Origin of the sequence: Methanogenium sp. MK-MG (genome assembly GCF_009914725.1) — an archaeon.
In the GTDB taxonomy this organism is placed as follows: Archaea; Halobacteriota; Methanomicrobia; order Methanomicrobiales; family Methanomicrobiaceae; genus Methanogenium.
In genome coordinates this window covers 1-49,074 of record NZ_JAAAWJ010000009.1, presented here as the reverse complement: position 1 = coordinate 49,074, position 49,074 = coordinate 1, and the positions used below count along the sequence as shown (strand labels likewise).

Here is a 49,074-nt window from a genome sequence, read left to right as displayed (position 1 = left end):
CAGTTTTGCCTCCGGGCACGCGTGGGGTTCAACCATTCTTAATCCGTTCGGGTGAACCCCGTGCAACATCTTTTCGATGCTATGTGTATGGCTTTTGACGTCGCTTTATTAACATCTTGTGGCCCAATCGTTTACACGTCATACAATGGGTAAATGATTGGCCCATAAAAAGGATATATTCCAGTTCCAGATTTTCCTGTGGATACCCTGAAGACGGGGAAAATTGCAGTCATGACACTGATTGTTGCGTCACTGGTTGTATCAGCAGCCGCTGCGCAGGAGATAGAACAGAATAGTGGGTACATTGTAACCCCTGTAGGGGATACAAATTGATCTTCCGGCATCGTCCATGTTTTGTAGCAGCTCATGATGCAACCGCTTACCGGATGAAATATCATTTTTTAGATAGCATTTTCACATGCTGAGCACATCTCAATCATTTCGAACCGGTCTCTTCTCATAGATGGTCGATGTGAGTAGGAAACGCCCATCTCCAGGTTCAAGTGGGGAGCAGGATACGCTCAGCGTTCCAGAATAGATTTTTCCGGACTCCCTTGTGGTGCTGTGCGGTACCCCTGCTGGGTCCCAGACCGTCATGGTGAAGACGGCCGTCTTTCCACTGCCGAGTTCGTTGTTCTGGTTATTTTTCCATGAGGCAGTGAAGGTGCTCCCCCCCATCCCTGTCTCGATTAAAGGAACAGAGTTCGAAAAAGCTGTGTTTTTCTCGAAATCAGCAGAGGCCGCACCAAGGAAGAAAGTACCATGGGAGGTATTGTCCAGAAATATGATTCTGCCACCTGAACTGGTGGTATTCACGGCAACGTCCTCCCAGGCATATGCTGTCACATACGCCAGAACACCGACGAGACCTACCATAATCAGGACAGCAATGCACACGAATTTTCTGTTCAAACCAAATCACCATTCCATTAAAAAAAGTGCATCCTGGGGGATGCACCCTCTTCAGACATAGTCGAGATCACCATAGTCGGTGTCCGTTGCCTTTGTCGTATCGAACCAGTCGTGTGTCTCGCACCACAGTTCGTAATGGGCATCACCACTGCCCTGTGAATTGAAGCTCACACTGATTGTACCGCTGGTAGCCCAGTCAACCCTTTTTTCGGCAGTGTGCCCAACGCCCAGAGCGTCCCATACCGTCAAACGATAGATCGCTCCCTGTCCATCATTGTCCCTGTCGTTAGCATTGCTGTACGCTGCCAAGAAGGTGTTCTGCCCGGCCGGAGCAGTGACAGATCCCACACAGACTGCGTTTGCCGTATCGCCATCGCCATCTGTTGACATGCTTCCCATATGTAATGTGGACAGAATTCCGAAGTCACCTATGTCCTCCCCTACTAGCGTTTCACCAATCAGGGGTGTATCCGAATTGATTTGGGCCGCAGAAGCTGCCCCTGCAGATACCGATACAAATAGCATCAGTAGTGCCAAAATCGACAGGAGTCCATTTCCTTTTTTCAGTTTCATACTTTTTCCTCCGTGTTTCATGTCCCATGAGGCAAAAAGGCGAAGCTTTCAAGTAATGGTAAGGCCAACATAGTTTTGCCTCCGGGCATGCGTGGGGTTCAACCATTCTTAGTTGGTTTAGGTGAACCCCGTGCAACATCTTCTTGATGCTACGTGTATAGCTTTTGACTTTGCTTCATTAATGTTTTATGTCCACATCATCCAACTGTTCTCGTTCAGTGTTTCCGTTCAGTTGGACGATGTGGACAGAAAAACTAAATAACGTCAATTTCACACAGATCACTATGGTTAATCACACATACCTACGTGGCTATTATACCGGAGTGAGTGAATGTTGAAAAAAATGGGAATAGTTGCATTGATATTGCTGTGCTGTGTATCTTTCGCTTCTGCAGCAGTAAACGAAGAAAAGGCAGATGCAAATGAGACAACGCATTTCGGAGAATATATCATTACACCGGCAAAGGATTTCGGTGGGGATATTGTCATCCGGTACGTCTATGATACCATCACACAGGGTGAGACAAACCAGCACAGCAAAACCGTTGATACCGATATTACAGTACTGCATGTGGATCTCAACTGGGGCGACCAGGCTGACTCCCTGCGGCTGAAGGTATACTCCCCCGATTGGCAGTATCTGGGCATGTACTTTGATAATGCCGACGGTATGATCGATGGGAGAATCAGTATCGATATAGAAAATCCAAACGGCATAGCCAAAGGGACATGGCATTATGAGGTCTACGGCTACAATGTAGAAGGAACTGAAGATTATTATATATGACTCCATTCCTTAACGGATCATTCATGCGGAGGATAGTATCCCTTCTCCTTCTTCTCTCTCTTCTTCTGCTGTTTGTGAGCACCGGAGTGCAGGCTGCGACAGGGGGGTATACGATAAAACCCCATGTTTACAACCAGGATCTTATCGACAAGGGACTCATTGATTCAAGCGGTGCGGATGCAACCATCACATTCTGGGAACTTCCCCTGTGGATTCAGGTATTCCAGCTATCAGGCATTCTGGTCACTGTTTTCGGCATATTCAAGGGCATTCCTCTGGTGTTTGGCAGGATTCAAGACCTCTTTGGAAATCAAAATCGGAAAACCATCTTTGAGTACGTCCTGGAAAACCCCGGATGCACCATCGCAGAGGTATCAGAAAACCAGAGGATAAACCGGGGAACCGTGAAGTATCATATTATGAAACTCAATGCCGAATGCAAAATCACGACGGTCAAAACAGGAAAATTCATACGCTTGTTTCAGAACTCCGGGACATTTGATAAAGGTGAGAAAGCAATCGCATCATACCTGAAAAATGAAACCAGCAGGATACTCCTCCTGAGTATTATGGAACATCCGGGAATCACGAATCAGGACCTCGCGGAAAATTTCAATCTGGACAAGAGCACCATACATTACTACCTTGATAAATTCCAAAATACTGATACCATCCACTACATTACAGAAGGAAAACACAAGAAGTGTTTTGTGAATCAGGATCTGGAACAGGTTCTGCTGAAGTACATACCTGTGTAACCGCTGATCCCCTGAAATTCGCAAACGAACATGACAATACCCCGGAAGTCCGGAAGCATCCTTTCACCAGCCAATAGGGGGATCATTTCCTGAAATTCGGTAGGACAGGTTGGGACACAACCCTATTTGATGTCGACAATAAGCCAATTTTTATCCCTTTGATTAACTAAATGGCACTAATCAAGTCTATTTTGGTCAATAAATTGTCGTTCTGGCGAGACAGATTTAGTTCTGTCCCAGCCTGAGGACATCCAGTTTTCCGATGGCAGCCTTCTCTTTTGGAATTATGATCCTGATGAAAAAATAAAAGTAGATCTACCGGAAACCATACCAGAGATTGAGTATTGACGAATGATTCCCCGGATATCCCGGTCGGACGAATCGCTCACACCGCCATATATCTCTAATGTCAAATGATTTCGGGATACGACAATTATCCCTGAAACCCATTCTCAACAATCTGCGCCCAAACGTCACGCTCACTCTGGACGGAAATAGCAAGAGAGCTACTACGCTGAAAACCGAAAGAAAACTCCTGCGGAACTTCATCATCAATTGAGATCTCAAATCGGAATTCTCCTCCTTCATCGTTCTTGATTGACGATTTTTCGTGGCCGCCTGCTTCCAGCAAATGGATCTCCGAGCAGACAAGAGTGTTGTTGCGAGTGCCGTTTATGCCGAATACGGTTATGGTAACTTCATGCGGTATATCGTCATTGCTATATACACCAAAAAGCGGTAAAGGGGGTTGAGAGTCCTGATATTCGGATCCGGTTCCACAGAAGATGGCCATACCAGCGATGATCACTCCAGCCACAACAAGAGTCGCAATCAATACCTTAAATCACATCTTCCTTCACTCCCGGCATCACGGGTATCCGGCAATGTATCCCTTCATTTCGTTGATCCTCCGGGCATTGTCATGGGACACATCCCCATTCCTGGTGTTGCAGGAGTACTCACTTCCCTTTCGCTCATTTCTAATGGCAAATGATCAAATTGGACATTAAAACCCCGGGTTATTGTTTATTTCATCATTAGGGCAACGTATGATGAATTCTGCCTGTGTCAGTAATTTGCGAGATTATAGATGACATTCCTGTTTTGCTTCACACATTGGAAAATATTAGATCTTTTTGGGGCAGATTGTGAGATATTTAAGGGCATTTGCTGTAATCTATGATTTATGATCTCAGATCAGCGAAAGGGAAGTACTCAAGACGCATATCAGACATTTAGCTTCGCTTTATTAACATCTTATGGGCCAATCGTTTACACGTCATACAACGAGAGACAGGCAACCATTGAGCCGGACAGCTTTACCGGCAAGAAGTTTTGGCCACTACCAGACCCGAACTGTCGCCGGGCGATTACTGTTTTATAGCGAATCTCAGGACACCGACCGGAGGACTGGGTACCTCTCAGTTCGTGCTGCGGGTGGCAGCGGCATGAAAGAAAACAGGCAGGACAGGCTCATGGACTCATGGGACGGAATAGTCTTACGACATTTCTGACAGTATAGAGAAGGACAACGCATCAAAAACAGTCCGGCATCATCAGTAACACTCAGCCGCCCGGAACAAACGCCAGCGTATCCCAAACACCGGCCCAATGATAAAAATAATAAGAACAGATATGCTGTTCTCAGGTCAGAGTAACAGAGACAATCTCTGCAGACTCAACACCCTCAAGGCCGCGGAGTGTTGCCTCAGCCTCTTCGGTGGTCCCTTCGGCGTCCGGGACGACGATAGCAACTTTCAGACTGGAAAGGCCAAAGCCGATAGGTTCGACGACCATGTCCTGTGTTCCGGGGAGTTTTTCTTTGATTGATACTTTGAGTGCCTCAAGGTCAACGTCAGGTGACTTGGGCATAATCTTGATAATAACTGCTACTTCTCCCATGCTTCAGGGCCCCAGGAATCCGCATTTCTTGCATTCGTATGGGATACTCTGGTGCCGGCAGTCATGGCACCGGTATATGGTTTCCCCGCACTTGGGGCAGGAGAACTTTGTCCAGCCCTCTGATGCGAGCGGGACATTACAGGAGGTACACTTCTCTATTGCCATAATTAACTCATTAATTCGGCATCAAAACTATTAAAGATGTGGATTGGAATAGGTGCCGGGGGGCCTGCCGCCATGCAGGAAGCTACGGATGCGATCCGGTTCGCGGCCGTTAACGATGGCCCATCTGATGCCGGATGCACGGGCAAAGGGAAGGAATAACGGATCCACCACATCTGTTTCCACCATTCCAGCCACCATCTCATCAGAAATAAATTCACAGAACACCCCATCACAGCATATTCCGTCCACCGATTTCAGGAGCAGAAGCGGGGCATCCCGTGCCGATGCCACCCATGCGGCGATGGTATCAGACGTCACATCCCAGGAATGCGGCAGCGGGTCTGCCTCCCGCATCGCCCGGTAGGGCAGCAGCACCGAGACGCCCTCTACAGGATCCCGCAGCCCTCCCACCGGAACTGCCCCCGCAGCCACCCACAGCCAGGCAGTCTCTTCCATCGCACAGACGGCCATCCAGTGTGCGGCACTCCCCTCAGCATGGGTATCCCTGACGGCATCGGCAAAGCGGCCGCCGCCCGGAACGACCAGAATGTTTCGACCGGATGAGGCCAGAAGCATATACAGTGCCGGAATCTCTGCTGTCAGGCTGCCGCCCGCTTTAACGACCAGAAGGTCTCTGCTCTTCTCTGCTGCCACATCCATCGGTATACTCTCACATACACCATCACCATTCCATGGCATAAGCCGTTCGCCAAAAAACCAAAACGGATGCAATCCACAAAGTGTATCTGCCAGCCTGCGCATCTCTCAGATATGCGCACCCTCCCTGCCGCACTGGTACTCTGCCTCCTCTGCTGTGGCACGGTGACAGCAGCGTTCACCATAACAGAAGTCTGCCCGGATACCTGGTACAAAGGAGAGGCCGACGAATACATCGTCATCACCGGCACCGGCAGTCTCACCGGGGTATCGGTATCGGACGGGGAGGGCAGTGCCCGGTTCCCGGACGGTGACAGGGCTGCCGGGAGGATTGTCATGGCCCAGCAGGCAGAGGCCTATCGCACGGTGCACGGGGCATACCCGGATTATGAATGGTATGACTCCGCACCCGATGTGCCTGATATGATCCGCACCGGGACGCTGAAACTGGCAAACAAAGGTGATGAGGTCATCCTCCGGGAAGACGGGCAGGAGACCTGCCGCATCACCTGGCCGGGAGATTTCGTCTGCCGGGAGGGGCAGCTACACTTCCGGGAAGACGGCGTCTGGGACCCCCGCCCCCTGATGATCGGCCAGTCCCGGTTTACCACCGTCTCCTTCTGTGGTGTCTCCGGGACGGCATTCGCGGCACCGGATGCATCACGGGAGATGATCGGGAAGGCCATCCGCCTTGCAGACTCAGAACTGCTCATCAACGTCTATGAGTTCGCAGATCCAAATATCGCCACGTACGTTGCCGCCGCACTGGACGACGATGTCAGTGTCACCATCCTCCTTGAGGGCGGGCCGGTCGGCGGCATCGGGACAGCAGAGAAAGGGGTGGCCGCACATCTCCGGGAGAAGGGTGCCGCGGTATACACGATGGAGACAACAGAGAGTACCCATGCCCGCTACCGCTATGACCATGCCAAATATATCATCGCCGACCGCGAGGCTGTTCTCCTGACATCGGAAAACTTCAAGGAGAGCGGATTCCCGGACAGAGGCAGAGCAGGAAACCGGGGATGGGGCGTCATTATCACCGACCAGCGGGTGGCAGACTACTTTGCAGAAGTCTTCACGGCTGACGTAACAGGGGGTGACGTGGTGCCGTTTACCGGTGCCGGTGCCCTGCCGGAGGAGATGACAGGGGATGCATACAAACCGGCATTCGGCACACAGTCCTTTGACAATGCCAGCGTGACCCCGGTCCTTGCCCCGGACACCGCATACCTCATACCGGCACTCATCGAAAAGGCAGAGCACTCGGTTGACATACAGCAGGCCTACATCAGCAACTGGACAAAGGGGGCTCCCAACCCCTACCTTGAAGCGACAATGGACGCCGCCCGGAGGGGTGTTAACGTGCGTATCATTCTCGACAGTTACTGGTTTAATATTGAAGGAGAGAACGACAATGACGAGATGGCCGCACGCATCAACGCCGTTGCTGCAGCAGAAAAACTGCCGGCGGAGGCACGGCTTGCCCGCATAGGCCCCGGATACCCGGATAAGCTACACAACAAGGGCGTCATCGTGGACGGCGATGCGGTGCTCATATCATCGGTCAACTGGAACGAAAACTCCCCCTCCTTTAACCGTGAGGCGGGTGTCATCATTGAAAGTCCGGATGCAGGTGCCTATTTCAGCGCAGTATTTTCGAAAGACTGGGAGGATGCCGGACCGCTGCCGGATGAAACTGCAGCAGAGGCTGATGACACCTGTCTCAGGCAGGAGATTGCCGCAGGTGTAATCCTGCTGCTCTTCATCGGCTACTGTATCAGGCGCCGGGTGCACTAAACACGAATTTTTAACACCAGAGCAGAACAGAAGAGATAGTATGAACCCCTGCCGTGAAGACGCCGTCACCGGTGCAGACCTCGTGATTGGCGTCATTGCCGTCATTGGTCTTTTGATCATGGTCCATTTCCTGCTTGGCTCTCCCCTGACCACGGACCACAAAAGAGGCATCATTCCCAACGCCATCGAAGCGTCCGCTGACGCACTCATCACAGACGGTGACGTCTACGGGTTTGCCGACAGCGGCGGGCCGTATGAGGGCGTCACCGTGGCTGAAGGCCCCGCCAACCCGGAGACCATGGGGGCTGTCTCGCTTTCACTCCGCCTGATAGGAGGTGAGATGGGAGGAGTCAACATGGAGACAGCAGACATCAGGATATCTGCAAAAGATCACATCGAGGGGCTCCGGTATTCCGGCAACATGCCGCTTCAGCGCCCGAACTGGACGGTTGCATCCCGAAGCCATGTCAATGCAGGAGAACAGGCAGACAATGACCTCATCATCGAACCGGGCGAGATATTCACCATCCTCGTCTACCCCTCAAAAGGTCTGCCACCAGAGACTGTCTTCTCCGTTCAGGTGCAGAGCGGGAAGGGAGAACCCTACACCATCACAAGAAAAGTCCCCGGGGCCATCAAAACGGTGATGAACTTAAACTCCCTCTGATTCCTATTTTTTTATCCTGGGCCACAACCGGAGTACATCCGTTCAGGTATGACACTCCCAAGTGCCGTTGACGATATCATTTCACAGCACAACGATACGACACGCACCGGACGCCATCTGCAGGATGATACCGGACGGACAAAAAAAGGACAGTTAGATCAGGATTTAACGTCCGTTGCAGAATACGGCCGCGGCCAGGTATCATATCCGGTTGCCATCGACTGGATCACAAACTCTGCAAATCCCTCCGCCTCTTCCGGGTGGGTGGCTGTCGTCGGCACGGTAATGCCATACACAATGGGCCGCCCGGTCCGCTCACTGCCGATTGAACTGAACCGCTGGAATCCGAGACTCACGCTGACATCATCGTAGAGCCCGGCATATGCCGGTGAACTGAGATCAATTTCCGGCGGGAGGGACAGATAATGCAGCCCGTGCTCCTCTGCCACACTCCGGTATTCAAAGGCATAATCAATGCCGCCTGCCTCCAGAAGGGAGAGCAGATGCACACTGCCATCCCGGATGACAAGACCGGGCCCTGACGTCTTCATCATCTCCGGAAGGATGACCTCTGCTGCGGTGCCATTGCGCACCACAACAGGTTGCTGCGCAAGATTGCGGATAACTATTGTGTCAAAGAGACCTTCTGTGCCATAGTAATTCTCTGCCAGAAGCAGCACCATCATGCCACGGTAGCCGGCTGCGTCAAGCATCGGGTTTGATATGCCGGTCCGCACATCCGGGCGGCAAAGGATTTCCATCCAGTTCTCTTCGGTGATCTCATCATGGTAGCGGCTCAGGTCGGTATAGGTGATGACCATCTCATTGCGGGCCAGAGGCGTGTACGACACAGCATAGGTCCCGTTGTTGTCCTCACGGGGGATGTACATCATGTCAGGAATGAGAGACTCGTCTGCGACAATGACCACGTCAAAGTCCCGGTGCAGGTCGGTCACCTGCCGGATACACTGGATACTGCCGTGCCCCTCGCTCCGTATATCAATATCCGGGTGCAGGGCTTCGTACTCGGCCTCCATCGTCTCCATTGGACCTAAGAGACTGCCCGCCGGGACCACATTGATGACCGTCTTCTCCGTTGAGTCACTGCACCCCGCAACGGCAGACATGACCACCATCGCACAGCAGATGAGCAAAAAAAGAATGGGAGATGTTCTGGAACTACTTGACTTCAATGGTATCCACCCATTTCACCCAGGAACTGCCTTCGGTGATCACGTCAGGCGTATCGGTTGCGATCACCATGCGGAAGGGGCCGCCATCATTGCAGGTGAGGGGCAGGCCGTCCTGCTCATACATGATGATCACGGTCAGGGGCGGTGCCGGGATTTCTTTAAGGCCATCATCAAGGGTGATGAAACCCCCGCCCTGCACCTGTTCATAGTCAAAGACCCAGAGGTATCCGTCGGGTGCTGATATCCAGGTCAGGTTCTCCGGCCCGAATTCCCCTGCAAGAGCAATGAGGTCGGTGAGACGCACACCTTTCACATCATAGGGCCCGGATTTGATGCCCACGGTGGATACCGAATAGCCATACCCTTCAAAGGCGGGCATCGCCGTGATCGTGTCCCAGTCAAGGACTGTCTCAGTCTCACCGTTTATGATCGTAATATTCCCCGGCAGGGGCTCCGGAACGGCCACGGCCGTGTCAGCAGTTCCGGTGCAGCCGCAGATACAGGCAGCTGCCAGGAGGCAGACACAGAGAACCGGAATCAGCCGCATCATCAGAGCCTCCGGCGCAGCGGAACAAGTGCAAGGGCAAATCCTGCGGCGATGAGCACCAGCGGAGCGGGTGTGGAAGTGGTGTCCGGCACTGCAGCGGAACCGCTTGCTGCAGCATCGGCCTGCAGGGATTTGACAGGCGCAGATGTATCCCCGGTAAACCCGTCTTCATAGATGCGGATTTCATCCACATGCTTCACGGTGTAGCCATTGTTCGATGGCATCAGGTCAAAGAAGTGCTGCACAGAGCCGGGCATCGTCTCATGCATATCCCAGTTTCCATAGACATGTTTCCCATCCACATTGGTGGAGGTGTCTGCAAAGAAGATGAGGCGCATGCCGCTGTAGTAGTCCTCGGGAGGATACCCGACACCGGCCCGTTCCCCGGAGACTGCGTCCTCACCATTGTACCAGGTGACAACCAAAGGACCCTGGCGTGGGTCAGGACTACACACGTTTTCATACGGGAACTCCACATGGTAGCCGTCTGCGGCCTTCACCATGATCTCATCCCCCGGTGCGGCACCGCCGACCAGACTGCAGAGGTCAGCGACATCGGTGCCCATCACTGCCCCATGGTCCTTGAAGTTTGTCGTCTCATTGCGGTCCCAGGCCACCTCTTTATCGTCAGAGAAGACCGGACCCTGGTGGTAGTAGTGGGTGACACCATCGCCCTGTACCGGCAGGTTCTCCTGCATCCAGATATAATCCACCGTCTTCTCAGCAATGATGTCGCCGGTGTCTGCTGCAATCCTGGTTACGGTGATGTTTGTCGTCGGTCCCGCGGCCGCCCCTGCACAGAGGAGGAGTGCTGCCACAATCACTGCCACTGTGATGCGGCAGAGGGTGTTTGGCCCTGAAGGCCCATTATTTTCTGAATTCATTGAAATCATACTCTTTTTCATTTTTTGCATCTCTTGTTATTCCGTTTCAAACCGGAATTCATACGTCACCACGGTGTCAGGAAGGACAGTCGCCTCTCTGATCATGGTCTCATCTTCCGATGAGAGGCCAATTTCATAGGTGCCTATCGGAAGGCCGGGAATCGTCGCGGGCGTCACCAGACCGATGTAGCGATCATAGAGGTAGATTTTTGCACCCGCGGGCTCTGATGTCACACAGAGGCCGCCGTTTGAATACGCCAGGAGCGTGAACGCTGCCTCTGCGTCAGTGGTGCCGGGGAGATCATTTATTGATACAACCCGTGCCTCCGGGCGATACCCCGGCAGCGAACAGGCAACCCGGTGGGGACCTGTGGAGAGACCGGAGATTGCAGACGGAGTTGTCTCCCCTGTTCTTCTGCCGTCGATAAAGATCTCAGCGCCTGCCGGGTCGGATGCGACAGCGACTGTGCAGGTGCCTGAGGTGGCCGGGACAACTGAAAGAGTCCCGTCACCACGCCGGTAGCCCAGGGGATACGTCTGGTAGCCGGTGTCCGATGTGACCGCAACGAATGAATCCGTATCCACGATCGTCACCTCTGCAGGCGTCGTCTGCTTCGGCAGTTTTCCGTTCACCGTAAACACCACCGGTTCATCCGTTCCGCTCTCCACCTGTACGGCCGTCTCCGGAAGACTGCCTGAGAAGTCAAAGAAGATGGAACCAAGGGCCCCCGGATAGACCCATGCCGTATCAGACCGTGACCCCCCGGTGAGCGCAGATGAGACACCAATACGGTGTGTGCCCTCCTTGAGGCCGGCGAAGAGTGCCGGGGTCTTCCGGCCGGTCGGTTTGCCGTCCAGACTGATCCATGCACCTGACGGCACAGACTCCACCAGCACCCCTCCGGTCAGGGCCGAATATTTATCGACCTCTGCAGGTGCTGCAGGCGCTGCCGTCATCTCCGGGGCCGGGGTGTCAGGCAGTGGTGTCGCATCCGGCAGACTGCCTGCCACAGGGAGGGAGGTGTCGTCCCCGGGTGCGGGTAATTCTGGTGCAGATGAAGAGAAGAGAGCAGCAAAGAACCGGAATATGCCTGCGAAAACTCCGCCATCGGCATCACCGGAAGCATCTGCTGTTTCTGCCGTTTCAGTTCCATCAGAAACGGCACCGGATGGTGCTGCCGCGGTTGCAACCGCAATCCTCACCATACATCCGGGAGAAGCACCCGCTGCGGTGACGGTATATGCACCATCACCGGGCGGTAGAGGTACACTCATGCGCAACAGACCAGGCACGGGGAGAGAGACATCTGCTCTCAGCGGCATCCCGTTCACAGATATGACCGGGGCATCCGTCTTCTCTCCCGCTCCGCTACAGAGCAGGGTGAGGGTCCGGGTGCCGTTTTCCGGCAGTGTATCTGCAGGAATTGTAAGAACTTCCCCTTCTGCCGGGACACATCCCTCATACACCACATATGAGAACTCTCCCGGGCCGGGGCGGGCAAGAAGGGAGACTGCTGCACAGAGAGAGAAGACATCTCCCTCACCTCCCGCACCCCTGACCGTAACAGCCCGTGATACGGACGGGAAGAGAGCACAGGTCTGGTCAACGCTGCCGGCAGAGCTGAGGGCATTGGCAAGGTGCCGGGGAATCAGGCCTGCTCCCCCTGACGACAGGGCCACCTGTGGTTCTGCGGGAAGACCCGATGTGGTGTCAGACCCGTGGGAGAAGAGCAGGTATGATGTGATCTCCTCTCCGTCTGCATCAGGCAGGTCTGCCCGGACCGACTCTCCGCCGGAAATAAAACCGGGATATCCCGGTGCCGCCGCCACCATCAGGGAGCCGGGAAGAAGACCATGGGGTCCTGCAGAGAGAACGGGAGTATCGTCTTCGCTGCAGAGGGGGACGAGGACCCCTTCCACACGGTTCTCACCCTCTTTCGTGATGCAGACCGGAAGATCAAGTGGCACATAGCCCTCCATGGTGAGGGTCAGGACGTGGTTCCCGGTGATGAGAGTCAGGGGTTCGGTACCCGCCGACATCCCGCTGTTTACTCCGTCCACTGCGACAGCGGCACCCGCCGGATGAGAGACTACGGTGCATGAGGCGGTGATGGCGGTCGGGGCAAAGGAGACCGTGGCATTGGAACCGTCTGCCACCAGGATCCATTCCTCGGCAGGGTTCTCGTATCCCTCACGCTGCACCGTGACACCGTAATACCCCTCCGGCATATCCGGGATGGAGACATTGGTCACGAATTCACTCACGGCACCGTCAATAACCACCGCGGCACCCTCCGGAACAGAGCGCACGGTCAGGGTGCCGGTGGCAGGTGCCCAGATATCCGCTCCACCGTCACTCCCGCCGGACGGGACCACCGGAGGCTGTCCGCCGCTTGATTCGTATATCTCTATGCGTGAAACGGACTGTACTGAAAGCCCGGTGGTGGTGGGCAGGTTCGGCTGGAAGAAGTGCCAGTACTCCTCAGGAAGTGCGGATTGCATATCACTGTTGCCGAAGATATGCTCACCCCACGGATTCACCGAGGTGTCAGCAAAGAACTGGAGCCGCATCCCGTCATAATATCCGGCACCCGCCTTCTGCCCGTCCCGTTCCCAGGCAAGCACCATCGGGCCCTGCCGGGAGGGCGGGGTATAGACATTCGCATAGGGAAATGACTTCCTGAACCCGTCTTCGGAACGGATGAGAATCACATCTCCACGGTGGGCACCGCCTGCTAGGTCACAGAGTGCAGCCACATCAGTGCCCCTGAGAGCACCCATGTCCTTATCCGGGTAACAGTTGATCTCCTCATCCGGGTTCCAGGGATCCTCGGATTCGTCAAAGACCGGGCCCTGCAGATAATAATGGGTAGTACCATCCCCCATTACAGGGAGATTCTTTTCCATCCACGCGATGGTGAACGACTCTTCATATTCCGGCTCATTATCCCCGGGGGCATAGCGCGCCACAGTAATTGCATCTGTGGCCATGACGGGGAGTATGACAAGCCCGATAAGAAAAATAAACAGTAAACTAAAACGGCAGATACGGGAAACCACAATAACACCTGATTTGGAAAGATCTGTGTCACCGGTTTAAAAGAGTAATGATTTATTCTCTACAATGTTAATTAAATCAATTTAACACCATCCACATACCTGCCACCATATTTACTAATGTGGCAGACGGCAACATTCAGGTACCATGCTCCACCCGCAGGAACGGACTGCCCTCCTCCTCATCGCAGGAATTCTCATACTGCTTGCAGTGATCTCATTTCTGATCGAATCAGCAGGGAAAGAACCATTTGCAGCACCATTCTCAGATACGCTGGAGGACGGCAGCCTTGCTGTGCTCACCGGCACCGTAACTGCCGCAGCCAATACCCGGACGGGCGGCCACCTCATGCTCACGGTAAACAATACCTCTGTCTTTGTGCCGGATGGTGCTCTGGCTGACCCTGAAACTGTTGTAGGAGAGACGATCAGCGTGATCGGCACAGTTCAGACGTACCGCGAAAAAAAAGAGATGATCGTTGAGCGTCCGGAAGACATTGCCATCCGGCCGCAGTGAATCCGGGACTTCCTACCGGAATATATTTGCGTCATTTTGTTCTTTAATCGAGAGGCGATCAAATGACTTTCCTTTCTTCGCCTTTTGATTCTGATCCTGTTCATCGGGGGCAGGCCGTCCCTCTGGTGCGATGGGGCTGCCTGACTCCTCATCAACACTGACCTTTGTATCGTGGGGTCGCTTTCCCTCGACGCCAAAGCCCTCATCAAGATCGGATTTTATGAAGCGTTCCCGTGCCATACTGGAAACGTCGACCCGTGAGATATTAACGTTACTACCTTTGGCACAGGTTCATACCAGGAGAAAAACCCACGGATATAAAAATAAAAAATGGATGCTCTCTTTTTCAGGGGCCAAGCACAGGTTCCAGTGCCCATGTCGGGATCTCAGGGCCGATGCCGAGGACCCAGGTGATGATGGTGAACATCATCACGGTCAGAATACCGATACCGAAGAAGTTAAGCACCCATCCGGAACGCATCATATCCTGCATGGTGATGTAGCCGGAACCATAGGCCACCGCATTCGGGGGGGTCGCAACCGGCAGCATAAATGCCATCGAAGCGGCGAAGGTTGCGGTAAGCATCAGTATCCATGGGTGAATGCCCATCGAAAGGGAGGTCACCGCCATGATGGGGATCATCACCGATGCCATCGCCGTATTTGACGTCACCTCCGTCAGGAAGGAGACGATGACTGCCACAGCAACGACTGCCACCACAATCGGGAGACCATGGAATATCGTGAAGGTGTTGATTATTTCCTGCGCAAGGCCGGAGGCGATGAACGCCTTTGAGAGGGCAATACCACCGCCGAAGAGGATGAGAATCCCCCACGGGATCTTCTTTGCCCACTCCCAGTTCATCGTATAGATGCCCTGTTTCCGGTCAACCGGCAGCAGGAAGAGCAGGAGGGCCCCTGCGATTGCAATGGTGGAATCATGCACCCACGGCATATACGTATTGATACCGGGAATGATTAGTCCGCCAATATCCTTCTCAGAACGCATAATCCAGGCAACCGCGGTCAGTACAAAGACCATCAGGGTCCAGCGTTCGCCCTTACTCATCGGGCCCAGTTCAGCAATCCGCTGCCGGATAATATTATGCCCGTGGGAGATCTTCTTCGGCATATGCCGGTAGGGCCCGTAGATGAGCCATGCCCAGGCAATCGGGAGGAATATGAACGCAAGCGGCAGCCCGAACTTCATCCAGGTAAAGAAATCAATGGTCGGCGCAGTGGGAAATATCGTCTCCATCTGTGCGAGGAATATGCCGTTTGGCGGGGTGCCGATGATCGTTGCAAGTCCGCCGATACTGGCCGCATAGGCGATGGAGATGACGATACATTCTGCAAAGTCACGCTGCGATCTGTCCATCTCCGCAAGTTTCAGGTCATTTCTCGGCAGAATCGTGGCGACGATGGAAATTGCAATGGGGATCATCATCATCGCGGTCGCCGTATTCGATATCCACATTGAGAGAAATGCTGTTGCAACCATAAACCCGAAAATAAGCATGCGTGAACTCGAGCCCGCTTTATTAAGAATCGCGAGTGCAATCCGTTCATGCAGGCCCCAGCGCTGCATGGACATCGCAATGATGAAACCCCCCATGAAAAGGAAGATGACCTTATCAGCATATGGGGCCGTCGCCTCAGTAGCGGTCAGCACACCCAGGGTGGGAAAGAGCACGATGGGCAAAAGAGCAGTCGCCTGAATAGGGATTGCCTCGGTGATCCACCAGATCACTATCAGGGCAGTGGACGCGGCGGTCGCCTGCACCGGGAAAAAGGCGGGGTCCATGGGCCAGAGAAGGATGATAAAGAATACCAGAACCCCGACGATTTTTCCGATTGTCTTCTTCATACAGGAAATGGTAGGTTCGTATGATATAATTACATATCTTTTTTAAAAAACGCACAGATCAGGTTATTTTTGAGAAATAAAGGCGATTAATGCAGATTAGAGTAAATACTCTCACTGAGTCTGTGAAATTTTGCAATACCCGCTTAAACTACCTGAATTCGCAATATATACCGGAATTCCGGGCAATACCATAGCCCATCCCTTTTTGCCGCAGAAAAAAAGCATAAAACCAAATACCTTTTTCTTCGCGCGAATATACCCCGAATCAGGATGCGTGATGGGAATACCTGCATCTGAACGGAATCTGTATGAGAGAAAAACCCGTCATCCGGGAACTAAAACCGCGACATCGTCAACCGGACAACCGATATCCCTGATGCATACCGGGAGCAGCTCTCAAAATAGCCGGACACCCTGCCAACCCTTTTTTCAGATACAAAACATATCTTTCAGTGAAGGCCGGTAGCGGCCACCTATACCCATGAACGAACATACACTTATCCATATCACACAGGGCAGTCTGCGACACATGAACCCGGTGACGGACAATGCAATCCTTGAAGCGGGACAGGCTGCAGGCATCGGAAAGAAGAGCCTCATCATCGATGCCGGGGCCGGCAACGGGACTGCACTCATCCTGCTTGCAGATGCATACGGCTGTGCCGGGTATGGCATCGACATCCGGGAGGACGCCTGCCGGACAGCCACAGCTGCGGCAGCCGGTGCAGGTCTTTCGGAACGTCTGGAGTTTACCTGCGGCGATGCTGCGACAGCCACACTCCCGAAGGGTGCAGACCTTGTCATCTCCCTCGGATCTGTTGACTGCTGGGGAGGACCCGATGAGGCCATCCGTGCCTGTGCAGAACTTGCCGGGGATAACGGCTCCATCCTCTTCGGTGACCGGGTCTGGGAGGGGTCACGCACGCCTCCTGAATTTGCCCGCGAATGGCCGGAAGTGCGGACCCTATATGAACTGGTCTCCGCCGGACGGGAAGCCGGCTTCATGCCGACGTGGCTGTGGCACGCAGCACCTGCAGACTGGGACCACTACGAGTCCGGCATCTGGACCCACACAGCCGCATGGCTGTGGGAACACCCCGATACCCAGGAGACAGCAGACATTGCCGCCTATCTTAAGACCATACAGGACGAATACATCCTCTTCGGGCGGGAGGCCGTCGGCTGGACGATGATCCTCTTTCGTCCGGTCTGAATAATGAATAATAAACGACACAACCGGAATACAACCATGAACCGATACGCATTCGTCACCACCATCCCCATCCGGACCGGTGCCCTTCAGCGCGGTGTCGCCATCATCACCGAGCATAACGGCAATATCAACCGGGTCCACTTTGACCGCGGCATCGATCCCCATACAACCTTCTTTGAAGTGACCGCCACCCCTGAGGAATACGAGAGTATCCGCCAGGGACTCGCTGAGATCGGCTATCTGCAGACATCACTTGAGACCTTTGCGTCCCTGAAGATTCATATCCACCTGCCGCATGAATCAGGGGCGCTCAATGAATTTCTGACGATGACCACCGGTGCCGGGGCACAGATCACCTCCATCACCTTTGATGACGCGGGCATTCACCCGGACCGGGTCACCATCAGCATGAGCGTCCGCGAGAGTGGTCCCGCTGAAGAGCTCCTCGATGCACTCAAGTCACGCTACCCGATTGAGGTGCTGGAGTTCGACAGCACCGGTGAGAGCCTCGATGACACGGTATTCTACCTGCGCTTTGCCCAGAATATGCGCACACTCATCGATACCAAAGACGACGACTTTCTTTTGCGGTTCCTTGGTGAGATCAATCACATCGCACAGGATCTGACCGCAAGAGGCGAAGACCCAAAGACGGTGTTCCAAAATGTGCTGGGGGCAGGCGAGTATATCGCAGCCACCTGCGGAGAAGGATTTTATGCAGATGTGCAGATACTGACCCTCTCTGAAGAGGTGACACTCTATGCCATTCAGCTCCCCGGCGGCGGAAACATCTACCTCTTCCGGACTCTGGACGGGTTTGAAATGCTGGATACGGGCTACGCAGTCTACCACCGGGACGTGATGCAGCTCTTTGCCGCATACGGCCTGCCGGTCGCAGAAGGGCTGACCCGCATCATCATTTCCCACGGGGATGCGGATCACTGCGGAGCAGGCGGGTTCTTTGACGTGCCCGCCCTGATGCACCCTGCGACCCGGGAGATCATCCGGACCGGCAACCGGGCCTGGGGGTCCCGGAGTGAGAATCTAGTGCTCGAAGAGGTCTACACCACGATGATTGCCCACTACTCCCGGTGGAATCCCCCGGCAGAAAAGAATATCCGCCTCATCAGACCGGGAACCGAAGAGAAACGCTCCATCTTCCCCGTGGTATGCCGCCTTGCCATCGGCGATCTCAGCTTCGAGGTTCTGGAGACACCGGGTGGCCACCAGGTGGGTGAACTCGTCCTCTACTGCCCGGAGAAAGGATATCTCTTCACCGCAGACAGCCTGATTAACTTTGCGAGCCTCACTGAGGAGAGGCGGCGCTACAACTCCTATGCCGACTACCTCGTCACATCAGTGAACGTAGATTCAGAGCTTGCACGGGCCGAACGGCATGCCCTCTCCGGACTTGCACAGGAGTTTACAGAAGAAACCCACCGGACCTGCACCATCTTTGGCGGGCACGGGGCAGTCTCGGAGTACCAGGACGGCAGGCTCGTGGTAACAGGCACCATTGAGCACTACACACATGCCGGGGGTAGGGAAATCCCGGAGGAGACAGCCTGATGCGCACCGTCGCCTCTCCAAAGAGAGAGATCCGCCGGATTGCAGCGGATATGGAGGCGGCACAGACAAAAGGGGACCTGGGAGAATGTCTTGCCCGCGAGGTGAAACGATTCGGCCGGTATGACCTTACTGTGATCAGTGCACGGGTCAGGCAGGAGGTTGATATCCTGCCCATGCCCTACCGCGAGGAGTTCCGCCCGTATGCAGAGAAATGGTTCTTTGGGCGGTATCACAAACTCCTGAAATGTGACCGGGCAGGAGCCTGGACACATATGCAGGATCCCATCACAGACCGTAAGACGTATGTGAAATTCTGTCGCATGATCCCGGATGCCTGCCTCAGGAACCAGCCCGATGCACCCTATCCCGGAGAAAACGAGACAATGATCCCGTTTTATCAGCTTTTTTATTACCTTCTCTGTGCCTTTGCGATGTTTGTCTGTGACGAGCCCGGTCACCCGGTGGGAACACCGTTTCCCGGCGGATTCACCGTGCACCAAAAGAATGGTGCCTATTACTGTGCCATCCGGGACAAGGAAGAGGAGATATGGCACTCGATATGCAACTTCTGCCCGGCCCTGCAGGACCCCGACAATATCTGATAGAAGAGATTCACACAGGCCGGCAGGCTGGCCCACCGGACGGGGATGCGGTAACTTTAACACCTACCTGAATATACCTAAGGCTGGTAACATACATGTCAGGAGAAGACTTCTTTAAACTGGCTACCGATGAACTGGACAGTCTCATCAATGCCAATACCATCATGGGCGATGCAATCGATGCAGGGGACAAGGTCATCATCCCTATCGCCTCATTCGGATTCGGATTCGGTGGCGGAATGGTAAAAGGAAACGGGAAAGATACGACGAAGGGTGAAGGCAGCGGCGAAGGGGCCGGAGCCGGAGCCGGTGGCGGCGTCTCACCTGTTGCACTCATCATCCTGCACAAGAAACTGACCGGAATTGAAAGTGTGCAGGTGATCTCGCTCAAGAAACACTCCGCCATATCAGAGGCCATCGCCACCATCGGTGAGAACGTCCTGCCGCAGGTGACAGAGGCCCTGAAGACGATGACAAAAAAGAGCGAACCGGAAAAGCCCGCTGCGTCCGAAGGCCCGACTGAAGTGCCGGAAGAGACAGAGACCACATAACCGGGACAACCCCAACCCTTCTTTTTATGATATACGGGATTATTCTCATTGCAGCAGCACTTCTCATCGTCTTCATTGCAGCCCTGCTCATCATTCTCTGGGCAGTGCCGGTGAACCTCAGCGGCCGGGCCAGACTCTGCCGGGACGCACCGGCACTCCTCTTTGGATTCTGTGCAGAGTGGGGAATTATCTCCCTGCATGCAAATGTCCCGGATGAGTCCACCATCGAGGTATCTCTCTTCGGACGGACGGTCAGAAGAGTCCTGCCCGAGACAGTTCCAACGGAATCCCCGGAGAAAGAAGCAGAGGAGACAGACAAAGAGAAACCGGCACCCGATATCATCGGCATCGCGGATGCGGTGCTGCCGCAGGCAGGCCCCATCCTGCACCAGATTGCAATCGACCACCTGCGGGCCTCGGTCAGATTCGGACTGGGTGATGCGGCCCTGACCGGAGAGGTCTTTGGCATCCTGATGGCCCTCCGGGGCATGCTGATGGCGACAGGAGAGCGAATCTCCCTTGCAGCCGCTGCAGAATTTCATGAACATGTGGTGGAAGGCGAGGCAGAAGGGGCCATCCGGATTGCCCACCCCCTCTCTCTTGTCCCGCCGGTGATCCGTATCATCCGCCACCCGGCGGTATGGAAGAAATGGTGAAAGGCAGATGAAGGAGATGATCAGGACTGAGATGCCGTACATCCGGGGCAATGTAACAGTAATCCCCGTATTCCGGAGCAGGACAACGGTATTTCCGGGAGGAGGTGCGGGAGATAAAGAACCCGTCGGCCTCCTGATACACTCGGGCACCAGCCTGCGCATCGTCTCGTTTACCATATCATTTGCATGGTGGGATGAACTTGCGGGCGCCTACCCGGATCTGCAGTCTCTGCACCCGGTCTTCCCGGAGAGATCACCGGAACGACCACAAAAATAAGAGAATATTTTGTTTCACTCAAACCGGAGTGCCTCAATCGGATTGAGGTTTGCCGCCTTCCATGCCGGATAGAGACCGGATATGAGGGTGACAAGGAGCCCGATACTCATCCCGTAGGGAATATAGAAGAGCGTCTCCGGATAGAAGAGATAGGACGCGTCCTGCAGCATGATGGAGACGACGATGTAGCCGCCTGCAAAGGAGAGGACACCGCCGATACATGATCCGAGCAGGCCCAGAATGAACGCCTCATACAGATACATCCGCATCACCTCAAACCGTTTTGTCCCGATACTCCGGATGATGCCAATCTCCTTGATGCGTTCGGTCACCGACATCATCTGGACATTAAATATAGAGACACCGGCGACCAGAAGTGAGATGCCGCCGATGGCCGTCGTGAAGAGAGAGATCTGGTTGAAGGTCTCTATGATCATCTCGAGGATCATACGGGTGTCGTAGATCGTCACCTCGTCTTCGCGACGGTTGAGCGTCCGTTCAATCGCGAGTTTGACCGCGTCGATGTCATTGATGTCACGCACCTTGACAATGACCTGGTCATAGTTGTCCTGATCATAGGCTGCGGAGTACCACCTGTCAGAGACGATGAGCGCATTGTCCGGGTTGATGTCAAAGCCCATGCCCTGCTCCTCAAGAATACCCGTGATGCGTACGGTCTCGTTGCCGACCCTGACCCGGCTGCCGGTCTTCAGGTCATACTCGTCTGCAAGCGAAGCACCGGCAAGGGCACCGCTGGTGCTGCGGGGGACGATACCGTCTGCTATATCGACCATTAAGGGGATCTGCTCCGGGCGGATGCCGTAGAGGGCGGCCACCGTCTTATCCGGCCCGATCTCTATTCTGTCCGCACCGGCGTAGATGGGTACCGCATCATTGGGGGCAACCACCCGGATGATCTGCTGGAGCTGCCGGTCAGTGATACGGGCCTCAGTCGTCACCATATTCTGGCCGGGCGACCCGACAACAGGAATAACGATGACCGAGTCACCCACCGTCGAGAGAGAATCCGTGACCGAGAGCGTAAGGGAACTGCCGAGAATGCCCATGGATGATATTGCAATCACACCTATCACAATGCCTGCTACCGCAAGGAGCGAGCGCAGCCAGTTGAGGCGAATGTTGCGTTTCGAGATTTCAAAGAATATCATGCAACCTTCCCGTCCACGATGGTGATCGTGCGGCTTGCATAGGCCGCGATGTCGGCATCATGCGTGACCATGATGATGGTTTTGCCCCGGCGGTTCACTTCAGAAAGCATGTCCATGATCAACCGCCCGGTTGCCTGGTCCAGATTACCCGTAGGTTCGTCACAGAGCAGAATCGCCGGGTCATTGATGAGCGCCCGGGCGATGGCCACACGCTGCTGCTGCCCGCCGGAGAGCTCCCTGGGCTTGTGCGCGAGCATCTGTTCGGTGAGGCCGACCTTCAGCAGGAGATCTCTGGCACGGGAGTTGCCCTTCACTGCCTGCCGGCTCTTGAGAATCATGGGATACTCCACGTTCTCAAGGACGGTTAAGAGCGGAATCAGGTTAAACTGCTGGAAGATGAAACCGATACGGTCCCGCCGCAGTTCGGTGAGTTCATCATCTGAGAGTGCACGGGTGTCACGGCCGTCAATATAGAGGTCTCCTGACGTTGGGACATCCAGACTGCCGATGAGATTGAGGAGGGTGGATTTCCCGGAACCGGAGGGCCCCATGATGGCAATAAACTCTCCCGGCATCACCGCAATGCAGACCCTGTCCAGTGCCACCACGTCACCAAAGGGCAGGGAGTAGACCTTTGTTGCCTCTTCCAGACGGATGACCGCATCCTTTGGAAGCTTTTCGGCACAGTCCGGGTTCTTCACTTCTTCTTCCATGAGTAGTAGATGACGCCGGCAACAACTGCCGTACAGATGATAACGACCACAATCCAGACGAGAGGCAGTTCATCACTCGCGACAGGCCTGCTGTTGTCAGGGAAAGCAACGGAAATGAGCGGAATACCAAGCTGGTCTGAGTAGCGGTTGCCGTCCTTATCCTTATAGCTCGTGACAAGCGTAATCTCCTCTGTGCCCGGTTCAACCGAGAAGGTCGCTTCAAAGCTCGCAAAGTCGTCCGGTTCAAGGGCACCGATCACATAGGAGCGGTACGGGTCCACAGGAGTCGCCGGAGATCCGGTGGTGACCACCACTGACTTCGCATCTTCGAGCCCGGCATTGGTGACGTCACCGGTGATAATATAGTGGTCTCCTTCCGAAGTGACCTTGATATTGTTGAGAACCGTCTCCGCCTGTTTGCGGTCAATGCCAAAGGTGACCGGCACCGCTGTGGTGATCTCATGATCATTCATCCCGTTCCGGTAATGGACGGTAAACTCCATCGGAGTTTCTGAGTAGGGCGTGACAGAAAAGGTCGCCTCAGCCGCCTGGTCGGGTGCAAGGGTGCCGATGAAGTGTGAGGTCTCGGTCGTCTCGTAGCCGTTTGTCAGCGGGGTGATCACAACCCCGTTCACTGTGTTTTCCCGCGGGTTTCCGACCATGATCGTGACGTCCTCCTTTTTACCGGATGTAAAGGCATCCGGCCGGTCGGTCACCGAGAGGGAGAGTCCCGAGTTCTCCACTTTGACCGGGACACGGTAGCGCAGACTGGAGGCGTCCCGCAGGTCAAGATAGAAGAGCGGATAGTATATGCCGTCCGCTGCATCTGCTGTTATCGTAAAGGTGAACTGCAGACTATTGCCCGGTCCGATTGACCCGACTGACCCGTAGTTCTCGTCTCCCTCGACGTCGAGTTCACTGGAATAGAGTTTTGCCCGTGCGATGGCAACAGGCGTCGTGCCGGTGTTTGTCACTGTCACCTTTACAGTCCCGCTGTCGCCATACATGAACTCCCCGGGGTCAATGACCACATCGGTGACACCAAGCAGGCCCTCAACCATTGTCGAGGAATCCGCCGCTGTTGCCGGGACGATACAGAGTAACAGCAGAATACAAAAAACAGGTATCTTATATCGATATTTCATTTAGATCACCCAATATACGGAAGGAAAATAAGCAGGCAGTAGATGAGAACCGGGATGCCGACCGAAATCAGGGCGTCTTTTCCTGAGAGGTTTCTGGCCTCCTGCATACCGAAGACCCAGATATTTGCACTCCAGAGGACAAAGAGAAGTGATATGACCCCTGCTATCATCATGGAAGGTCCTGACATGAGCTCTGTTACGGCGGCACTGGCCTGCAACGGGTCAGATACCGCCCGGATGGTTGCACCTGAGAGAGAGAAGTAGACGATAATACCAGAGATAATACTCCCGAATACCATCGGCAGAGTGCCGTATCCTGCCACCGCAAGGGTGCGCTGGAAATCCCCCTTCCCACCCCGCAGGGCAGATATGCCATGGAAGACGGCGGCAATGATGACCCAGAAGATAATAGTGGCAATGAATGCCGAGACAACAGCAATGCCAACGATGATCGAACCCAGCCCCGCTATATCTGACGGCAGCATTGCCATTGTCACCGATGACATATAAGCGGCAGATACAGCGCCCACAATACCTGATAGCAATACAATTGCAAGAGGTATCTTTAGATCCGGTTTATCCCCCTCAAGGCGGCCGGGAAAGAAGGCCGCCGGCCGAAGCAAAAGATCGGCAATATTCATCATGATACTCATTGGTGCTCCTCAATAACTAATATATTCACAGGGTGGAGATAAGGGGCATGAAACGCACAGAGCTGGCAGGGGCCGCAGTGATGGGGATATTTGTCTGCATCCTTCTCATCATTTTTGCCCCGGTCATTCTGGTGCTCATCGCAGGCTGCATTGTTGGCGCATTCCTCGTATATGTGATGCTGCTGGCGGCACCAGCCTCGTACAGTGACGGAGAGCAGGAGATCACAGACGATGAGTGCCTCTTTGTCTGCGATGACATCTGAAGCGCATCCAGTCGATGGAAAGGATAAAAGGACTGACTAAAAATAAGGAAACGGATTATTTCAGACCTGCTGCCCTCATCGCAGCAAGGCGGACCACGGACTCCGGTATACCCTCATAGCGTCTGCCTCCTGAACATTCACCCTCAGACCCGTCACAGCTGCCGCACATTGAGCAGGTCTTGGGCACATAGAGTGGGACAATCTTCTCAAAAGGGATACCATTGAATGAGAGCTGCACCGGGCCGTCCCCTTCTGTGATGGTGCAGGGAATACCCTGCCTCTCCAGCAGAGACCGGATGTCACGCATGACCTCCTGCAGCGGGCGGTTTGTATCAGAACAGAGAACAACGGAGGGCACCGGCCCGTCCGGCCGCTGCCAGACGATGGTGACACCCGCTGCGGCACCGAAGGTCTCGTCCACCCATGCAAAGACGAGGTCACGCACCGTCCTGAATCCCTCCATGACGTCACCGTCACTCCCCACAAATTGCGAGGGGTCGGAGATCGGGTGGTCAATCACCCGGCGGGCAGGCGGCAATACCGGGCAGATGCCCGAACAGTCACAGAGCCGTGCAATGGTGTCAAACTGCCGGTCCATGAACTCTCCCAGTGGTTTAGGTGCATGCCCCGCCATCGGAATGCCTGCCTCTTCCATCACCCGGACGGTATATTCGCTCATTGATGAACCTGGATAGTTACCTGCCGAGAAGGCAGCATACCGATCCCCATAGCGGGCATTCAGGTATGCCTCGGCCATCTGTGACCTGCCTGCATTATGATTGCAGACAAAGAGAATGTCCTGTGTCATGGTTCTTTCACATCCATTTATGAAAATCAGGTATCTTTATCTGTATCTTTCTCTGCTTCCGTCGGCCCGGCACTGCCAAAGAACGGATCAATATGCACCAGCACATCCACCACACCCTCCACCTCCGCCTTCATGCGATCGCGGACACGGTTGCCGATGAGATGGCCCTCACGGACGGTGATATCCGGGTCGACCACCACATGCAGGTCACAGAAGATCTCGCCCGGTTTCCCGCGGCAGCGGAAATCATGGTAGCTGTAAACACCTGCTGTTGTCTGCATAATCGCATCGATTTTGTCATAGTCCACAGGAGCGGATGCGTCTGCGAGTACTTCCACTGCATTATAGAGAATTTCCACCCCCATCTTTGCGATGAGAACGGCAATCCCGAGTGCGATGAGAGCATCTGCAACCGGATACCCCAGACAGACGAAGACAAAACCGCCCAACACAGAGAGCGAGACAAGGATGTCGCTTGCGGTGTGCTGTGAATCAGCCAGCAGAAATGAACTCCCCTCTTCTCTGCCCACGCGGCGTTCGTAGAGGGTGATGGTGATATTCACACCGATGGTGGCGACCATCACTGCAACGGTGAGTGGCGTTATATCAGGAACACTCCCGGAGAAGAACCGTCCGAAACCCTCGTATCCGACAACAACTGCGGTGATGAGAAGGAGGATTCCGACCACCATGGTGCCGATGGTCTCAAACTTACCGTGGCCGTACTGGTGCCGGGTGTCCGGTGGAGCATCGGCGATGTAAATACTGATGAGGCCCACAATGTTTGAGACCGAATCAAAGAGCGAGTGGACCGCATCGGCGACCATACTCACTGACCCTGCAAGAGCTCCGACAACCCCTTTTGCAATAGATACGCAGAGGTTCAGGAAAAAGGTGAGAATGAGAGTATTGCGGACACGCCGGTAATTCACAGACAATCAGAATAATTCTGAGTCGGCATCAGATAAGGCTTTCTTACGGTGCAGGCCCACAACACCTGCATCAGGGAAGCATGCGGCAATGGCATCAGCAAGGACACGACAGAGTTGCCGGTATCCGTCCAGTCCGTCCGCCCCTGACGCACCGGGAACAGGAATATTCAGGGTGTGTATCTCCCCTGCGGATGGGATGCGGCAGGCACGCTCCCGCACCGCAGGTGAGAGAAATACGATGGTGCCATATGCTGTTTCTGAGCAGGCACCGAGAGGCCGGGGCTGGTGGGAGGAGAGGTCAATGCCTCTCTCCCGCATCACGGCCACCACACCCGGGTCCACCGGGGACGGGAAGAGACCGGTACTCTCTGCTGTGTAGCGGTTGTCTGTTGCTGCGTTCAGGATGGCAGCGGCCATCGGCGAGCGGACCGAGTTATACGTGCAGACGAAGAGGACACGATGCGGGTCACAAGTCATGTCAGTCACCAAAAAAATGTGTTAGTCTGAGAGAGCTGCGATGCGCCGCATTGCCTCTTTCAGCCGGTCGAGGGATGCCGCATAGGAGAGACGGACCCACCCCGGAGTGCCGAATGCGGTTCCCGGTGTCACCGCCACATGAGCTTCTGCGAGCCACCGGGCAGAGACCGCCATATCGTCCGGGCCTGCCTTCACGTAGGCATAGAAGGCACCCTCTGCAGGTGCGGTCTCATAGCCCATCTCATGCAGGGCAGCGGTGATATACTGCCTGCGGGTGTCAAACTCACATCTCATCGCCTCAACACATTGCTGGTCACCGGTGAGGGCGGCCACTGCGCCATGCATCGCAAACGTGGCCGGGTGGCTGATCGTATGCTGCTGCACTTTGATCATCTGCTTTGCCACCGGTTCGGGCGCTGCCGCATACCCGATACGCCAGCCGGTCATTGCATAGGCCTTGGAAAAGCCGTTCACCGTTATTGTCCGGTCTGCCATGCCGTCAAACGACCCGATGGAGACATGCGTCTTGCCGTAGATGAGCTTCTCGTATATCTCATCAGAGAGGACGTAGCAGTCGTTATCTGTCGCAGCATCGGCGATCAGCCGCAGGGAGGCAGCGTTCATCACCGCACCGGACGGGTTGGACGGACTGTTGCAGATGATCATCTTCGTCTTCGGGGTGATGACTTCAAGGAGGGAATCGTCCACCTGGAAGTCAGTCTCGCGGACCCCGCAGTGGACGGGCACGCCGCCTGCCAGCTGCACGCAGGGTTCGTAGCTGACCCACGAGGGGTCAATGATGAGAACCTCATCACCGGGGTTGATGACAGCCTCCATCGCCTCATATATGGAATCCTTCGCCCCGCAGGCGACGATGACCTGGCCCGGTGTGCAGGGAATATCGTTCTCCCTCTGCAACTTCTCTGCGATCGCCTCGCGGAGTGCCGGGATGCCGGGGGACGGGGCATAGTGGGTCTCACCGCGTTCGAGGGCGTCGATGCATGCCCGGGTGATATGAGCGGGGGTCGGGAAGTCAGGCTCCCCGATGGAGAGGCCGATGACGTCAATGCCTGCCGCCCGCATCTGTGCTGCCCGGTCAGATATCTCTATGGTGGCGGACGGTGCGATCTCTGTCACTTTCCGGGAGAGGGACCTCATGCCAACCGCTGAACAAGCTTGATTGCCGACTCAACCGCACGGCGGGCGTAATCGATTCTCTGGTGCGCCTCAAGGCGGGACATACCGGGCCCGGATATGCCGAGGGTGACCGGCTTGTTGTATTCCAAAGAGAGATCGATTATTTTACGGGCGGCGTGCTGGACGACGATCTCGTCGTGCTGGGTGGCACCCTCTATAACACAGCCGATGGTCACAACGGCATCGACATTCCCGTCTTCAAGCAGCTTTTTGATGGCAAGCGGCATGTCATAGGCGCCGGGCACATAGAGTTTCTCAGTCACTTCTGCACCGAGGAACTTTGCATGCTCTTCGCCTTCTATCTCCATCATATAGGTCAGGTCGCGGTTGAATTCTGCGACGACAAATCCGAGTTTAATTGCCATTTTATCTTCAGCTCCGTATCGTACGTTTCAGGTAAATAGAGATTGGCACTTATCCCATAAAAGTGATGCTTCCCGAAAGTGGAGGGTGACCTGCAGACAGAGGCAGGGGAATAACCACCCATGAATCAAAGCGGACGGGTTCACTTCCGGCCGGTTTTTCGCGTAGCACCGCCTCTGAATATCTGACGAACAGGCAGAAGGTCAATGGTGCTAAGGCTGCAAAAAAAAATATTATTGTCGGGCAGGGCCCGTGTCCTCAAATCCCTGGCGCTGGCCGGTGCCTGCCTCTTTGATGAGAACATCGGGCCGCAGAATCAGTTTCACCGTGTTCTCCGCATGTTCCCGGGCACGCCGTTCCGCCAGCCAGGCAAGCTCTTTGTCATCTTCTGCCTCGTCCTCATGGACAAAGACCTCGATGATGTGATGATTGGTCATCAGCTGGCACTGGATGAGGCCCTGAGACGCCTCATGGGCACAGAGCCGGTCTTTCTCCTTGCCGCCCGGCATCCCGAGGGCCATGACGATGTCACAGCCCCGCTCCTCGATGAGAATCTTTGCAGCGACCGGGAGGTCTTTGACACCGGGTACGGTGTAGCGCTCGATGGCAACGGACGCATGACGTCTGAGCTCGTCCACTGCGGCAGCGCCCATGTTGACACGGGCGAAGGTGGTGTCAGCAACCCCGACTTTCATGCAATAAGCACCTCGCAGGCGGCAGAGACTCCGTCGCCCTCGAGGGAGTATCCTGCTGCTTTGAATGCGCCTTGCACCATCGCAAGGACGGCGAGGATTTCAGGAGCACCCGTGGCACCCATGCTACCGATACGGAATATTTTGCCCTTGATGTGATCCTGGCCGCCGGAGACCTCAATGCCGAGGTCTTTGACCTTTCCGCGGATGTCTGCATCCGTGATGCCCTCGGGGTAGCAGATCGCTGTGGCGGTATTGGAGTAGGAGTGCAGGGCATCGGGCTGTGCAAAGAGGGAAAGACCCCATACATCTGCTGCCGTGCGGACGGCCTGTGCCATCTTCCGGTGGCGTGCAATCCGGGCCTCCATGCCCTCCTCGAGTGCAATGGCACAGGCCTCACGCAGGGCGAGGTAGAGTGGCACGGCAGGGGTGAATGGCGTCTGGTTCTTGGCAGCGCTCTTTTTGTAGGCCGGAAGGTCAAAGTAGAACGGCGGGTTCTCGCACTGTGCGTCCCATGCCTTCTGAGAGACTGAGAGTGCCGCAAGGCCTGCGGGTGCGGCGAGGCACTTCTGTGACCCGGTGATTGCCACATCCACGCCCCACTTGTCGGGGTATACCTCATCAGCACCGATAGAGGTGATACCGTCCATGATGAAGAGTGCACCGTGCTTCTGTGCGAGGCGCCCGACCTCTTCTGCCGGGTTCAGGATGGCAGCAGATGTCTCGTTGTGGACGAGGGTGACTACCTCTGCACCTTCTTCGAGCGCCTGTTCCAGTGCTTCCAGGGGGAGGGGCGTACCCCAGTCAGAGGTGAGTGCCACCGGATTTCCGTAGCGCTTGCTCACCTGATAGAGGCGGTCACCAAACTTACCGTTGACGAGGCATGCAATCTCTTTGCCCTGACAGAAGTTTGATATGGCAGCCTCCATACCGGCAGTTCCTGAACCGCTTATCGTCAGGAGATCGTTTTTGGTGCAGAAGATCTCTTTGAGCATGTTTGTCGTCTCTTCGACGATCTGGCCGAACTCTGCACCGCGGTGATTCATTGCCTGGCGTGCCATTGCAAACCGCACCCGTTCCGGCATCGGGACAGGACCCGGCATCATGAGAAGTGATTCATTTTGCATATTGATCAGTGGGATAATTTTTAGCGGTAATTCCATATGGAGGTTATGGAGGTTATGCAGGATATGCCGGACTCAGGCCTGTGCCCGGCAGCCCGGTAGGCCCTGACGTCTCCTGCTGATTCCAAAGTCAATCTCTTTATGCAGAGACTTCGATACACTCTGGCAATGGCAGATGTAGCTGTGATCGCCGGTTCGGCATCAGACGGAGAAATTGTGAGCAAAGCAACGAGTGTACTCGAAGAAGAGGGCATCACCTATGACTTCCAGGTACTCTCCGCACACCGGAACCCGGAGGAACTCTCCGCCTACGTGAAGAATTCAGAGGCGCGGGTCTTCATCACTGTCGCAGGGCTCTCTGCTGCACTTCCAGGGGTTGTTGCATCCCTGACCGAAAAACCGGTGATAGGTGTGCCCGTTGCGGCAGGCAGCCTCGGCGGTCTTGACGCACTCCTTGCAATCGCACAGATGCCCCGCGGTGTCCCGGTGGCCTGTGTCGGTATCGGAAACGGGGCCAATGCCGCCCACCTTGCGGTGCGCATCCTGAGGGTATAATCACCCCCCCTTTCCAAAGGCCCTGTATCCGGAGATTTCGGGGTGCACCATAAAATTCATTTATGTTTCGTAAGCACCCCACACATATAAGATGCGACCGCAACCCTGGAGCCTGACAGCAGGAATTCTTGTGATGCTTCTCCTCATCCTGCCTGCAGCTGCAGCTGAGTCCGGCGGGCATGAGCAGATCATCTATATCAGTTCATACGGATCGAGTTACATATGGAATCAGGAGATTGAGGCAGGCATTGAGGCGGCCATCGCTGATTCCGAATACACTCATGTTGAACTCTCCATTGAATATCTGGATACAAAGGTCATCAATGACGCAACCCATTTTGAAAACCTCTACCAGACCTTTGCCCACAAATACAAAACTGCCAGTCCGGACGTGATCATCACCTCTGACGACTCCGCCCTCATCTTCATGGACGAATATGGTGACCAGCTCTTCCCGGACGTCCCGGTCGTCTTCACAGGAGTGAACAATATGTCCAACCTGCCAAAAGCAGGTGAGAATACGGCATTCTATACCGGGACACTGGTGGCAGTGCCCTTACAGGAGACTGTTGATATGATCAGGGGAATCAACCCTGAGACCAATGTCATCTATGTGATCCTGGACAATACCTACACCGGCCGTGCCATCCGGACACAGATCGATGAACAGACCACCGGGTATACTGACACCATCACCTTCCTCTACCCGGAGACAGGTGCTGACATCAGTGCTATCCGTGCAGACCTGGCAGACCTGCCGGAGACGGCAGCCATCGTTATAATCACGTATTACCTCACTGATCAGGACCTCACTCCCTATCATATCGATGAGATCTCTGCTGAACTATCTGCGGCCAGTCCTGTTCCGGTCTATTCTACGTCAAGTATGTTCAATGACAGAGGAGTAGTCGGCGGCGTGCAGGTCTCACCCTATGACCTGGGGTATGATGCCGGGACACAGGCCATATGGGTGCTTGAAGAGGCACCAATCCGGGAAACGGGCCCGGTCATCTACACGGCGGAGGGTGCATCCATCTTTGACTATACCGAGATGCAACGATTCGGGATCCAGGAATCAGCCCTGCCTGAGGGCTCAACCATCATCAACCGGCCGCCCGACTTCATCACCGTTGACCGCGGGGTTGCGGTTGGCGTCACAGCTGTTGCACTCATCCTTGGCATCCTTGTTCTTCTCCTCATCGTCCAGAATGTGGCACTCACAAAGACACGGGCACTACTTACGAAAAATGAGCACCTTTACCGCTCAGTGGTGGAGAGCCAGACCGAGATGATCACCCGGTTCCGGATCGATGGCACCATCATCTACATCAATCCTGCCTATGGCAGGTACTTCGGACTCGACGCGGATGCAGTCAAAGGAATGAAGTTCCGTATCAGGGTGCATGAGAGTGACCGCGAACGGGTCAAAGCACACTTTGCCGCCCTTTGTGCAGGCGCTGCACACCAGATAATTGAACAGCGCATCATCCTGAACGACGGCAGTATCCGCTGGCATCGCTGGGATGATCATGCCATCTCTGGCAAAGACGGGAAGGTGACCGAATACCAGTCTGTCGGAATGGATATCACGGAACGAAAAGAGGCGGAACAAAAAATTCAGGACTCACTGCAGGAGAAGACCGTGCTCCTGCAGGAGGTTCACCACCGGGTAAAAAACAACCTCGCAGTCGTCTCCTCCATGCTTGAGATGCAGGCGATGAAAGAAGAGGAAACAGATCCCTATGTGGCGGCCCGGATACGTGAAGCCGAAGGCCGCATACGCTCAATGGCTGCGGTTCACGAAGAACTCTACCGGTCAGACTCCTTCGGAGCAATTGACGCAGAGTCCCACTTCGAACGCCTGGCACATGACATCATCAGCACCTTCCCGGATGCGGCAAAGGTCAGCCTGAGGGTGAAAGCAGAGAACTGCACAATCACACTGGATAAGGCGATTCCTGTGAGCCTCATCATCAATGAACTCCTCACAAACGCGATGAAGTATGCCTTTGCCGGTCAAACAGAAGGTATAATCGCAATACAAATGCAATGTGATTGTGCAAAAACAGTGCTCATAGTCAGCGATAATGGAGTCGGTTTTCCGGATGGGTTTGAACCGGAAGAGACCGCATCTCTCGGGATACGGATGGTAAAAACGTTCGTTGATTACCAGCTTGACGGCAGCTACGAGATAACAACAGGTCCCGACGGGACCTCATGGACAATATGGTTTCCACCTGACACCAGATGATTTCAGAAACAGCCAGAGGAGAACAGATAGATAATGGATGAGGATGAGAAACAGCGCTCTGTTGGCATTGTTGAAGACGAGGGAATGATTGCAATGCTCCTGCGTGAACTGCTGACACGTGAGGGTTTTAACGTGGTCTGCACAGTAAAGACCGGCCGGGAAGCGGTGGACTGTGTCCGGGATAATAACCCTGATATCATGCTGATGGATATCAACCTGAATGACGATATGAACGGTATTGAGGCAGCAACCCGGATCAGGGAATTCTCTGACATACCCATCATCTTCCTCACCGCCTACACCGACGCCCGGACAAAGGAGCGGGCAGAGGGCGTCAGGCCATACGCCTTCCTCACGAAACCAATCAACAAACAGATGCTCATCACTACCCTGACTCAGGGCATCACCGGGTAAGCGGGCAGTACGTTCAACATATTACCCCCTACCCACCCTCTTTGCCTCCCTGCGTTGGGGAATCGGGGAATGAAGTGGCCGTATCTTTCGATCGTTTTTACTGTCGGAAAAATACGGATATAATGCCATTTATTTGCTAAAAATACGGATTATTGCAGACTAATAAGCACCCGCTATTGGCGAATATTTTAGGAGGACGTATGGCATGTCTCGACTGAGAACTGCCCCCTCCGGGCGTCTGTGTGGATGCATATTTTCGGGGCAAAGATCTGTTGGATCTGCTGACCGACGTTTGACTTCCGATATCAGAAATGGGCCAACGTATCATCTATCTATGTTCGCTATTATCACAGAGGAGTTCTACAGATCAGACTATTGAGAATCCCAAATAATTCCCATATACATTAGCTCCAAAATAGAAGTGATAAATAATTGAACCTGCCTCTGTCGAAGGCCAATTGAAATTATCTACTTATTGCTTTTATACACATTCAGGCCAATCTTGACATCTTCCGCATCAGGGAGAGAGATGTTACCCTCGGTTGATGCAATCGTGATGGACTTTCCTGATTTTGAGGGGCCGAAATCTTTGGAGATATCTATTTTCATCGTAAGGATAGTGCCATCAAGAGTCATTTCAATATTTTTCATACTGTGGGTTTAGACCCTTCAGTACATGACTGTTTCTGTTGGAAGGAGACAAAGTGGGCTTTAAATTTAGAAAAGAGGGGCCCTAAATTATCACGTCCCGAAAATCCCGAAAGAGGGTCAGCGACCGTTTATTGTTGAACCTGTCGGTGCCATTTTGAAACATATCGAGGCAGGAGAGAACACGAACGCCAGAAAACCATATACCGGCCGCCACAAAAAAAAGAGAAGATTACCACACCGTCTTCAGCCCGGTGCCGGTCTCCTTCAGGGGCAGAGTCCGGGAGAAGGTATGGAGTGCCGTAAACCCGGTGCAGTGGCAGGCATGCAGTGATTCGAGGTCCAGCTCCTCAAGGAAACGGGCCGTCCGGTCAACCCGATCCTGGTCGGCGTACATCAGGTGGAGACCACCTATAACAGACCGTATGCGGTCATCTCCGCAGACAGACCGGGCATGGTCGATGATATTTGCGATGCCGGAGTGCGAACAGCCGCTGATGATCACAAGACCCGAGTCACTTTTGTAGGCAAGCGCAGTGTCATCGGTCAGGTGATCCGGTGCAGTGGTGCCGTCCCCGAGTGTCACCTCTGCATTCGGGGTGAAGGACTCCCAGGCATGCACCCTGGGGACTTCACCCAAAAAGACCAGCCGGTCAGTGAGCCAGACCGGCTCTTTTGAGAGCTGCACCGTGCCAAACCGGCTCAGGACATCCGCACTGTAGAGTGTGCCTATCTCAGATGAACCGGGACGCCTGCGGGGCAGATAGACTCCCGGATGGGAGAGAAATACGGGGGGTGTGTGGCCGGCACCCTCGGTCGTCTCATTCCCGAGTTCGGGCAGCAGTGCCTGCATGCCCCAGGTATGGTCCAGGTGCCCATGGGAAAAGACCACATGAGTGGCGTCCGCCGGTTCGATATCCATCCGCCGTGCATTATCCAGAAACACACCGGAAAATCCGGTATCAAAGAGCACCCGCACATCCCCGTCCCGGATAAATGCGGAGAACCCGGATTCCGATAGGAGATAACGGTCGGTAAGAGCGGTATTGTCAGCCAGTATCGTACATTCCATCGCCATTGTCCTGATATTGGCCGGTCAGCATCTTAAAAGAAAGGTTAGGGCTAAAAAACAGTCTGCCAAATCCGGGAAAAACTGATACCGGAATATAACGTATTCAGATATTCTGAACCGTGGATACTTCAGAAAGTATCCTCCTGCAATACCTTTGCAAAAGATGTTGCCCGTTCATGCATCCACAACAATTGCAGAGAAAGGGAAGGGCACGATTCACGGTATCATAAAGACCGATGAGACCGACATCGCGGCAAAGCAGACGAGAATGAAGATGAGGACATACAGGACAATGTGATAGACATGCATCTCACGAAACGGCATGGTGCCGGCGTTCTGCCGCAGAGCGGTCCGGTAGGTATCATAGACCCCGGCACAGAGGATGACAAGACCCGGAACAAGGAAGAAATATAACCCGAATATCGTTGCCACCAGCACAATGAGGCCTTTCCTGTACTGGCCGTTATAGACCTGTCCGAAACCGGGGAAGAAGAAAGAGAGCACAACGGCGGCATGCACATTCTTCTGCGGAGGGAGAGGTGCGGACTCCTTCCATTCCCTGCAGGTCGGACATCGCCCGGTCATCCCTTCGGGAAGTGCATTCCCGCATTCCGGGCATACCGGCATCTTCTCTGGCATCCCTTCTGTCTCCCCCATCTGATATCCTTTTATCATCTTCCCGGAAGGTATACCTTTCTCTAAAAAAACCGGATCCATTACATTCAGGCAAAACGATACCCTGAATGAGGGATCAGCATCTCAAACCGGGCCCCACGACCGGGTTCTCCACATTCACGGATTGAAATGCCGGTGATCTCCAGGATCTCGCGGGAGAGAAACAGACCAAAGCCGGTGTTTTTTCCAAAGCCACGGGTGAAGATCCGTTCCTTGATCCCCGCAGGGACTCCTCCGCCATCGTCTTCAGCAAAGAGTACCCCTCCTGTTTCGGTATCTGCAAACCCGATGGTAATGCTGGTCGTGCCGGCCCCATGACGGATTGCATTATCGATGAGATTAAAGAGGACATTCCCAAACATCGGGTCTGCATAGACGTCCAGCCCCTCACATTCACAGGCAACGACAACGTCATTTTCCCCGAACTCTTTTGCTGCCTTTCCGGCAAGGAGACAGACTGCCTGCCACTCCGGGTCTGCCTCTCCAAGACCCTCATACTCCTGAGTGAAGAGGATCTGGCGTTCGATGGTGCCTGCAGATGAAATAATCCGCCCGATTGTCTCCGCAAGGTCGCCGTCACCGTCCAGATAACCATCCATCTCCAGCAGTTCACCTGCAAGCATAATGACGCTCACCTGATTGAGAATATCATGCCGGGTGACCGATGCGAGCAGGTTGAGTTTTTTGTTTGCCCGGTGAATAGCCGCCTGGTAGTTGGTGAGATCCGTGATATCGATATTGACACCGGCGATGGCCACGGCCGTCCCGTCAGGAGCAGTCTCAATGACCCGGCCCATCGCCCGCACCCATCGCCATCCACCTCCGGGAACGATAACACGGAACCGGTCTTCCCCGAAGTGCTCTGCCCCCGAAACGAGGGACTCCACCATCTCCCGGAAGAGAGGCAGATCATCGGGGTGCACCCTCGTCTGCAGGTATCCGAACATCTCCCCGGTTCCGGCAAACCGGCTGTCGGGCGCAAAGACCACCCCGCCATCTGCCCCAATCACGGGCCCGTCCGGGCCTGCACGGTAATACCAGGTCTCAATATCAGCACCTTCAACCGCGACATGCAGGCGGTCCCGGTGTTCCCGGAGTGCCAGTTCCAGTTCACGTTCCCGGGTGACCTCAATTGCCGACTCAATCACCCCAAGGACATTCCCGCCCCCCCAGCTGACCGGATGACACTGCACCTGCCAGATGCGGCGGTCTTTGTCGATTATTTCTGATGTTCGCACCATTTTTCCGGGAACCGTATCAGAGAGCGTGAGAGGACAGCCATGACAGGGACTGGTGCTGTCATGCAGGAGTTCATAGCAGTGCACCGGGTCGGGTCCGCATGCGGCATCAGTATCCTCCGGCTGTCTGTTGACCCAGAGGACGTGCATATCAGAGTCAAGAAACATCAGTGTCCCGTACATTCCCGATAGGTCCTGCAGAATGGTGTTCATATCACTTGCAAAGCCAAGCACATCGCGTGCGGTCACAATACCCACTGTCCGGCCATCCTCTTCCACCACAATGCGGCGGATATTGTGCCGGATCATCAGGTCAGCGGCCTCACCGACCGTCCCTCCGGTGCCAAGGCCGACGACCGGTGACGACATAATTGCCGAGACCGGGATCTCCTTTGGATCACCTCCCGCTGCCACCACCTTACGGGTGAGATCCTGTTCGGTGACGACGCCCATGAGCATCCCGCCGTCCATGACAAGACAACTCCCGGTCCGGAGTTCTGCCATCCGGGCCGCAGCCGCGGAGACAGACGCATCCGGCGGGACAGAGACAAGATCACGGGTCATGAGCGTCGTTATCCGTACGCAAGAGGCAATGGTGATTGGGCGATGATTATCTTCGGGTGGCATAGCAGACTCCGCTCGTATGTATTCAACCATTAGCTACCGCTCTCATATATACCGTTACGTAATGAAAATCCGTACGTCTGTACAAAAGATGAGTATCCATCTCAGACATGATAATAAACCAATTCCCGGCCAGTTTCGCAGACCGGCAGGAATTGCGAAAAAATGGTCCGGGTGATTCAGCTCTTTTTATCACCCGGTGTTCTTTTTATTACCCAGGATGTCACTGACCAGCTTCACGGCGCAGAGATCCCCGCACATCGAACAGGTATCAGTCTCCCCGTCCCGTTCATGTATACGTCTGGCATGCTCCGGGAACATGGCAAGAGAGAACTGCCGGTCCCAGTCAAGGGCACGGCGGGCATCGGCCATCTGCCGCTCACCTTCATTGTACCATTTGTCAGGCCGACGGGTGGTGTCACCGATATGTGCGGCAAGTTTTGCCACCCGTGTCCCTTCCTCGATGTCTGCTAAGTCCGGCAGGGCGAGGTGTTCGGCGGGAGAGACCATACAGAGGAAGTCTGCACCGGCCATCGCGGCAATCGACCCGCCGATGGCGGCAGAGACATGGTCATAGCCCGGGGCAATGTCGGTGACAAGCGGCCCCAGCAGGTAGAGCGGCGCCTGATCGGTGAGTTCCTTGATCATCTTCACATTGTAGGTGATCTGGTCAACCGGCATATGGCCCGGCCCCTCGATCATCCGCTGGACACCCTGTTCCTGTGCCCGTGCGGCAAGGGTGCCGAGGCTGAGATACTCCACCGTCTTTGCCTGACGGCCGGCATCGACGACCGCACCGGGCCGCATACCATCTCCAAGAGAGAGACATACATCCTCCTCTCTGAGTATCTCCATCAGGTAGTCATACTCTGCATAGAGCGGGTTCTCCTCACCGGTCGCATCCATCATCGCCAGATGAAAGGCACCGCCACGTGAGACCACACCCATCACCCGTGGATCGCGCCGCAGGGAGGCAAATGCCTCACGGTTGACCCCGCAGTGCAGGGTGAGGAAGTCCACACCGTCACGGCAGTGGTCACGGATGGTATTGAAGAGTATGTCTGCGGTGATATCAGAGGCACTGCCGGCACGCCGCACCGCATCATATATGGGCACCGTGCCGACGGTGGTATCCAGTCCCAGGATACTCCTGCGTATCGCGTGGAGGTCTCCTCCGGTGGAGAGATCCATGAGGGCGTCTGCACCGTTTGCAAGCGCCGCCTTCCCCTTCTTCAGTTCAAGGTCCGGGTCACACCGGGCACCTGAGGTCCCGATGTTCACATTTACTTTTGTCCGGCAACCGGACCCGATGGCACAGAGGCGGTGTTCACGTCGTGGGTTTGCCAGAACGACGATGCGTCCCCGCACGACATCACGTGCCATCTTTCGCCCATCGAGCCCTTCTCTTCGGGCCAGTGCGTCAATCTCATCCGGCACACCGGAGAGGCACTCCCTGATAAGGGTCTGCATAACAAACATTTGGTGGTGCATCCTTATTATCCTACATGCAGGTGAGATGGATTCCGAGAGACGGATACTGGGCAAACGCCTATATCTGCGGAGACGTGCTGATAGACGCGGGGGTCACCCCGATGCAGGTGGAGGCCTTTGCCTCAGATATAACAACGATTGTGCTGACCCACTGCCATTATGATCATATTGCCCATGCCCACCATATCGCGCATATGTGTGATGCAGAGGTCTTTATCCACGAGGCGGATGCACCGGCCCTGATGCAGGAACGTGCAGAGGTGACACTCTCGGCGATGTTTGGGGAACGCACGCCGACAGTGCCGCTGGCAGGCACCCTGAAGGACGGGGATACGATCAATGGCCTGAAGGTGCTGCACACACCCGGCCACACACCGGGGTCAATATGCCTCTGGGACCAGGAGGACGAGAACCTCATATCCGGTGATACGGTCTTTGCCGACGGCGGTGTGGGACGGACCGATTTTCCCGGAGGGTCACAGGAGGCACTGGTGCAGTCCCTTGACCGGCTGGCGGGGTATGACGTGCAGGCACTCTGGCCGGGCCACGGTATGCCTGTCACAGAGAACGGGTTCCGGCATATCGAGGCGGCACGCCGGATGTGCGGCTATTACTAACAGAGACCGGCGGCGATGGCAGAGAAAGGCATATACTGCCTCATCCTGAAGACCGAAGGCGCAGTGCTCTGTGTGGGTGCACTGGGTGAGTTGCAGTTTCCCGCCGGATACTACATATACGTAGGTTCTGCCCTCGGACCGGGGGGGCTTGCACGGGTAACACGTCATATCCGTGTCTACCAGGGAACAGGAGATTACCGGCCGCGGTGGCACATCGACCGCCTGCTCACAGACAGCCGGTTTGTAGTCACGGCAGCCGTCTGTGGCGAGACCATCGACCGGCTGGAATGCACGCTTGCCCGCCGTTTCAGGGAGAACGGAGTCCGGGGGTTCGGGTGCAGCGACTGCCGGTGCAGCGACTGCCGGTGCAGCAGCCACCTGTTCTACCGTGACAATGACCCGCAGCAGGAATGCTGCGATGCCCTCACCACCTGCGGGTGCAGGCCGGCGGTGGTTCCCGTCGCCCTGAATTCAGACGCTGGTTTGGTAAAGCCATAACACTCAAATATGATGAATCCAACCTACCAGTATGAATGTCCTGGGAATCTCAGGGAGCATGCAGGCGAACGGGAATACCGCTTATCTCGTGAAGAAGATCCTTAAAGCGGTAACAGAAGCAAACGCAGAGGCAACCTGTGAGTTTGTATCACTCGGGGGTCACTACATTACCCCGTGCACCGGGTGCTTCCAGTGCAGAGAAAAGAAGGCATGTGTCATCACTAATGATGACTGGGGGCGTATCGCAGAGAAGATGGTGGCGTGTGATGTCCTCGTAATCGGCACACCGGTCTATTACTACGATATCTGCGGACAGCTGAAGAACTTCATCGACCGGACATACTCGCTCTGGCATGACCGCAGACTTTCCGGCAAATACGTGGTCATGGTGGCCGTGAACGCTGACACCGGGGCGGACCGTGCCCTTGAGACGCTCGAAGGCTTCGCAAATGCCCATGAATTTATCTTTGCAGGTTCGGTGACCGGCAAGGCATTTATGCCGGGCGAGATCAGAGACGACGCCGCAGCACTTGAGACCGCCGTTAAAGTCGGACAGAAAATAGCCACCCTGGGGTGAAGGGATACAGGGGGCATATGGCGATCTTTTTTTGCGCCTGTAGATCGTGAGAGGTAAAACCTTCAGGCGCGAAGATACTGTCATGTACCAGCGGGGGGCCTGAGCATGACTGCAGACAGACTGACTGAAATACCTATTTTACCGGGAGAACAACAGGAGGAATGCCTCCGGTTCTTTGCCGGATGTGCAGCAGCAGACCCGTTCTCCGCAATCTTATGCCTGCCGACGATACGCCTCGCATCCAGCCTGCGCAGCCTGATGAACAGCCGCGGCATTCCCCACATCCCTGCCCTGGCAGGTACTGTCACCGACGTGGCAAAGGCCATCCTCGCCCGGACTGCTCCTGACCTGCGCATCATTCCTGCAGAGGAGGCACGGGTCATGATGCACCAGGCCATACGGGCCCACCCGAACCGGGGCATACTCACCCCCGGCGGAAAGGAGGGGGGGCAGCGTCTGGTCCAGGACCTCTCCCGCCTCTTTGGAGTAATCGCCGAACGCGGGATTGATTATCCCGCCTGTCTCGGCAGCGTTGCAGGAGAAAAGAGCCGGGTCATCGGCGACATATTTGCAGACTACCGGGCACGTCTGGACGCGGAGGGTGCGGTGGACGGTTCCTCGGTATACAGCGCCGCGGCAGATGCCCTGACCCGCTCCCCGGTCCGGTTCTCCGGCTGTATATACGGCATCCATGCAGCGCTGCCGGAGGCCGAACGCTTCCTCAGGCTGCTCACCGGAACCGGCGGAGAATGGATGGTCTTCACACCCGCCGGAGCAAACCCGGCCATCTTCGGGCCGGAGGCGCTCCAGTCAGCAGAGACGGGAGACGGACCGGAGTGGCTCTTTTCTGAAATAACTGCACTCATCCCGCCGGTGCCGCTCTCCTGCGGCACGTTTCCGGACCGGCGTACAGAGTTTAGGGCGGTGGGCCAGCAGATCTGTGACCTCATCCATACCGGCACCCCTCCGGGAGATATCGCGGTCGCCCTGCCTGACATCCGGGCAGAAGAGGGACGGCTTTCAGCCATATTTGCTGACTTCGGCATTCCTGCGGCCTTGTCCGCCACCCTGCCCCTTGCACAGGAACCGCTCGTCCAGGCCCTCCTTTTGCCGCTACGCGTGGTCACAGACGGATATGAACGCCGGACCATCGTGCAGCTCTTCTTCCAGCCGTTCTTCCGGTTCAGTGACGCAGACGGAGAGACGGTCTCCGGCAGTGACATAAACCGCTGTGCCTGCCAGGCCGGCATCCGGGGAGGAGCAGTTCACTGGCAGGAAGGATTCGATCACCTGACCGAACGCCTGAGAGAAGCGGCAGAAAACCCCGAAAGTCCCCTTCACCGAAAGAAGACCGCCGCAGATGACCTTACGGCAACAGAACGTGTGGCAGATGCAGTCTCTGCCCTCATCCATGACCTGCGAACACTGGAGAAACCCAAAACAATGGCAGGCCATGTCCGGGCACTCAGGGATATCTACACCCGATGGGATGCCCCGCACCTCCCGCCGGCACCTGATACAGCCGTTGAAGAACGCGAGCATACTGCCCTGCGTGAATTCCACCGCCTGCTGGACCGGATGGCCGGCACCCCCGGACGGGAAGGACCAACGGTGAGCATCCGCGAGGCTGCAGCCGTGCTCATGGCGGCAGCCGCAGAGGCACGTCCCGAGCATGAACCGGACCCGGCAGCCGTCCAGGTCTGCGGTATCCGTGAACTCCAGGGGCTGCATCTGCCGGTGGTCTTCATCGTTGATCTCACCGACGGACGGCTGCCGGATATCCCAACCCTCCTGCCCTATACCACTGAACAGGAGGAACGGGCGATGGGCACGATGCGCCGCCGGGATAAACTGCGGGAAGAACGCTACTACTTCCTCGCCGCTCTTTCGAGTGCCGGGGAGAGACTCTGGCTCAGCCACGCGGAGACGGACGGCGGGGTGCTCATTCCCTCACCATTCTATGCCGCTGCAAAGGATGCCTTTGTGCATGAAGCATGGAGATGCACCAGCATGCCCGCATCAGGGGAGAGCCGGATGGAACGGGCCGGCCATGCCGTGAGAGACGGCTTCAGGCCGCCTGCGGTGTGGCTGCCGGAGAGCATCACCGCCGATGCTGTGGCCGCCCGCATCACCACCGAGGAGTGCCACCGCCACGGCCCCTGCGACTCAGCCTTTGACGGCATGCTTGACACAGACACGGATATTCCCGGCATGCTTGCCGAACGCTACCCCAAAGATACCGTCTGGTCGGCAACCACGCTGGAGGACTACGTCACCTGCCCGTTCCGGTTTTATATGCGACATGTGCTGGGCACAGAACCTCTCCCGGAGGAGGAGAGGGATCTCCCCGCCACCGCACACGGGACCATCGTCCACGAGGTCTGCCAGCTCTTCTACCACGACTGGATGACCAGCCATACCATCGGGCCGGGTAAAAATGAACAGAAAGAGGCCACAGCCCGTATCCTCGCAGAGGCAGAGACCGTGCTGGAACGTTACGCCCGGCACGGTGCCGCATGGGAGGCCGGTGCGGAGGCCTTACTCGGCACAGACGGACTGGGACCGGGACTCTTTGAGGAGTTCATACTGCGGGAGACGGATACCCGTTCGTCCCCATTTGTGCCGGGCCTGTTTGAAGCAGGCTTCGGCACCCCAGACCGTCCGGGCAGTATCCACGATGCGCCGGTGGCCCTGCCGGTGCCAGGACAGGAAGCACCCCTTCTCCTCCGGGGCTTCATCGACCGGGTGGACCGCATGCCGGACGGGACATTTCTGATCACGGACTATAAGACCGGGTCGCACCCAAAACAACCCAACATCCTCGCAGGAGAGGCCCTCCAGCTGGCACTCTATGTGCGGGCCCTTGAGGAGATCACCGGCGCTGCCGGGGCGGGTGCGTCCTACTATGCGATGAAACGGCGGAAGGTGACAAACACGGTGGTGATGCATGACGCCCGCTACGCAGACGCCCTTTCCCCGTACAAGGTGCAAAAGATGAAAAAAGATGCCCCCCCCTTCCCGGAAATAATCAGCAACGCGGTGAGTGCGGCAGCCCGTGCCACAGCAGGCGTTCGTGCCGGCCGGTTCCCGCTTGCAGACGACGCAGATAAATGCCCCGGCTACTGTGAATATACCCGAATTTGCCGGAACGGCATACTCAGAACCCTTGAGATACGCCGCACCGGGGAGAAGATATAATGTCGCCGCAGCGCACCCCGGTCCAGGAGACCGCCATCACCTGTCCGGGCAGCCTCTGTGTCACCGCCGGGGCCGGGACCGGGAAGACCTATGTCCTTGTCAGCCGCTACCTTGACCTCCTCGAACGGGAAGGAGACGAACAGGCAGGCGTGCAGGAGATTTTAGCCCTCACCTTCACCGAGAAGGCGGCAGCGGAGATGAAGGACCGCGTCCGTCGGGCCCTTGCGGCAGCGGAGGGGGAAGAGGCCGCCCGTTTCCGCGACGACCTGATGTGGGCCGGCATCTCCACCATCCATTCCTTCTGTACAAGGATTCTGCGGGAGTATGCACTCGAAGCCGGTCTGGAACCCGGATTTGCCGTCATCGAGAGCTATGAACTCGCGGAGATGACCGAAGAGACACTCTACCGCCTGCTCTACACGCCACTGCCGGAACCCGTCAGAACAGCAGTCCTCAGTTGTCTGCGTACCTTCGGAGTCTGGGAGCTGCAGAAGACACTCATTGCCCTCTATGACCAGCGATGGAATGCAGACCGGTTCTTCACCTGGGTCACAGCGGCACCGGATGCGGTGATTGCCGTCTGGATGGAGGCGGCAGAGGCGGAACAGGCGGATATCTGTGCACAGTTCTTTGCCTCACCGGCAGGAGAGGCCGCAGCCGTGCTCCGGGATCTGGCCATGGCCTTCGCAGGGGATGACGATGCCGGGACACGCTACCTCGCCGCGGCTGCCCCCGGCCTGAAGGCCCTTGACCCGGACTGCCCGGGAGAGACCTGCCGGGCCCTTGCCGATATCCTCTCCTGCAAGGGGAGCAAGAATATGGGGAGTGCGAAGATCTTCGGGCAGGACGGGAAGAGACAGCTGATCACCGCATACACTGCCCTGAAAGAGTGGGAAGACGACAACTCCCGGGGCCTGCTGACACTCACCATCTCCCCCGACGACCCGAAGACAACAGAGACCATCCACATCATGCAGGCACTCGGAACCACCTTCTCCTGGTTCTCTGAGACCATCGGGCAAATGAAAGCACAGCGGGGGGCAATTGACTTTGGAGATATGCTCATCCACACCCAGACCCTGCTTGCAGAAAACCCAGCGGCACGAAACGGTATCGCGGCAAAGTACCGGGCCATCATGGTGGACGAGTTCCAGGACACCGACCCCCTGCAGGCCGCCATCATATCCGATATCCTCACGGCCGCAGGAAAGAAACGATCCCTCTTTGTGGTCGGTGACCCGAAGCAGTCCATCTACCTCTTCAGAAACGCCGATGTGACGCAGTTCAAGGCGACCCGTGACCGTATCCTTGCAGAACGTGGCGGACGTGAGGTGGCGCTGGACACCAGTTTCCGCAGTGCACCGGAAATAATAGGTCTGGTAAACACCCTCTTCTCTGCCATACTCGGCGCCGACCGGCTGCCCTGGGAGTTCGGATACGATGCCCTCGGTGTGACGGAGAGCCGGGAGACACATACCGGGTCAGCCGAGATTCTCATCACACCTCCCGGTAAAAACAATGCAGAACGCGACCCGGCTGAAGCGGATGCAGTCGCCACATGGCTCGCGAGTCTGGTCCGGGAGCAGCAAAAGACGGTCTATGAAAGGGGCGCAGACAGGGAATGGAACGAGAGACCGGCCTCATTCGGGGACTGTGCGGTTCTCATTGAGACACGGAGCCGCCTCCACCTCATCGAAGACGCCTTCTGCCGGGCCGGGGTGCCCTACCGGATCTACGGGGGCACTGCCTTCTACGAACGTCAGGAGGTGCGTGACTGTGCGGCGGTGATCGCCTTCCTTGCCGATAACTCCGATGACATCGCCCTCTACGGGGCCCTCCGGTCACCCTTCTTCGGCCTCTCTGACGCGGATATATTCCGTGCCGCAGACGGCCGGGGGCAGGGACTCTTTTCACGCCTCAGAGAAGACGTCACCGGGCCTGTTGCGGATGCCTGCCAAACGCTCGCACGCTGGCAGACGTATGCACGCCGGGAACCGCCATCGGTGCTCGTCAGCCGCATTCTCCGGGAGTCGGGCATGTACGCCGTCTGCGCCGGGCAGAAGAACGGCGACCAGAAGACCGCCAACCTCAGGAAGATCACCGGGATCGCCCGGTCCCGTGAAACTGTCGGATGCTACGGGTTTGATGACTTTGCAGCGGACATCAGGCAGGCGGTACGGGACGCACCGAAAGAGGAGGATGCACCCCTGCCGACAGCAGGGGAGGACGCGGTGCTGGTTATGACCGTCCATGCCTCAAAGGGGCTGGAATTTCCGGTTGTCGCCCTGCCCTTTACGAACGCAGACAGTGGCGGCCGCAGGAACGGGACAGTATTTGAAGAGGAACTGGGTCTTGCCGTAAAGATTCCGGGGTCTGACGGGCCAATTGATGCACCCATCTCTCTTTTGATCCAGCACCGGCGCAGACAGAAGGAAGCGGCAGAGGCACGCCGCCTCTTCTATGTGGCAGTCACCCGGGCCCGCGACCATATTCTGTTCACCGGAACCCTGCCGAATATGGAGCTGGTCGCCCTCGGCCCGGACGCCGGGAAGACACGGATGCACCGGACCTTTGCTGCCCTCGGCATCACCCCGGACGCCGTTGAGGCGGGGGGGGTCAGCTGCACCACCCCCAACGGCCGGGAGTGGCGGATTACGATTACCACGGCAGAGCACAGCAATGGGGCAGTGAACTGCTCTCCTCCGCCGGTAGCGGTGGCAATAACCGCACCCCTGCCCGCGGAGAGGGCGGACGCGGCATGGACGACCCCACCACCGCCTGCCGCCGGACGGTCACGCCCGCCACTGTCGGTGACTGCCATACACCGGTATGCTTCCGGCGGCATGGGTGCGGGCGAGCCTGATCCAGTGCAGCTTCTCCAGTCCGGGGGTGAAGAGAAACATTCGGCACGGAAAGGAAACCTCATGCACGCCGTCTTTGCCGGTATGGCGCCTGCCCATGCCGGTGACCTCCACGGGTTTTCCACGGATGACACATACCTGAGCGTGTGTGCAGCGGCATACCAGCAGTTCTGCTGCCACCCGTTCATCCGTGAGAGCACCTGTCACCAGTGTGAGGTGAAATTTGTCCACCGCTTCGGAGACGTGCAGGTGCGGGGTGCCATCGACCGGATCGTGCGCAGGGCAGACGGGCAATATGTGGTTATTGACTACAAGACCGAAGCCGATCCGGAAGACAGGCCCTGCCGGGAGGAGCATCTCATCCAGCTCGCCGTCTATGCCGACGCGGTCTGTGCCCTGACAGGATCGCTGCCCGATACCTGCCTTTACTATACCCGGACCGGCAGACTGGTGCACATTGCACCAGATATTCCTGCGGCCCGGCTGGCAGCAGCTGAGGCGGAAAAGAACCGGTGAGAGAGAGAGGGACACACAGAGGGTAAACTCTGCCCGCCGGGTGCGGCACCGGAACTGCCTGAAAACAGATGGCAGAAAATACATTTTTTTACAATTAAATGGCAATGATCAGCACATTACATCCGGCAGATCTCATCAAGAGGCAGCATATAATATTTGACACAACATATGCCACATGCAACTCCAGTATATATCTACCGGATCAATCTGATATTTAAATTTATGTCCTGCCCACAAAAAGTATTTATTCCATACACACCCACAGGAGCCGTGAAGCCCTATGCCGACAAGTCCAGATCTATTTGCTGACCGGATACACCAGTCAGTCAGTCACTATACCGAGAATGAATGTGACGCCCTCCAGTGCCGACTCTCAAAGGAGTGGGACACCGTCTCATCTGACCGGAAGTTCGTGCAAAAACTCAAATCAGTCTTTCCGGAATAACCACACGGGATGCAATCTTTCTTCTCTTCTTCTCCCCCCCATCTGTGGATATGTCTCCAGGCCGGAGGCATTCATTCAGGAAAATTATATGAATAATGATCGGGTTTCGTAAAAGAGATCATTGCGAGGGTCTTTGAAGAAACGGTCTGCATTACGTATGGAGCTAAAAAATCAATACCCCTTTCCCCTTCTGAAAACTTCGATGACCTGTACAGATTCATTATCAATGGTATAGATTACTCTGAAATTACCGACCCTCAACCGATATTTTCGGGGGTTTGTGGCTGTTAAGGGTTTTATGTCGGCTGTCAGTCGTGGGTCAAAGGGATCCGTTTCCAGTTCATACAGTGCCTTTTTTATCCGTTTCTGCTCGTCTTTTTCGAGACCAGAGTAGTGCTTTTTAACTCGCGGGGTGAAGGGGCGGAGCGGGAAGTCCCCGGTCTTCAGGCCGGGGATGAAAGCAGAACCCCTTCCTCGCTGCGATAATTATATTGTGTGTCGTCACGCAAATTGCGTCAGGAATACCCTGCAACCAAAGAGCTGTTATGTGGTGATGCGTTCTGGTCGCCTTCATATTTCCTTGCAACATCCAGGCAAGTTAGTCTTGGCGTTCTGAAAAGTTACGTTGATTCCCAAACGGAGAAATAAATGATCGTTTCCTACAGGTATCGAGCATATCCTGGTCCAGCCGCAGAGACGCGACT

General features: G+C 55.6%; 50 protein-coding genes and 1 pseudogene. 22 read left to right on the top strand and 29 right to left on the bottom strand.

What is annotated here, in order from left to right:
- Positions 1-432: 432 nt before the first annotated feature.
- Both MKMG_RS02700 and MKMG_RS02695 read right to left on the bottom strand, forming a co-directional pair.
- Positions 433-912: a hypothetical protein gene (locus MKMG_RS02700; protein ID WP_165075254.1), complete on the bottom strand. Its 480-nt coding sequence runs from the start codon at positions 910-912 to the stop codon at positions 433-435.
- Positions 913-963: 51 nt separating this feature from the next.
- Positions 964-1,485, bottom strand: coding sequence for a hypothetical protein (locus tag MKMG_RS02695; RefSeq protein WP_165075252.1), 522 nt, complete (start codon positions 1,483-1,485; stop codon positions 964-966).
- Between the two features lie 343 nt (positions 1,486-1,828).
- Between MKMG_RS02695 and MKMG_RS02690 the strand changes: the two genes are divergently transcribed.
- Positions 1,829-2,272 (top strand): peptidase domain-containing protein, encoded by a 444-nt coding sequence (locus tag MKMG_RS02690; RefSeq protein ID WP_254059062.1) that lies wholly within the window; start codon positions 1,829-1,831, stop codon positions 2,270-2,272.
- A gap of 23 nt (positions 2,273-2,295) precedes the next feature.
- The gene (locus MKMG_RS02685) at positions 2,296-3,030 is read left to right on the top strand and encodes a winged helix-turn-helix transcriptional regulator (protein ID WP_165075248.1); all 735 of its coding nucleotides are present in this window, start codon (positions 2,296-2,298) and stop codon (positions 3,028-3,030) included.
- A gap of 433 nt (positions 3,031-3,463) precedes the next feature.
- Here MKMG_RS02685 and MKMG_RS02680 read toward each other — a convergent pair whose 3' ends face one another.
- From MKMG_RS02680 to MKMG_RS02665, 4 genes are all read right to left on the bottom strand, one after another.
- Positions 3,464-3,847: a hypothetical protein gene (locus tag MKMG_RS02680; protein WP_254059061.1), complete on the bottom strand. Its 384-nt coding sequence runs from the start codon at positions 3,845-3,847 to the stop codon at positions 3,464-3,466.
- Between the two features lie 827 nt (positions 3,848-4,674).
- Positions 4,675-4,932, bottom strand: coding sequence for an elongation factor 1-beta (locus MKMG_RS02675; RefSeq protein WP_165075246.1), 258 nt, complete (start codon positions 4,930-4,932; stop codon positions 4,675-4,677).
- Positions 4,933-4,935: 3 nt separating this feature from the next.
- Positions 4,936-5,097 carry a zinc finger domain-containing protein gene (locus tag MKMG_RS02670; RefSeq protein ID WP_165075244.1) on the bottom strand — a complete coding sequence of 54 codons (162 nt, stop codon included), beginning with the start codon at positions 5,095-5,097 and terminating at the stop codon, positions 4,936-4,938.
- Between the two features lie 30 nt (positions 5,098-5,127).
- Positions 5,128-5,859, bottom strand: coding sequence for a uridylate kinase (locus MKMG_RS02665; RefSeq protein ID WP_165075242.1), 732 nt, complete (start codon positions 5,857-5,859; stop codon positions 5,128-5,130).
- 9 nt (positions 5,860-5,868) lie between these two features.
- Between MKMG_RS02665 and MKMG_RS02660 the strand changes: the two genes are divergently transcribed.
- Both MKMG_RS02660 and MKMG_RS02655 read left to right on the top strand, forming a co-directional pair.
- Positions 5,869-7,554, top strand: coding sequence for a phospholipase D-like domain-containing protein (locus MKMG_RS02660; protein WP_165075240.1), 1,686 nt, complete (start codon positions 5,869-5,871; stop codon positions 7,552-7,554).
- Between the two features lie 40 nt (positions 7,555-7,594).
- Positions 7,595-8,221 carry a hypothetical protein gene (locus tag MKMG_RS02655; RefSeq protein ID WP_165075238.1) on the top strand — a complete coding sequence of 209 codons (627 nt, stop codon included), beginning with the start codon at positions 7,595-7,597 and terminating at the stop codon, positions 8,219-8,221.
- A gap of 158 nt (positions 8,222-8,379) precedes the next feature.
- On the opposite strand, the gene wtpA is transcribed toward MKMG_RS02655, so the two are convergent.
- Genes wtpA through MKMG_RS02635 form a run of 4 tightly spaced genes read right to left on the bottom strand, consistent with a single transcriptional unit; the run spans position 8,380 to position 13,836 of the window.
- Positions 8,380-9,414, bottom strand: coding sequence for a tungstate ABC transporter substrate-binding protein WtpA (wtpA, locus tag MKMG_RS02650; RefSeq protein WP_254059060.1), 1,035 nt, complete (start codon positions 9,412-9,414; stop codon positions 8,380-8,382).
- Entirely contained in the window at positions 9,401-9,964 is a 564-nt protein-coding gene (locus MKMG_RS02645; RefSeq protein WP_165075236.1) for a molybdopterin-dependent oxidoreductase, read from the bottom strand. Before MKMG_RS02645 ends, wtpA begins: the two co-directional genes overlap by 14 nt.
- The gene (locus MKMG_RS02640) at positions 9,964-10,866 is read right to left on the bottom strand and encodes an argininosuccinate synthase (RefSeq protein WP_254059059.1); all 903 of its coding nucleotides are present in this window, start codon (positions 10,864-10,866) and stop codon (positions 9,964-9,966) included. Before MKMG_RS02640 ends, MKMG_RS02645 begins: the two co-directional genes overlap by 1 nt.
- Positions 10,867-10,881: 15 nt before the next feature.
- Positions 10,882-13,836, bottom strand: coding sequence for a PEGA domain-containing protein (locus MKMG_RS02635; protein WP_165075234.1), 2,955 nt, complete (start codon positions 13,834-13,836; stop codon positions 10,882-10,884).
- A 214-nt stretch (positions 13,837-14,050) separates the two neighbouring features.
- On the opposite strand from MKMG_RS02635, the gene MKMG_RS02630 reads away from it, so the two are divergent.
- Complete coding sequence (locus MKMG_RS02630; protein WP_165075232.1) at positions 14,051-14,419, top strand: hypothetical protein; 369 nt, start codon at positions 14,051-14,053, stop codon at positions 14,417-14,419.
- Between the two features lie 12 nt (positions 14,420-14,431).
- Here MKMG_RS02630 and MKMG_RS02625 read toward each other — a convergent pair whose 3' ends face one another.
- Entirely contained in the window at positions 14,432-14,659 is a 228-nt protein-coding gene (locus MKMG_RS02625; RefSeq protein ID WP_165075230.1) for a hypothetical protein, read from the bottom strand.
- A 106-nt stretch (positions 14,660-14,765) separates the two neighbouring features.
- Positions 14,766-16,286 carry a DASS family sodium-coupled anion symporter gene (locus MKMG_RS02620; protein ID WP_165075228.1) on the bottom strand — a complete coding sequence of 507 codons (1,521 nt, stop codon included), beginning with the start codon at positions 16,284-16,286 and terminating at the stop codon, positions 14,766-14,768.
- 481 nt (positions 16,287-16,767) lie between these two features.
- On the opposite strand from MKMG_RS02620, the gene MKMG_RS02615 reads away from it, so the two are divergent.
- The 6 genes from MKMG_RS02615 (at position 16,768) to MKMG_RS02590 (ending at position 21,154) form a co-directional block, all read left to right on the top strand.
- Positions 16,768-17,499 carry a class I SAM-dependent methyltransferase gene (locus tag MKMG_RS02615; RefSeq protein WP_165075226.1) on the top strand — a complete coding sequence of 244 codons (732 nt, stop codon included), beginning with the start codon at positions 16,768-16,770 and terminating at the stop codon, positions 17,497-17,499.
- A gap of 36 nt (positions 17,500-17,535) precedes the next feature.
- Complete coding sequence (locus tag MKMG_RS02610) at positions 17,536-19,068, top strand: MBL fold metallo-hydrolase (protein ID WP_165075224.1); 1,533 nt, start codon at positions 17,536-17,538, stop codon at positions 19,066-19,068.
- Positions 19,068-19,670: a DUF2115 domain-containing protein gene (locus tag MKMG_RS02605; RefSeq protein WP_165075222.1), complete on the top strand. Its 603-nt coding sequence runs from the start codon at positions 19,068-19,070 to the stop codon at positions 19,668-19,670. The genes MKMG_RS02610 and MKMG_RS02605 overlap by 1 nt, the downstream gene beginning before the upstream one ends.
- Before the next feature lie 95 nt (positions 19,671-19,765).
- Positions 19,766-20,221, top strand: coding sequence for a GerW family sporulation protein (locus MKMG_RS02600; RefSeq protein WP_165075220.1), 456 nt, complete (start codon positions 19,766-19,768; stop codon positions 20,219-20,221).
- Between the two features lie 26 nt (positions 20,222-20,247).
- Positions 20,248-20,877: a DUF2953 domain-containing protein gene (locus MKMG_RS02595; RefSeq protein ID WP_165075218.1), complete on the top strand. Its 630-nt coding sequence runs from the start codon at positions 20,248-20,250 to the stop codon at positions 20,875-20,877.
- A 7-nt stretch (positions 20,878-20,884) separates the two neighbouring features.
- Complete coding sequence (locus MKMG_RS02590; RefSeq protein WP_165075216.1) at positions 20,885-21,154, top strand: hypothetical protein; 270 nt, start codon at positions 20,885-20,887, stop codon at positions 21,152-21,154.
- Positions 21,155-21,168: 14 nt separating this feature from the next.
- Here the strand turns inward: MKMG_RS02590 and MKMG_RS02585 are convergent, their stop codons facing one another.
- The 4 genes from MKMG_RS02585 to MKMG_RS02570 are packed head-to-tail and all read right to left on the bottom strand — an operon-like array spanning position 21,169 to position 24,834.
- Positions 21,169-22,323: an ABC transporter permease gene (locus MKMG_RS02585; protein ID WP_165075213.1), complete on the bottom strand. Its 1,155-nt coding sequence runs from the start codon at positions 22,321-22,323 to the stop codon at positions 21,169-21,171.
- Positions 22,320-23,036 (bottom strand): ABC transporter ATP-binding protein, encoded by a 717-nt coding sequence (locus tag MKMG_RS02580; RefSeq protein ID WP_165075210.1) that lies wholly within the window; start codon positions 23,034-23,036, stop codon positions 22,320-22,322. Before MKMG_RS02580 ends, MKMG_RS02585 begins: the two co-directional genes overlap by 4 nt.
- Positions 23,021-24,181 (bottom strand): COG1361 S-layer family protein, encoded by a 1,161-nt coding sequence (locus MKMG_RS02575; protein WP_165075207.1) that lies wholly within the window; start codon positions 24,179-24,181, stop codon positions 23,021-23,023. Before MKMG_RS02575 ends, MKMG_RS02580 begins: the two co-directional genes overlap by 16 nt.
- 5 nt (positions 24,182-24,186) lie before the next feature.
- Entirely contained in the window at positions 24,187-24,834 is a 648-nt protein-coding gene (locus MKMG_RS02570; protein WP_165075204.1) for a YIP1 family protein, read from the bottom strand.
- A gap of 47 nt (positions 24,835-24,881) precedes the next feature.
- Here MKMG_RS02570 and MKMG_RS02565 point away from each other — a divergent pair, with 47 nt between their 5' ends.
- Complete coding sequence (locus tag MKMG_RS02565; RefSeq protein ID WP_165075201.1) at positions 24,882-25,097, top strand: hypothetical protein; 216 nt, start codon at positions 24,882-24,884, stop codon at positions 25,095-25,097.
- A 55-nt stretch (positions 25,098-25,152) separates the two neighbouring features.
- Here MKMG_RS02565 and MKMG_RS02560 read toward each other — a convergent pair whose 3' ends face one another.
- From MKMG_RS02560 to MKMG_RS02530, 7 genes are all read right to left on the bottom strand, one after another.
- A complete protein-coding gene (locus MKMG_RS02560) occupies positions 25,153-25,905 on the bottom strand; it encodes a DUF2703 domain-containing protein (RefSeq protein WP_165075198.1) in 753 nt (250 codons plus the stop codon).
- Positions 25,906-25,931: 26 nt separating this feature from the next.
- Positions 25,932-26,837: a cation diffusion facilitator family transporter gene (locus MKMG_RS02555; protein ID WP_165075195.1), complete on the bottom strand. Its 906-nt coding sequence runs from the start codon at positions 26,835-26,837 to the stop codon at positions 25,932-25,934.
- 6 nt (positions 26,838-26,843) lie between these two features.
- A complete protein-coding gene (locus tag MKMG_RS02550; protein ID WP_165075192.1) occupies positions 26,844-27,314 on the bottom strand; it encodes a low molecular weight phosphatase family protein in 471 nt (156 codons plus the stop codon).
- A gap of 21 nt (positions 27,315-27,335) precedes the next feature.
- Positions 27,336-28,472: a pyridoxal phosphate-dependent aminotransferase gene (locus tag MKMG_RS02545; protein ID WP_165075189.1), complete on the bottom strand. Its 1,137-nt coding sequence runs from the start codon at positions 28,470-28,472 to the stop codon at positions 27,336-27,338.
- The gene (gene ribH / locus MKMG_RS02540) at positions 28,469-28,876 is read right to left on the bottom strand and encodes a 6,7-dimethyl-8-ribityllumazine synthase (protein ID WP_165075186.1); all 408 of its coding nucleotides are present in this window, start codon (positions 28,874-28,876) and stop codon (positions 28,469-28,471) included. The genes MKMG_RS02545 and ribH overlap by 4 nt, the downstream gene beginning before the upstream one ends.
- 231 nt (positions 28,877-29,107) lie before the next feature.
- The gene (gene ribC / locus MKMG_RS02535; protein ID WP_165075183.1) at positions 29,108-29,569 is read right to left on the bottom strand and encodes a riboflavin synthase; all 462 of its coding nucleotides are present in this window, start codon (positions 29,567-29,569) and stop codon (positions 29,108-29,110) included.
- Complete coding sequence (locus tag MKMG_RS02530; RefSeq protein ID WP_165075180.1) at positions 29,566-30,693, bottom strand: alanine--glyoxylate aminotransferase family protein; 1,128 nt, start codon at positions 30,691-30,693, stop codon at positions 29,566-29,568. Before MKMG_RS02530 ends, ribC begins: the two co-directional genes overlap by 4 nt.
- Before the next feature lie 165 nt (positions 30,694-30,858).
- Between MKMG_RS02530 and purE the strand changes: the two genes are divergently transcribed.
- From purE to MKMG_RS02515, 3 genes are all read left to right on the top strand, one after another.
- Positions 30,859-31,245 (top strand): 5-(carboxyamino)imidazole ribonucleotide mutase, encoded by a 387-nt coding sequence (gene purE, locus MKMG_RS02525; protein ID WP_165075177.1) that lies wholly within the window; start codon positions 30,859-30,861, stop codon positions 31,243-31,245.
- A 91-nt stretch (positions 31,246-31,336) separates the two neighbouring features.
- On the top strand, positions 31,337-33,496 hold the full coding sequence (locus MKMG_RS02520; RefSeq protein WP_165075173.1) for a histidine kinase dimerization/phosphoacceptor domain -containing protein: 2,160 nt from the start codon (positions 31,337-31,339) through the stop codon (positions 33,494-33,496).
- Positions 33,497-33,529: 33 nt separating this feature from the next.
- Positions 33,530-33,910, top strand: coding sequence for a response regulator (locus MKMG_RS02515; RefSeq protein ID WP_165075170.1), 381 nt, complete (start codon positions 33,530-33,532; stop codon positions 33,908-33,910).
- A gap of 468 nt (positions 33,911-34,378) precedes the next feature.
- Here MKMG_RS02515 and MKMG_RS02510 read toward each other — a convergent pair whose 3' ends face one another.
- From MKMG_RS02510 to thiC, 5 genes are all read right to left on the bottom strand, one after another.
- On the bottom strand, positions 34,379-34,561 hold the full coding sequence (locus tag MKMG_RS02510) for a hypothetical protein (RefSeq protein WP_165075167.1): 183 nt from the start codon (positions 34,559-34,561) through the stop codon (positions 34,379-34,381).
- 229 nt (positions 34,562-34,790) lie between these two features.
- Positions 34,791-35,636: an MBL fold metallo-hydrolase gene (locus MKMG_RS02505; protein ID WP_165075164.1), complete on the bottom strand. Its 846-nt coding sequence runs from the start codon at positions 35,634-35,636 to the stop codon at positions 34,791-34,793.
- A 210-nt stretch (positions 35,637-35,846) separates the two neighbouring features.
- Positions 35,847-36,305 (bottom strand): DUF5683 domain-containing protein, encoded by a 459-nt coding sequence (locus MKMG_RS11415; protein WP_216842863.1) that lies wholly within the window; start codon positions 36,303-36,305, stop codon positions 35,847-35,849.
- 47 nt (positions 36,306-36,352) lie between these two features.
- The gene (locus MKMG_RS02495; RefSeq protein ID WP_165075161.1) at positions 36,353-38,170 is read right to left on the bottom strand and encodes a CBS domain-containing protein; all 1,818 of its coding nucleotides are present in this window, start codon (positions 38,168-38,170) and stop codon (positions 36,353-36,355) included.
- A gap of 189 nt (positions 38,171-38,359) precedes the next feature.
- Positions 38,360-39,646 (bottom strand): phosphomethylpyrimidine synthase ThiC, encoded by a 1,287-nt coding sequence (gene thiC / locus MKMG_RS02490; protein WP_165075158.1) that lies wholly within the window; start codon positions 39,644-39,646, stop codon positions 38,360-38,362.
- Between the two features lie 26 nt (positions 39,647-39,672).
- Here thiC and MKMG_RS02485 point away from each other — a divergent pair, with 26 nt between their 5' ends.
- The 6 genes from MKMG_RS02485 to MKMG_RS02460 all read left to right on the top strand — a co-directional run bounded on the left by MKMG_RS02485 (position 39,673) and on the right by MKMG_RS02460 (position 48,370).
- Positions 39,673-40,275: an MBL fold metallo-hydrolase gene (locus tag MKMG_RS02485; protein WP_165075155.1), complete on the top strand. Its 603-nt coding sequence runs from the start codon at positions 39,673-39,675 to the stop codon at positions 40,273-40,275.
- Positions 40,276-40,290: 15 nt separating this feature from the next.
- A complete protein-coding gene (locus tag MKMG_RS02480) occupies positions 40,291-40,773 on the top strand; it encodes a DUF123 domain-containing protein (protein WP_165075152.1) in 483 nt (160 codons plus the stop codon).
- 31 nt (positions 40,774-40,804) lie between these two features.
- On the top strand, positions 40,805-41,350 hold the full coding sequence (locus tag MKMG_RS02475) for a flavodoxin family protein (RefSeq protein ID WP_165075149.1): 546 nt from the start codon (positions 40,805-40,807) through the stop codon (positions 41,348-41,350).
- A gap of 105 nt (positions 41,351-41,455) precedes the next feature.
- A complete protein-coding gene (locus tag MKMG_RS02470; RefSeq protein ID WP_165075146.1) occupies positions 41,456-44,548 on the top strand; it encodes a PD-(D/E)XK nuclease family protein in 3,093 nt (1,030 codons plus the stop codon).
- A complete protein-coding gene (locus tag MKMG_RS02465; protein WP_165075143.1) occupies positions 44,548-47,925 on the top strand; it encodes an exodeoxyribonuclease V subunit beta in 3,378 nt (1,125 codons plus the stop codon). Before MKMG_RS02470 ends, MKMG_RS02465 begins: the two co-directional genes overlap by 1 nt.
- Positions 47,926-48,205: 280 nt before the next feature.
- Positions 48,206-48,370: a hypothetical protein gene (locus MKMG_RS02460; protein WP_165075140.1), complete on the top strand. Its 165-nt coding sequence runs from the start codon at positions 48,206-48,208 to the stop codon at positions 48,368-48,370.
- 171 nt (positions 48,371-48,541) lie between these two features.
- On the opposite strand, the gene MKMG_RS11745 is transcribed toward MKMG_RS02460, so the two are convergent.
- Entirely contained in the window at positions 48,542-48,817 is a 276-nt protein-coding gene (locus MKMG_RS11745) for a type II toxin-antitoxin system RelE/ParE family toxin (RefSeq protein ID WP_371415193.1), read from the bottom strand.
- A 48-nt stretch (positions 48,818-48,865) separates the two neighbouring features.
- On the opposite strand from MKMG_RS11745, the pseudogene MKMG_RS02450 reads away from it, so the two are divergent.
- Positions 48,866-49,018, top strand: a pseudogene (locus MKMG_RS02450) (transposase); the annotation flags it as partial.
- Between the last annotated feature and the right edge of the window lie 56 nt (positions 49,019-49,074).

Excerpts from the sequence above, each read along its gene's own strand:
- MKMG_RS02665 (WP_165075242.1), bottom strand. The coding sequence starts at position 5,859 with ATGCGCAGGCTGGCAGATACACTTTGTGGATTGCATCCGTTTTGGTTT.
- ribH (WP_165075186.1), bottom strand. The coding sequence starts at position 28,876 with ATGGCAATTAAACTCGGATTTGTCGTCGCAGAATTCAACCGCGACCTG.
- MKMG_RS02530 (WP_165075180.1), bottom strand. The coding sequence starts at position 30,693 with ATGCAAAATGAATCACTTCTCATGATGCCGGGTCCTGTCCCGATGCCG.
- MKMG_RS02485 (WP_165075155.1), top strand. The coding sequence starts at position 39,673 with ATGCAGGTGAGATGGATTCCGAGAGACGGATACTGGGCAAACGCCTAT.
- MKMG_RS02645 (WP_165075236.1), bottom strand. The coding sequence starts at position 9,964 with ATGATGCGGCTGATTCCGGTTCTCTGTGTCTGCCTCCTGGCAGCTGCC.
- MKMG_RS02695 (WP_165075252.1), bottom strand. The coding sequence starts at position 1,485 with ATGAAACTGAAAAAAGGAAATGGACTCCTGTCGATTTTGGCACTACTG.
- MKMG_RS02610 (WP_165075224.1), top strand. The coding sequence starts at position 17,536 with ATGAACCGATACGCATTCGTCACCACCATCCCCATCCGGACCGGTGCC.
- MKMG_RS02690 (WP_254059062.1), top strand. The coding sequence starts at position 1,829 with ATGGGAATAGTTGCATTGATATTGCTGTGCTGTGTATCTTTCGCTTCT.
- MKMG_RS02520 (WP_165075173.1), top strand. The coding sequence starts at position 31,337 with ATGCGACCGCAACCCTGGAGCCTGACAGCAGGAATTCTTGTGATGCTT.
- MKMG_RS02580 (WP_165075210.1), bottom strand. The coding sequence starts at position 23,036 with ATGGAAGAAGAAGTGAAGAACCCGGACTGTGCCGAAAAGCTTCCAAAG.
- MKMG_RS02470 (WP_165075146.1), top strand. The coding sequence starts at position 41,456 with ATGACTGCAGACAGACTGACTGAAATACCTATTTTACCGGGAGAACAA.
- MKMG_RS02630 (WP_165075232.1), top strand. The coding sequence starts at position 14,051 with ATGCTCCACCCGCAGGAACGGACTGCCCTCCTCCTCATCGCAGGAATT.
- MKMG_RS02660 (WP_165075240.1), top strand. The coding sequence starts at position 5,869 with ATGCGCACCCTCCCTGCCGCACTGGTACTCTGCCTCCTCTGCTGTGGC.
- MKMG_RS02685 (WP_165075248.1), top strand. The coding sequence starts at position 2,296 with ATGCGGAGGATAGTATCCCTTCTCCTTCTTCTCTCTCTTCTTCTGCTG.
- MKMG_RS02570 (WP_165075204.1), bottom strand. The coding sequence starts at position 24,834 with ATGAGTATCATGATGAATATTGCCGATCTTTTGCTTCGGCCGGCGGCC.
- MKMG_RS02550 (WP_165075192.1), bottom strand. The coding sequence starts at position 27,314 with ATGACTTGTGACCCGCATCGTGTCCTCTTCGTCTGCACGTATAACTCG.
- MKMG_RS02460 (WP_165075140.1), top strand. The coding sequence starts at position 48,206 with ATGCCGACAAGTCCAGATCTATTTGCTGACCGGATACACCAGTCAGTC.
- MKMG_RS02575 (WP_165075207.1), bottom strand. The coding sequence starts at position 24,181 with ATGAAATATCGATATAAGATACCTGTTTTTTGTATTCTGCTGTTACTC.
- MKMG_RS02545 (WP_165075189.1), bottom strand. The coding sequence starts at position 28,472 with ATGAGGTCCCTCTCCCGGAAAGTGACAGAGATCGCACCGTCCGCCACC.
- purE (WP_165075177.1), top strand. The coding sequence starts at position 30,859 with ATGGCAGATGTAGCTGTGATCGCCGGTTCGGCATCAGACGGAGAAATT.
- MKMG_RS02605 (WP_165075222.1), top strand. The coding sequence starts at position 19,068 with ATGCGCACCGTCGCCTCTCCAAAGAGAGAGATCCGCCGGATTGCAGCG.
- MKMG_RS02510 (WP_165075167.1), bottom strand. The coding sequence starts at position 34,561 with ATGAAAAATATTGAAATGACTCTTGATGGCACTATCCTTACGATGAAA.
- MKMG_RS02635 (WP_165075234.1), bottom strand. The coding sequence starts at position 13,836 with ATGGCCACAGATGCAATTACTGTGGCGCGCTATGCCCCCGGGGATAAT.
- MKMG_RS02495 (WP_165075161.1), bottom strand. The coding sequence starts at position 38,170 with ATGCCACCCGAAGATAATCATCGCCCAATCACCATTGCCTCTTGCGTA.
- MKMG_RS02615 (WP_165075226.1), top strand. The coding sequence starts at position 16,768 with ATGAACGAACATACACTTATCCATATCACACAGGGCAGTCTGCGACAC.
- MKMG_RS02475 (WP_165075149.1), top strand. The coding sequence starts at position 40,805 with ATGAATGTCCTGGGAATCTCAGGGAGCATGCAGGCGAACGGGAATACC.
- MKMG_RS02640 (WP_254059059.1), bottom strand. The coding sequence starts at position 10,866 with ATGAAAAAGAGTATGATTTCAATGAATTCAGAAAATAATGGGCCTTCA.
- MKMG_RS02670 (WP_165075244.1), bottom strand. The coding sequence starts at position 5,097 with ATGGCAATAGAGAAGTGTACCTCCTGTAATGTCCCGCTCGCATCAGAG.
- ribC (WP_165075183.1), bottom strand. The coding sequence starts at position 29,569 with ATGAAAGTCGGGGTTGCTGACACCACCTTCGCCCGTGTCAACATGGGC.
- MKMG_RS11415 (WP_216842863.1), bottom strand. The coding sequence starts at position 36,305 with ATGATAAAAGGATATCAGATGGGGGAGACAGAAGGGATGCCAGAGAAG.
- MKMG_RS02655 (WP_165075238.1), top strand. The coding sequence starts at position 7,595 with ATGAACCCCTGCCGTGAAGACGCCGTCACCGGTGCAGACCTCGTGATT.
- MKMG_RS02675 (WP_165075246.1), bottom strand. The coding sequence starts at position 4,932 with ATGGGAGAAGTAGCAGTTATTATCAAGATTATGCCCAAGTCACCTGAC.
- thiC (WP_165075158.1), bottom strand. The coding sequence starts at position 39,646 with ATGTTTGTTATGCAGACCCTTATCAGGGAGTGCCTCTCCGGTGTGCCG.
- MKMG_RS02505 (WP_165075164.1), bottom strand. The coding sequence starts at position 35,636 with ATGGCGATGGAATGTACGATACTGGCTGACAATACCGCTCTTACCGAC.
- MKMG_RS02480 (WP_165075152.1), top strand. The coding sequence starts at position 40,291 with ATGGCAGAGAAAGGCATATACTGCCTCATCCTGAAGACCGAAGGCGCA.
- MKMG_RS02560 (WP_165075198.1), bottom strand. The coding sequence starts at position 25,905 with ATGACACAGGACATTCTCTTTGTCTGCAATCATAATGCAGGCAGGTCA.
- MKMG_RS02595 (WP_165075218.1), top strand. The coding sequence starts at position 20,248 with ATGATATACGGGATTATTCTCATTGCAGCAGCACTTCTCATCGTCTTC.
- MKMG_RS02465 (WP_165075143.1), top strand. The coding sequence starts at position 44,548 with ATGTCGCCGCAGCGCACCCCGGTCCAGGAGACCGCCATCACCTGTCCG.
- MKMG_RS02590 (WP_165075216.1), top strand. The coding sequence starts at position 20,885 with ATGAAGGAGATGATCAGGACTGAGATGCCGTACATCCGGGGCAATGTA.
- MKMG_RS02585 (WP_165075213.1), bottom strand. The coding sequence starts at position 22,323 with ATGATATTCTTTGAAATCTCGAAACGCAACATTCGCCTCAACTGGCTG.
- MKMG_RS02600 (WP_165075220.1), top strand. The coding sequence starts at position 19,766 with ATGTCAGGAGAAGACTTCTTTAAACTGGCTACCGATGAACTGGACAGT.
- MKMG_RS02565 (WP_165075201.1), top strand. The coding sequence starts at position 24,882 with ATGAAACGCACAGAGCTGGCAGGGGCCGCAGTGATGGGGATATTTGTC.
- MKMG_RS02625 (WP_165075230.1), bottom strand. The coding sequence starts at position 14,659 with ATGGCACGGGAACGCTTCATAAAATCCGATCTTGATGAGGGCTTTGGC.
- MKMG_RS02620 (WP_165075228.1), bottom strand. The coding sequence starts at position 16,286 with ATGAAGAAGACAATCGGAAAAATCGTCGGGGTTCTGGTATTCTTTATC.
- MKMG_RS02515 (WP_165075170.1), top strand. The coding sequence starts at position 33,530 with ATGGATGAGGATGAGAAACAGCGCTCTGTTGGCATTGTTGAAGACGAG.